Below are 55,961 nucleotides of genomic sequence, written 5' to 3'. Positions count from 1 at the left end.
GTGCGTCGTAGATTTCGTCGCTGCTGTAGACGGACGTGGGAGGGCAGTGCAGTTGAACGAGGTCCAAGGTGTCCTGCTGCAGGTTGCGCCGGGAGCGGTCGGTCCACGCCCGGAAGTTCTCCAAGGTGTAATTTTCGGGGACCTGATCCACGCGGCGGCCCATCTTGGTGGCAACCGTGATGTCCGTGTCCGGGTTGGCGCGGAGGAAGCGGCCGATGAACTGCTCGCTCCTCCCGTCGCCGTAGACGTCTGCGGTGTCGAAGAAATTGACGCCGCCTTCCACCGAGGTTTCAAGGACGGCAAAGGCGTCCTCTTCGGTGACGGAACCCCAATCGGCTCCCAGTTGCCACGTTCCCAGTCCGACGGTGGAGACGGACCGGCCGGTCTTGCCAAGTATGCGTTGTTCCATGGTTCCGACTATATGGGGTTACTGCTGGTCCATCCGCGCGACTTTTTCCATGAGGTACTTTCGTTCGGGCAGGCTTCCGGTCTTCTTGGCCGCCAAGAGGTACGCTGCGCGGGCCTCCACATAGGCGCCCGACATCTCCAGCAGGTGGCCCCGCACGGCGTCCAAACGGTGTGTGCGGCCCAGCGCCGTATCCAGTCCCGCCAGCAGTTCAAGCCCGGCGGCCGGACCATGCACCATGGCCACGGCAACCGCGCGATTCAGCGTGACCACGGGGCTGGGTGCCACCGCTTCAAGCACTGTGTACAGCGCCAGAATTTGAGGCCAGTCGGTCTGATCGCTGGAGGCGGCCTCTGCATGAACGGCAGCGATGGCCGCTTGGAGCTGATAGGGCCCCGCGGCACCGCGACCCAGCACGGCGGACAGCAGAGTGATGCCTTCCTCGATCTGGTCCCGGTTCCAGAGGCGCCGGTCCTGCTCCGCCAACGGCACAGGCGTTCCGTCTGCCAACGCACGGGCTGCGCGCCGGGAATCGGTGAGCAGCATCAGCGCCAGCAGGCCAGTCGCCTCCGGCTCTCGCGGCGCAACGGCTACGAGCAGACGCACCACCCGGATGGCTTCAGTGGTGAGTTCCTCACGCTGCAACGACGGACCCGAGCTGGCCGCGTAGCCTTCGTTGAAGATCAGGTACAGCACGTGAAGTACGACGCCGAGCCTTGCCTTGCGCTCGGAAGGCGGCGGCATGGTGAACGTGGCTCCTGCCTTCTGGATCCCCTGTTTCGCACGGCTGATGCGCTGACCCATGGTCGCTTCGGGGACCAGGAAAGCTGAGGCGATTTCCGCCGTCGTGAGTCCTCCAACTGCCCGGAGCGTTAGGGCGAGTTGCGATGGTGCGGACAACGCGGGGTGGCAGCAGAGGAACATCAGGGTGAGGGTGTCGTCGGCTTCCGAAACTGAGCTGTAGTGGAAGTCGGCGTCCATGGCCGCAACACGTTCCTCGCGGGCGCGGCGGGCGCATTCGCTTCGCCAGTAATCAACCAGCCGGCGTGACGCGACCGCCATCAGCCATGCCTTCGGGTTGTCCGGGAGTCCGGAAGGCCACTGCAGTGAGGCCTCAAGGAGTGCCTCCTGGACGGCATCCTCGCAGGCATCGAACTGGCCGTGTGTCCGTGCCAGCACGCCGAGGACCTGCGGCGCCAGAGTGCGCAGCAGGTCCTCGATTCGTGCGTCCGGCGGGGAGCCCAGTTAGACCTCCGGTGGCGCTTCCTGAACTGCGCGGAGTTCGACTACCTGCGCGTACTTCACAATGCTGGAACAGATCTCCACCGCGCGTTCTTCGCTGGCAACATCGACCACCCAATACCCAACAAGCGACTCCTTGGATTCGGCATAGGGTCCGTCGGTGGTGATGACGCCGTCGGGGGTCTGCTTGACGAGCTTCGCGGTGCTGCCATCGGCGAGGCCCGCGTTGAACACCATCTCACCGGATTCGGTCAGGTCCTTGTCGATCTGGATCATGAATCCGATCATTTCCTGAATCCATGCAGGGTCAGCGGTCTCCATCATGCCCTCGGCAGATCCGAACATCATGATCATGTATTTCATCTCAAACTCCTTGTGAGGGGCGCCCTTTGTGGGTGCTTTCACTCATGGGTCGGAACTGCGGGCGGCATTTCTACATGGTTCGGCAAACTTTTTCCGGAGATTATGCCCGAGCGATCACCTCGCCGTTGGGAATGAGGAAGAAGCCGTCGTCGGAGGCTCCCCAGCGGTGCCAGCCTGCAGCGATCCGGGCGAGGTCGGCCTCGTTGGCGAAACCGTACTCCAAGGCTTGCTCGGCGAACGCTGAGTGCAGCACCCGTTCGCTCCAGACCCGGGACTGCCACGCGCGTTGTTGGGCGGTGGCGTAGAGCCAGTTGCTGCTGGTGGGCGCTACCTGAGTGAATCCTGCTTGCTGGGCCCACGAAACAAGGCGACGGCCGGCGTCGGGTTCTGCTCCGTTGCGGCGGGCGATCTTCTGGTAGAGCTCCATCCAGTCGTCCAGCTCGGGGACTTCCGGGTACCAGCTCATGCCGTGGAAATCGGCGTCGCGGACCGCAACTATGGCGCCGGGTTTCGCCACCCGGCGCATTTCACGGAGGGCGGCGACGGGGTCTGTCAGGTGCTGGAGGACCTGGTGTGCGTGAACGAGGTCGAAGGACTCGTCCTCAAAGTCGAGATCGTAAATGTTGCCGGTCTGGAAGGAAACGTTGTCCACGCCGCGCTCGGTTGCCAGTTCGGTGGCCTGTGCCACGATGTCGGCGGACCGGTCCAAGCCGATCACTTGCCCGGGCGCAACCAGCCCCGCGAAGTCGCAGGTGATGCTGCCGGGTCCGCACCCGACGTCGAGAACTGACGTTCCGGGGGTGAGATGGGGAATCACAAACGCGGCCGAATTCTGGACCGTCCGTGAGGCGTGGGCCCGGACAACCGACTCGTGGTGCCCGTGGGTATAGACATCTTCAGGCTGCTGCGCGTTCATAGGGAAACGCTACCCAACTGGGTCGCATTTGTGCGCGTTTTGGACCCTCAAAACGCGCACAAATGCGACTCAGTTGGGTTCCGCTTCGGCCGCTTCTTCGCGGGCGGCGAGGGTGGCCTCCACCATGTCAGTCATGAACCGGGTCACCAGCGCCAGCTCCGAAGGGCTGTAAGCGGCCATTGCCTTACCCATGCGTATGGCGAGCGGCATGAACATGGCGCTTCCGTCCTGGTACGCCTTGGGGGTCATCTGCAACTGGACCTGCCGGCGGTCCGTCCCGAGTCGTTCGCGCACCACATGTCCGGAGGCGTGCAGGCGATCAACCAATGCGGTAGTGGCAGGGGAGCTGAGCCGGAGTTCGGCGCGGAGAACACCCGGGGTGACCACCTTGCCCGCTGCGGAGTGGCGCATAATGACGGCCAGCGCGTTGAGGTCCGTGCGGTGCATGTCGTTCCGGCCGCCTGCGGCGTCTACATAGTGGTTGGCCTCGAGGGTGAAGTCCTGGAGGAGCCGCACAAGTTCTTGGGGAGCCGCGTTCTCGGGGCGCCCCTCGCCGGGGCGCGGGTCTGTGGGGTTCGACATGTCCGCCCTCCTGCCAGCGTTGTCATGTGATTACTGCCTTCCGGATATTACTCCCAGCCATAAGGGATTCCGGCATTCATAGTAATGAGGTCTTGGAATAGTTCCATCATAGAGATAATCTATGATGGAATAAAGCCCTCAAGCACTCCCACCAAAAGAAGGACTCATGAACTCGCAGAAGATACCGTTCTGGCTGCGCTGGCTGATACCAGTGGTGCTGGTCATCACCTGGCTGGGCATCGCAGGAATCGGCGGCCCCACGTTCGGCCGACTGGAAGAGGTCTCATCCAACGACCAAGCTTCCTTCCTTCCCGCTGGCGCCGAAGCCACGGAAGCCGCTGACTGGCAGGCCAAATTCCGGGACTCCGAAGAGATCCCGGCAATCGTCATCATCGAGAGTGACGCTTCCTTCACCCCCGCGCAGCTGGGCGAAGCAGCCCAGCTGAAAGCCGACATTGAGGCGCTCAAGCTGGGGACCGCCGTCGTCGGGCCCATCCCGTCGCAAGACGGCAAGGCAGTTCAGTTCGTTGTCCCCATGGCGTCCTCGGATGAGCTGCGGGAGAAAGTCCAGGAGCTGCGTGACGTCGTGCAGCCCGGCGCGCCGGACGGCATGAAGGCATTTGTCACTGGTCCGGCAGGCCTGACCGCCGACCTCGTCAACGCTTTTGGTGGAATTGATGGCATCCTGCTGCTGGTTGCCCTGGGTGCCGTGTTCGTAATCCTGCTGCTGGTCTACCGCTCGGTGGTGCTGCCAATCGCAGTGCTGCTCACCTCCGTGTTTGCCCTGTGCGCCGCGATCCTTCTGGTGTTTGGAATGGCGAAGGCCGGCTGGATTCAGTTGAACGGCCAGAGCCAAGGCATCCTGTCCATTCTGGTCATTGGCGCCGCGACGGACTATGCGCTGCTGTTCGTGGCGCGGTTCCGGGAGGCGCTCACGCACACCACCGACCGCACCCAAGCGGTGATCACGGCATGGAAGGCCTCCTTCGAGCCCATCCTCGCTTCCGGGGCCACTGTCATCATTGCGCTGCTCTGCCTGCTGTTCTCCGATCTGAATTCCAACAAGGCGCTGGGACCTGTAGCTGCCGCAGGCATTCTGTGCTCCTTGTTCGCTGCGCTCACGCTGCTGCCCGCGCTCATGGCGTTGCTGGGCCGTTCGGCCTTCTGGCCCTTCCGGCCCAAGCTGCTGCCCGACGACGAACGCGAACCGGAGATTGTCACCGGCCTTGAGGGGCAAAAGGGTCTGTGGCGCGCCACGGGTCGTCTGGTCTCCAAGCGCCCGCGGGTTGTGTGGGTGGCTTCGGTCCTTCTCCTCCTGGTCGCTTCCACAGGCTTGTTGCAGTTGAAGGCCAACGGGGTTCCGCAAACGGATGTCATACTTTCCGCGTCCGACGCCGTGGACGGGCAGGAAGCGCTGGCGCGCCACTTCGACGCCGGTAGCGGCAGCCCCGCCGTCGTGGTCGCCTCACAAGGTTCCGCGCAGCAAGTCCTGGACAAGGTCAAAGCAGCCGACGGCGTGGGGGACGCCTACCTGCTGGCTGACGGAAATGTTCCCATCACCGGTGCCCCCGGCGCTCCTGCTGAGCCGGCAGTTCGCGACGGCAGGATCCTCATCAATGCCACGTTGAACTCGGCGGCAGACTCGATTGAGGCTGAAGAGGCCGTGAAGTCGTTGCGTGTGGCTGTTCGCGAGGTTGATTCCGCAGCATTGGTGGGCGGCGTGACAGCAACTGCGCTGGATACCAACACCACAGCCCAGCGCGACCTGGTGGTCATCATCCCGATCGTGCTGGTGGTCATCCTCTTCATCCTGATGCTCCTGCTGCGCTCCGTGGTGGCGCCGGTGTTGCTGGTGCTGTCCGTGGTGCTCTCCTACGGCGCCGCCATGGGAGTTTCCGCCTGGGTCTTCAACGGGGTGTTCGGATTCTCCGGTGCCGACGCCACTGTGCCGTTGTTCGGTTTCGTGTTCCTGGTGGCCCTCGGCGTGGACTACAACATCTTCCTCATGAGTCGGGTCCGGGAAGAATCCTTGAAACATGGGACACGTCCGGGCATCCTGCGCGGACTGGCCGTCACCGGTGGTGTGATCACCTCTGCCGGCGTGGTCCTGGCGGCCACGTTCGCAGCCCTCGGTGTCATTCCCATCATGTTCCTGGTCCAGCTCGCCTTCATCGTGGCATTCGGCGTGCTACTGGACACGGTGCTGGTCCGATCCCTGCTGGTGCCCGCGCTGGCTTACGACATCGGCAGCAAGATCTGGTGGCCGAGCAAGCTTGCGCGTGAGTCTTACACGGACGTTGTGGGTCCTCGTGAGGAGGAGCAGGCGTCGGTGGGGCGGTAAGCGTCAGTCAATGACGGGCGAGCGGCGCTCTAGCAGCAGGGTGTCGCGCCATTGTCCGGCGGCGGGTCCGGTGCTCACGCGAGCAATACGGTTCCGCCGCCCGACAATGGCAAACCCATTGGCTTGATGGAGTCGAAGGCTGGCCTCGTTCTCCGGGAAAATGCTGGACTGGATGGTCCAGATTCCCTGCGCCTCGGTGGAAGCAGCCAGGGCCTGCAGAAGGAGTTTCCCAACGCCGTGGCCGCGTGCAGCGCCCGCAACGTAGATGGAATGCTCAACGACGCCGACGTAGGCCGGACGCGAGGAAACCGGTGAGACTGCGGTCCAGCCGAGGATCACGCCCGTCTCGTTGACCGCTACCAGCCGGTGGTCCGGAAGCCTGGAGTTGTTGAAGGCAGCCCATTCGGGGGCATTTGTTTCGAAAGTGGCGTAGCCGGTGTCGATTCCTTCCTGGAAGATCTCCCTGACTGCCCGCCAGTCTTTGGGCTCCATAGCCCTCAGCGCTACCGTCACAGCGCGGCCAGGGCGCCGGCTACATTGTCCAATGCGCCCGGGACCATGGAGTAATACGCCCACGTGCCGCGCTTCTCCCGGTGAAGCAAGCCTGCATCCACAAGGATCTTCAGGTGGTGCGACACCGTCGGCTGGCCCAGGCCCAGTGGCTCAGTGAGGTCGCAGACGCAGGATTCTCCTGACGGTTCAGCCTTGACCATGGACAGAAGCCGCAGCCGGTTAGGGTCTGCGAGGGCTTTGAAAACCGTTGCCTTCCGCTTGGCTTCATCCGCATTCAGGGCAGGGTGGCCCGTTGCTTCGCAGCAGTCTTGCTCCGAGGCGGCTTGCAGTATTGGTAAGGCGGTCATGAACCCATTATGCGCCTACATTGACGGCCATCAATGTCCTTTACTTGGGCATTACCCCCGAGTGTAAGGGTGGATCATGCGTGCTTGTCCGCTGGGTGCGGTACTACGACGTCCTCTGGTGCGCGCGATTCCGTGGGGAACAGCATCGCCAGAAGTCCCAGTCCTATGGCAGCGCCAACCAACTGCGCCAGAACAAATCCAGGCGCGGAGGCGGGTGCGATCCCTGCGAAGGTGTCGCTGAAGACCCGTCCTACCGTGACCGCGGGGTTCGCGAAGGACGTCGAGGAAGTGAACCAATAAGCCGCCCCGATGTAGGCGCCAACAGCTGGGGCTGCCAAGAAGCCACGTTTGGTTGCGGCGAGGGAGAAAATCAGCAGAATAAGTCCGGCCGTGGCCACGATTTCGCCCAACAGGTGGCCCGGAGTTGTGCGCTCCTTGCTGGAGATTGACGTACCCACCTCAAACATGGCGTTCGCCAGCACGCTGCCGCAGATGGCGCCCGCAGTCTGCGACGCAATGTACGCGCCTAATTCCCCTAGCGACAGCCCGCTGCCGGTTCGCCTGGCCAGAACCCAGTCCACCAGTGACACCGCCGGATTGAAGTGCGCGCCACTGATGGGGCCAAAGGCCAATATGAGGACGGTCAGCCCGAGCACGGTGGCGGTGCTGTTCTGCAGTAACTGCAGGCCGACGTCATGCGGGGAGAGCTGCTGGGCCGCGATGCCGGAGCCGACGACTATGGCTACCAGCAGGCAGGTACCCAGTGCTTCGGCGAAGGCGCGCCGCCAGAGGGCGGTCGGGGAAGAAGTCATGAAGACAGCTTGACTGATGAAAGTAGTTCAGTCAAAATTGAATCAATGAATATTGATCAAAGCTCAAGCCCTCTGGAGAGGGCAGCTCTTTTGGAGAGAGCCGCCAAGTACGCGGCCCTGAGTGACCCTGCGCGGCTCCGCATCGTAGACCTGCTCACCTTGGGGGACCTGTCGCCCACGGAGCTGCAATCGGAATTGGGGATGCCGGCGAATCTACTGTCGCACCATCTGCGATCCATGGAGTTCGCGGGGCTGGCGGTGCGGCATCGTTCCGAAGCTGACAAGCGCCGAAGCTATGTTCGTCTGGCGCCCGGCGCTCTGGAAGGCCTCACTCCCGGCCGCGAGCACGGGGCGCGGCGCGTCTTATTTGTGTGCACCCGCAATAGCGCCCGCTCGCAACTGGCTACCGCTCTGTGGCGAACGGCTAGTGACATCCCAGCGGTTTCGGCGGGAACGCATCCGGCCGAACATGTGGCACCCGGTGCCGTGGATGTTGCCCGCCGCCACGGCTTGGACCTTGGGGGCGCCAAGCCCCGCTTGATCGACCACGTGGCGGGTGCCGAAGACCTGGTGATCACCGTCTGCGATAACGCCCACGAGGAGCTGCCGGGGCTCCAGGGCATCCACTGGTCCATTCCGGATCCGGTGCGACTTGATAGCGAGCAAGCGTTTGAGGACGCGTTCGCCGACATTTCGCGCCGAGTCCACGATCTCGCCCCCCGGCTGCGTGCCGCCTAGCTCTGCAGTCCTCAATATATTGACAATCATCAATCTATGGACCGATACTCAATGCATCGACGATTATCGATATGACACATCGCGGCATTGGTGCGGATCGATCCCGACCAGACCCAACTGACACAGGAGAACACCGTGAGCACCGAAACCGCTAAGAAGCCGTCCGTTCTGTTCGTCTGCGTTCACAACGCAGGGCGCTCACAGATGGCCGCAGCTTTTCTCACCACCCTTTCCAAGGGTGCCATTGAGGTCCGTTCAGCCGGCTCGCAGCCCGCAGACAAGGTGAACCCCGCCGCGGTGGAAGCCATGTCTGAGCTTGGTATCGACATGTCGGCCGAGATCCCCAAAGTCCTCACCACTGAAGCCGTCAAAGAATCAGACGTCGTGATCACCATGGGCTGCGGGGACGAGTGCCCGTACTTCCCCGGCAAGCGCTACGAGGACTGGGTTCTTGAGGACCCCGCAGGGCAAGGTGTGGACGCGGTCCGGCCGATCCGCGACGATATCAAGACCCGCATCGAAGGCCTTATCGCGTCACTGATCCCCGCGGCCAAGTAACCCCGACTACCAGGAGCAACTCCCGTGAGCAACGAACAACTCATCATTATCGGGTCCGGCCCTGCTGGCTACACAGCGGCGATCTACGCAGCCCGTGCCGGCTTGAATCCCCTGGTGCTGGCAGGTTCCGTCACCGCAGGCGGCGCCCTCATGAACACCACGGAAGTGGAAAACTTCCCTGGCTTCCCTGGCGGTATTCAGGGACCCGAACTCATGGATGGACTCCAGGAGCAAGCGGAAAAGTTCGGGGCCCGGATGGTGTTCGACGACGTCACTGAGGTTGATCTCAAGGCTCACCTCAAGCGCGTAGTCACCGGAGCCGGTGAGACCCACGAGGCACCTGCCGTCATTCTCGCTACGGGCTCGGCGTATAAGGAGCTCGGTCTTCCGGAGGAAAAGAAGCTCAGCGGCCACGGAGTATCCTGGTGCGCCACATGCGACGGCTTCTTCTTCCGTGAGCAAGACATCATCGTTGTCGGTGGTGGTGACTCCGCCATGGAGGAAGCGACGTTCCTGACGCGCTTTGGGAAGTCCGTCACGGTAGTGGTCCGGAAGGGTGAGCTGCGGGCATCCCGGATCATGGCGCAGCGTGCCAAGGACAATCCCAAGATCACCTTCGCTTGGAACTCGGCTATCACGGCCATCCATGGAGACACGAAGGTCACGGGGGTGACGCTCAAGGACACGCGTACTGGTGAAACCCGAGAGCAGGCTGCCACAGGAATCTTCGTAGCCATCGGTCATCTGCCGCGAACAGAACTGGTGGAGGGACAAGTGGACCTCGACGCCGAGGGCTACATCAAGGTGGCCTCGCCAACCACCATGACCAACCTCACCGGTGTGTTCGCGTGTGGCGACGCCGTGGATCACCGCTATCGCCAGGCCATCACTGCGGCGGGCACAGGATGCGCTGCCGCCCTCGACGCTGAGCGTTACCTCGCTGCCCTGGACGACGCCGACAGCATTGCAACAGCACTGGTCGAAGAGCCCACCCACTTCTGAGCTTTACCCAACGGAGGTATGAGTTACCCATGGTTGAGAACCTTCCTGTCGCCGTGATAGGCGCTGGCCCCATCGGCTTGGCTGCAGCGGCCCACCTGCTGGAACGGGGTCTGGATCCGATAATCTTCGAGGCCGGGCCGTCAGCGGGTTCAGCGATTGAGCAGTGGCGGCACATACGCTTGTTCTCCCCGTGGCGATTCAACCTCGACGCAGCGGCAGTTCGGTTGCTGGAGCCCACGGGCTGGGAGTCGCCTCGGCTGACCGCCCTGCCCTACGGCGGCGAACTTGTTGATAAGTACCTCAGTCCGTTGGCAGCACACCCGGCCGTTGCCTCCCGTTTGCAGACCGGCGCACGCGTCACCGCGGTTACCCGTGCCGGCCTCGATAAAACCCATGTGCGCGACCGCGACACCACCCCGTTTATGGTCCGAGTGGAACACGCTGATGGGGAGGTGCGCGACTACACCGTGTCGGCTGTCATCGACGCCTCCGGCACCTGGTCCACCCGCAATCCCCTTGGTACGTCAGGGTTACCTGCTATCGGTGAGGTCCGCGCATCAGACCGGATCTCCTCACCCCTTCCCGATGTTTCCGGACGGGATCGGGCCTCGTTCGCTGGCCGACGTGTCTTGGTTGTCGGAGCAGGCCACTCCGCAGCGAACACGCTGATCAACCTCGCGGAACTGGCCAGGACAGAGCCCGAAACACGCATTCTCTGGGCCATCCGCGGTGCATCCCCGGAGAAGGTCTACGGCGGCGGTGATGCCGACGGCCTGCCCGCACGCGGACAGCTCGGCTCCCGGCTTCGCCGTCTGGTGGATGCCGGCACGATCGAACTGCACACAAGCTTCGGCATCAACTCGCTGGTCGATTCGGAGCACGACGTGACCGTATCCTCCGGTGACGGTCGCAGTGTGGTGACGGACGTCGTCGTCCCTTGTACAGGCTTCCGCCCCGATCTGGACATGCTCCGGGAACTGCGCCTGAACCTGGACTCTGCTGTTGAAGCCCCTACGGAACTGGGCCCGCTGATCGATCCCGAGTTCCACTCCTGCGGCACTGTCCCGCCGCACGGCGCGAAGGTTCTCGCCCACCCGGAGAAAGACTTCTACATCGTGGGCATGAAGTCGTACGGCCGTGCACCCACCTTCCTGTTGGCCACCGGCTACGAGCAGGTCCGTTCCGTGGCTGCCGCGCTGGGCGGGGATCAGGCGGCGGCTGACACGGTGCACCTGGGGCTACCCGAAACCGGTGTCTGCTCATCCGACGCCGGTACCAGCTGCGACGTGCCTGCCGCAGTTCAGTCCTCGGAGGGCGAGCAGTCCGGCGGTTGCTGCTCCGCTCCGGAACCGGTGCTCATTGGCATCCCCACGGGATTGGCTCACGGCCGCTCCGGGGCCAACCTGGACTAGGCGCTGACGGTGTTGCGTTCGCGGTAACCATCGGCGGCGTAAACACCAAGGACCCGAACCTCGGTGGTGAAGAACTCGAGTTCCTCCAGTGCACGGCGGAGACGAGCATCCGCAGGGTGCCCCTCGACGTCGGAAAGGAACATGGTGGCGGCGAATTCGTCGCCCACCATGTAGCTTTCCAGCCGCGTCATGTTGAGGCCGTTGGTCGCAAAACCGCCTAGTGCCTTATAAAGGGCCGACGGAACGTTTCGGACTCGGAAAACAAAACTGGTGATCGCTGGACCGGGCAGTTCTTCCTTGGTGGGAAGCTCGCGTTCACGGGCCAGAACAACAAAGCGTGTGGTGTTGGTGGGATCGTCCTCCACACCGGAGGCCAACACCTCAAGCCCGTAGAGGCCAGCGGCGAGCGGCGGAGCGAGGGACAGCTTCCGGGGATCGTTCCAGTCCCGGACTTCGCGGGCTGAGCCTGCGGTGTCACCAGCGATGACGGGCTTGAGGCCGGCTTCCCGGATGATCCTGCGGCACTGCCCCAAGGCGTGAATGTGGCTGTGGACCTCCGTGGCGCCTTCAATGGTGCTGCCCGGGATTCCCAAAAGGTCGAAGCGGATGGGCAAGAAGTACTCGCCGACGATCTGCAGCTTGGACTGGGGGAGAAGGACGTGGATATCGGCCACACGCCCGGCGATGGAGTTCTCGATCGGGATCATGGCCAGATCCACTTCGCCAGTGGATACCAGCTCAAATGCGTCCTCAAAGCTCGCACATGGAACGCTTTGGAGGTCGGGGAACATTTCCTTGCACGCGAGATCCGAGTTGGCTCCCGGCTCACCTTGGTACGCAATTTTCTGGGCCATGATGCTCATGGTTACACGCAGAGCGCCCGGCCTCCCAACCGCGTCCACCCTGTGACTGGACACCCTAAGACCCCATCTATGTAGCAGCAGAGCGCGTTTTGGGTGCTCAAAACGCGCTCTGCTGCGACTCAGTTGGGTGGAAGGTTAGCCGTTGATGACCTGCGGGACGCCCAGGGCCTTGAGGCCCTCGGCGCCGAACTCCAGGCCGTAGCCGGACTGCTTGGCACCGCCGAACGGGACGCGGGGGTCCACGGCGCCGTGCTTGTTGATCCACACGGTGCCGGCCTGGATTCGTGAAGCCACTTCCCGTGCGGCACCCAAGTCGGAGGACCAGACTGAGGCGCCCAAGCCGACGTCGAGCGCGTTCGCTTTGGCGACTGCCTCGTCAACGGTGCTGTATTTGATGATCGGCAGGGCGGGTCCGAATTGTTCCTCGGCCACCAGCGGGTTGTCGTTGTCGATGTCGGCCACCAGGGTGGTGGGGTAGAAGTTGCCGGGTGCGTCGGCGTCGGGGTTTCCGCCCACCAGGATCCGCGCGCCGGAGTCACGGGCGGCCTCCACCAGCCGGGCGACGATGTCGAATTGCTGCCGGTTTTGCAGCGGGCCAAGGACGTTGTTCTCATCGAGCCCAACACCCATGGGCATCGCAGCAGCAACAGCGGTGAGCTCGTTGCAGACGGCCTCGTACTGGGATTCGTGGACGTACAGGCGCTTAAGGGCGGCGCATGTCTGGCCTGTGTTGATGAACGCACCCCAGAACAGGCCTTCGGCGATGGCTTTGGGGTCCGAGTCCGGCAGGACGATGCCGGCGTCGTTGCCACCAAGTTCCAGTGTGAGCCGCTTGACGGTGTCAGCGGACGAGCGGATGATCGCCTTGCCTGTGGCGGTGGAGCCGGTGAACATGACCTTGCCAATGGCATCGTGCGAGGCCAGCGCTTCGCCGACATCGCGCCCGCCAGAGACAACGGACAGCAGGCCTTCGGGCAGCTCTTCGTTGATGATCGAAGCCAGTGCCAGCACGGACAAGGGAGTGTATTCCGAGGGCTTGACCACTACGGCGTTGCCCATGCGCAGGGCCGGGGCGATCTGCCAGACGGTGATCATCATGGGCCAGTTCCACGGGCCGATGGCACCTACGACGCCGATGGGCCGGTAGTGCAGTTCGGCGCGGGTTTCGCCGTCGTCCACTACGGTTTCGGGGTCCAACGGGGTGGCGGCCGTGGCGCGGAGCCACGCTGCGCAGGCGCCGACTTCGAAGCGCGCGTTCGGGCCGTTCAGCGGCTTGCCTTGCTCGCGGGAGAGGAGCTGGGCAAGTTCTTCGGCGGAACGTTCGACGGCGTCGGCGGCTTTCATGAGCGCGGCGGACCGGGCGTCGTGGCCCAGAGCAGCCCACGCGGGTTGGGCAGCGGCGGCCGCGGTGATGGCGGATTCGAGGTCCTCGACAGTGTGAACCGGTGCTTCGCCGACGGCCTCGCCCGTCGCCGGGTCAAAAATGGTGCGGCTGTTCTGGCCGGGGGCCGGGGTGATCGAGGCCAGCAGGGCGTCGTAAGTCTCCATTGGTACTCCGCTCATGTAGTAATTCTTGGCGGCCAGTGAGGCACGCGGCGATGTTTCCAGTGTGGTGGGAGCCACGTGCGTAAACCTTGTCTATGCACGAACAGCCCTTGACCGGAAGCGAACGCTTTCCGAAGCGGGGTCTGTGCCTGATAATCGAGCTTGTGACTCTTGCTTCCCTCGCTGCCTTTGCCGGCCTATGCCTCGTCCTTTCCGTGACGCCAGGGCCGGACACATTCCTTGTCCTGCGCATCGCGTTGAACCGTCCCAGTGCGGGCATTGCTGCGGCGGCAGGGTCTGCGGTTGGCGCCATAGCCTGGGCTGCATTGGTGGGAGTGGGCCTAGCCGCCATCCTTGAGCAATCCGCGGAACTGTTCCGCTGGGTCAAGATCGCGGGCGGCTTGTACTTGCTGTATTTGGGCGTTTCGTCATTCATCAAATCCCGCAAGGCAGCCAAAGCCGGCGCCGACGGAACAAGCGCGGACGCGCCCCTCCCTTACAGTCGGCTTTCGGCCATGGGGGCGGGGGCGCTGTCTACGCTGCTCAACCCGAAGGTGGGCCTGTTCTACTTGGCTGTGGTCCCGCAGTTCATCCCGCACGGTGGCGACACCATGGGAACCTCCCTCATCCTGGGTGTAGTGGTGGCTGTCATCGCCTTCGCCTATCTGTCGATGATCGCCGTCGTCGCGTTCAAGGCGATGAGGTGGCTCAAGCGTCCCAAGGTGAGTTCCGTCGTCGAGCGTGTCAGTAGCGGTGTGATCGCCGGGCTGGGCGTTGGAGTCGTGGCTTCCGGCGCGACCAGCTGAATTTACTGTGCGAATTCAAATTCAAGCTGGATTTTTGGATCCACGCTCGCGATGACTCCAGAGTAAAAAGCCTGGGCCTGCTCCCGGAGAGCACCGTCATTTTGAGAGATGTACTTCTGCTTGTTGTCGTCGCTGAGAATGTTGGTGATCATGCGGGTTTGGACCGCTGCCGGTGTTAGCCAGCTGAGCGCTTCACTGCTTTCCAGCGGATCTTCGAACACGGGATCTTCGTAACCAATCCCGATGAATTCGGGGATGGTCACCCGGTATGAGTCTTTACCGGTGGGTTCGATTTTCACCTTTGACCCGTCGATGCCAAGTTTTGCGTCGAACTTGTACTGGATCAGCGTGGTCTTCTCGCTGGCAGGTACAACCACTCCGAGGATTTCGCCTGAACTTTCGTGCCGTGCCACCCCCTCAATGTGCAGGCTGACCAAAGCAACCTCTTGCACGCGGGTGACGGACTGTTGCACCTGGGAATCGCGTTCGCTTGAGTTGCTGCCGAAGAGAGAATTGAGTGCCAGGGCATTGAGGGCGCCGGAAGCGAATATGGCGACCAATCCTGCAATAACCAAAGGGGTGACCAGGACGAGTGGCCAGAGCAGAACCCTTGCTTTGAAGAACTTCATTACTTTTTCATTCCCCGGTCTTTGATGTCGAAATGTCTTCGAAGGTGCGCGGCGGTCGACGGCAGCAACAGAGCACCGTTTCAGTCCTTTCGAACCATACAAAGGCGGACAGGTGCAGTTCGACTGTTACGTGCTCCAGAGTGCGGCGTAATGCAGTGACGCGAGTCGGGGCTACGCCGCGAGTAGCGCCAGATAGTTATCCAACTGCCCCGCAAGATCCTGCGAAAAATGTTCAGCCGGGGACAATGCCACCACGATCTGTGCGCCGAGCATCATGTTGAGCAGATGGTCGGCGACGGCGGCGTCCCCGATAGGGGTGCTGATCTCACCGGCCGCCCGGGCTGCTGCGCAATGAGCCGTGATGGTGGCATGCCACTGGCTCATGGAATCGCTGTGGAGTGCTGCCATGTCAGCGTCGTTCAGCGCCTTCTGCCAGAACGGAATCACGATGCGGGCTTCGTTGACGCGTTCTTCATCCAGCGGCAGGACTTCGGCGCAGAACGCGCGGAGTGCCGCCACTCCTGAGAGTCCATCCGTCATGGTGGCGATGCGCTGGTTGGTGCGGTTGAAGACGTGCGCGAACGCCGACGTCAGCAGGAGGTCCTTGGTGGGGAAGTAGGGCTTGAGGGCGCCGTTGGCGAAGCCTGCTTCCTCGGCGATTTCGCGCATGGTTGCACCTTCCATGCCCAGCCTCGCGATGATCCGCCAAGTCGCGTCCACTAGTTCGAGGCGTCGTTGATCGTGGTCAACAATCTTTGGCACTGGGCGGGCTCCCGAAAAAAATAAAGGCTGGACAGGTCTTGTGACCCATCTTACGTTTTGGTTATTCTCTACACCTATAGAAAATAAATCCCGACCGTTCCAGGTCCCGGACAAGAGGCAGCCATGACGCTTACATCATCTGAGACAGCAACAGACGCCGTCGCCATTGTGGAAACGCAGTACGCCCTGGCAACAGGCGCCGAGATCTCTGAGGTCCAGGGAATCCTGCAGGCCGCCGGACACCTAGGCGCCGAGAAGCGCATCGCCTATCTGGGACTGGTGGACCCGGCCCGTGGCGCCACAGAGCAGGACCGCCGTTTCCGCGTCTTCCTCCACGACATCTCCGGAGGCGCCCCCACTGACGTCCTCGTCTCCGTGACCCGCGGCGAGATCCTCTCCTCCATAGAGCTCGACACCAAGGTCTCCGGCGAACTCCCTGTCCTGGAGGAGGAATTCGAAGTGGTGGAGACACTCCTCGCCACCGATGAGCGGTGGCTCGCCGCCCTCGATGCCCGGGACCTGGACGTCACCAAGGTCCGTGTTGCTCCGCTGTCCGCTGGCGTCTTTGAGTATGAAGAAGAACGCGGCCGTCGCATCCTGCGTGGCCTCGCCTTCGTTCAGGATTTCCCGGAGGACAGCGCTTGGGCGCACCCCGTGGATGGACTCGTAGCCTACGTGGACGTGGTCAACAAGGAAGTCACCCAGGTCATCGATCTGGGCGTCATGCCGATCCCGGCAGAGCACGGAAACTACACGGATCCTGAACTGACTGGACCGCTCCGCACCACGCAAAAGCCCATCAGCATCACCCAGCCGGAGGGCCCCAGTTTCACCGTCACAGGTGGCAACCACGTCGAATGGGAAAAGTGGAGCGTGGACGTCGGCTTCGATGTCCGCGAAGGAGTTGTCCTCCACAACCTGGCTTTCCAGGACGGGGACCGCAAAAGGCAGATCATCAACCGCGCCTCCATCGCCGAGATGGTGGTTCCCTACGGCGATCCTTCGCCCATCAGGTCCTGGCAGAACTACTTCGACACCGGCGAGTACCTGGTGGGCCAGTACGCCAACTCTTTGGAACTGGGCTGCGACTGCCTGGGCGACATCACCTACCTCAGCCCTGTCATCAGCGACGCCTTCGGCAACCCCCGCGAAATCCGCAACGGCATCTGCATGCACGAGGAAGACTGGGGCATCCTCTCCAAGCACTCAGACCTGTGGACCGGCATCAATTACACCCGCCGCAACCGCCGCCTGGTGATCTCCTTCTTCACCACTATCGGCAACTACGACTACGGCTTCTACTGGTACCTCTACTTGGACGGCACCATCGAATTCGAAGCCAAGGCCACCGGCGTCGTCTTCACCAGCGCGTTCCCGGAAGGCGGCTCGGACAACATCTCCCAACTCGCCCCGGGCCTCGGTGCCCCCTTCCACCAGCACCTCTTCAGCGCGCGCCTGGACATGGCCATTGACGGCTTCACCAACCGCGTGGAGGAAGAAGACGTAGTCCGCCAGGCCATGGGCGTAGGCAACGAGCGCGGCAACGCGTTCTCCCGCAAGCGCACACTCCTGACCAAAGAATCCGAAGGCGTCCGGGAAGCCGACGCCCGTGCAGGCCGCACCTGGATCATCTCCAACCCGGAATCAAAAAACCGTCTGGGTGAGCCGGTCGGCTACAAACTCCATGCCCAGAACCAGCCCACGCTGCTGGCCGATCCCGGTTCGTCGATCGCCCGCCGTGCTGCCTTCGCCACCAAGGACGTGTGGGTCACCCGCTACGCCGACGAGGAACGCTACCCCACGGGCGACTTCGTGAACCAACACTCCGGCGGCGCCGGCTTGCCGGCTTACATTGCCCAGGACCGCGACATCGACGGTCAGGACATCGTCCTCTGGCACACCTTCGGCCTCACGCATTTCCCGCGCGTCGAGGACTGGCCCATCATGCCCGTGGATACCGTCGGCTTCAAACTCCGGCCGGAAGGCTTCTTTGACCGCAGCCCGGTTCTGGACGTGCCGGCCAGCGCCTCGGGTTCGAGCTGCCACAGCACAGGCGCGGCAGCCGAGTCAGAAGAGCACAGCCAGCCCGCCGGGCACTGCCACTAGAACCGCTCCGGGACACACAATGACCACGACGGCGGGACGGGTCCGGTCAGCCGGGCCCGTCCTGCACCCCCGGATCTGCGCAGCGCTCACGGCAGTCTCGTGCCTGGTGCACCTCTGGCTCGCAGCCTCGGGACACCACGGCGCCTGGCTGGGCGTCCTCATGATCGCCTTGGCCGCCATCTGCGTCCCGTGCACAGTCCATATCTGGCGCCACAGCCGGGTGGGCGCACTCCATCAAGTGACCATCTCCGCATTGGCAATGGTGGGACTCCATTCCGTCTTGCTGCTTGGAGCGGGAGGTGCCGGACACGTCCACGGCGGCAGGCCGACGTCGAACGCTGTTGATACCTCCGGCGCGGCCGGATTGTTGCTGGTGATCGGGATGGAAATCACGACGGCGTTACTCGCCGCCACGCTGGTGGCGCGCCTGAGGCGTCGGGTGGCAGGCTGACCCACACCTGCCGCCGAAGTGGCCCATCTTTGCTGGAGCAAAGCCCGGTTTTCGGGGTCGAGGACCATGCCGGAGAACCAAAGAAGGGCCAAAGGGGCCAGGTCTTGTTGCTGCGGCCGATGTTGATGCGGGGCATGGTGGGCACTGAAAGTGTGACAGCGGCCGCCAATTGTTAGAGTCGGTCAGTGCGCGCAGTAGTTTTTGATGAAGTCCGGACCCAGCCCGACGTAAGGGATGTTGCCAAACCCCAGGCTCCCGCGGGAGGTGTGGTGGTAAAAGTGCTGGCAACAGGAATGTGCCGCAGCGACTGGCATGCCTGGGCCGGCCACGATGATGTCGCCATGCCCCATGTGCCAGGTCACGAGCTCGCCGGGGTGATCGACGCCGTCGGAGAAGGCGTTCAGCGCTGGAAGGTGGGCGACCGCGTCACCGTCCCCTTCGTCTGCGGGTGCGGCGCCTGCGAATGGTGCCTGGCCGGCGAGGCGCAGGTCTGCCCGGACCAGCAGCAGCCCGGCTTCACCCACTGGGGATCGTTCGCCGAGTTTGTGGCCCTGCATGCTGCGGACAGCAACTTGGTTGCCATTCCTGACGGTGTTGAGTTCACGACGGCGGCAAGCCTCGGCTGCCGCTTCGCCACGGCATACCGTGCGCTGGCGGCCCGTGCTCAGGTGAAGGCCGGCGAATGGGTGACTGTGGTGGGCGCCGGCGGCGTGGGGCTGAGCGCTGTGATGATCGCTAAGGCCATGGGAGCAAAGGTCATTGCCGTGGACCGGAACCCGGAGGCCCTGGCTGTTGCCGAGCGACTGGGTGCCGACCATACTGTGCTTGCTGATGGTGCGGATATCCCGGCCGCAGTCAACGCCCTCTCCGGCGGAGGCAGCCACGTGGCGGTGGACGCCGTCGGAAGTGAACAGACCTGTGCCGACGCGATCTTGAGCCTTCGCAGGCGGGGCCGACACGTCCAGATCGGTTTGCTGCCGTCTGTCGACGGTAACCCGCAAGTACCCATGGCGCGGGTGATCGGCTGGGAGTTGGACCTCTTGGGCAGTCACGGTATGGCCGCCGTGGACTATCCGGGCATGATGGCGCTCATTGAACAGGGCGCGCTCCAGCCACAGCTGCTGATCGAACGCACCATTGGCTTGGAAGACGCCGCTGCACTGTTGCCCGGGTTCGACCAAGCCAACCCCGCTGGCATGACCATGATTGACCCTGCCCTGTAACTGCTCGCGAGCACCCAACTAAGTAGCAGCAGTGCGCGTTTTGAGCGCTCAAAACGCGCACAAATGCGACCTACTTGGGTGAGTCCGCGGGGCGGTTCCGGTACGCGGCGAGGAAATGGTCGATCCGGCGCACCGCTTCCTCAATGTCCTCCGTCGCCGGCAGGATCACAAACCGGAAATGGTCAGGCGTGGGCCAATTGAAGGCGGTTCCGTGCGAGACCAGGATTTTCTGCTCCTGCAGGAGTTGGAGGACGAACTTCTCGTCTGAGGCAATCGGGTAGATCTCGGGATCCAAGCGAGGAAACAGGTACATGGCACCCGCTGCGGGAACGCAACTGACGCCCGGGATCGCGGTGAGGAGCTTCCACGCCAGGTCCCGCTGGTCGCGGAGCCTTCCGCCAGGACGGATGAGCGCTTCGATGCTTTGGTACCCACCCAGGCAGGTCTGGATTGCGTGCTGGGCCGGAACGTTCGCACACAACCGCAATGAGGCCAGCAGTTCCAAGGACTCCCGGTAAGCAGCGGTTGCCGTCCGGGGGCCGGTAACAGCAACCCAACCTGCCCGGTATCCGGGCATGCGGTACGCCTTGGACAACCCGCTGAAGGTCAAGACGCAGACGTCCTCCGCAACCGAGGCCGTGTGAATATGGGGGGCATCGACGTAGCGGATCTTCTCGTAAATCTCATCCGAGAACAGAACGAGGTCATGCTTACGGGCCAGGTCCGCGAACTGTTCCAGAATGTGCCGGGGGTAGACGGCGCCGGTGGGGTTGTTCGGGTTGATGATCACAATGCCCTTGGTGCGCGGGGTGATCTTGGCTTCGACATCGGCCATGTCCGGCCACCAGTTCTCCTCCTCATCGCACAAATAGTGCACCGGGTTTCCGCCAGTCAGGGTCACCGCTGCGGTCCACAGAGGGTAATCGGGCGCCGGGATGAGGATTTCGTCGCCGTTCTCCATGAACGCCTGCAGGGTCATGGAGATGAGCTCGCTGACGCCGTTGCCAACAAAGACATCTTCGACGCCGATCGTCATCAGTCCGCGCGTCTGGTAGTACTGCGAGATGGCGGTGCGGGCGGAGAAAATGCCCTTGGAGTCGCTGTAACCCTGTGCGCCGCGAAGGTGATGGATCATATCCACCACAACAGACTCCGGTGCCTCCAGTCCAAACGGTGCCGTGTCACCCAGATTCATTTTGAGAATGCGGTGCCCCTCGGCCTCCATGGCCTTGGCCGCTTGGAGGATGGGCCCACGGAGTTCGTAGCGGACATTCTGAAGTTTGCTGGAGTGCTGCATCGGACGCATGGTTGATCTTTTCATGGCAGCGGCCCGGGTGAGCAAACTGTTCGGGAATCAGACCCAGCGTAAGACCACGGGAAGGCGCCGGGTGCTTGCCGAAACTTCCCGTTCAGTGCCGTCCACAGCAACAGCGAAGTGCTGAATATCGTCCGCTGAAGCCAGGACCTCAAAGTGCCCGGTCGCGTCACTGACGGCGGCAGTAGCCGATGAATGCGCGTGGATGTAGGCGTCGGAGATGCCCTTGTTGTGGCCATCCACCAGTCGTCCCCGGATGCGGCGTCCGGCAGCCGCGTTGCCCACTGCCGCCTGTGCGGGCGGATCCGACGGTTCCTCGAAGCGGAGGGATACAGGGATGCAGACCAGAAAACCCAGCCCCTGCCCGATTGCGCCGTCATACTCCTCAGGCCGGAACTCGCCGTTGGACACCACTGAGTACTGGCCATGGAGTTCCACAGCCAGAAGCAGTTGCTCCATGTTGTCCAACTGCTCAGGGCCGTGGCATTCAACGGCCACCTTCAGCTCCAGATCCAGTGCCGGGCCGTCGCGGCGTGACCGCCCAACCCTGTTGAGGGTTACGGCGCGTACGGTGACCGGAGCGTCGGGTGGCGGAACGACGGCGGTGGGGGACCCGTCGTCGAACCTTACGTGTTGAGGGGCGACGGCGTTGGAAAGTACCCCCAGGAGGTCGGACAGCGACGATTGCACATGGCCCACGGAAGAACCCCACCCGGACGGAGATCCACTAATTCAACTGGAACAAGGCTACTCCCGGAGATGCCCGTAGCGCACGGCGCATGGCCGGGTTTTTGTACAGATAATGCCCCTAAGGCCGCCGCAGGAGGGCATTATCTGTACAAAATTCAGGAGAGTCCCGGTACTCCGTCGTTGATGGTGAATGACTTCTTGGTGCTGACCGGGGCGCCCGGCGTGGTGACGTAGTCCAGTACACGGAAGTCGGCGGTCATGGCCTCCTTGGTAATGCGAGTGTTCACGTAGCCGCGGTTGTCGTTGTAGAACTTCAGGTGCGGGTTCCAGGCCATGGTGGAGTCGGTGGTGGATCCTGTGCCGTCACCCGTGGAGGTAATGGACGAGCACACCAGTTCTGTTCCCACCACCGCTGCCGCAGGGTCTTTGTAGTCCACTTTGAGGTTGGTGGCCCAGTGGCGGTGAACGTCGCCGGTGAGTACGACGGCGTTGCGCACCTTGGCGTCCAACCAGCCTTGGGTGATCCTGCGGCGGGAAGCGGCATAGCCGTCCCAGCCGTCCATGGAGACGTCGTCGATGTTCGGCGCCTTGTCGCGGTCCCGTTCGGCGAAGAAGACCTGCTGGCCCAGGATGTCCCAGCGTTGCGTGGAGTTCTTGAATCCGTCCAGCAGCCACTTTTCCTGCTCAGCACCGGTGATGGTGCGGTTCTCGTCCAGACGCTCGGCCACGTTCTTCTTCCAGCCGTCCCCGGCGAGCTGGTCGTCCCGGTACTGGCGGGTGTCCATCATGTGGAAGTTGGCCAGCTGGCCCCACTGGATGCTGCGGTAGATCTTCATGTCGAATCCAGCCGGAACCGATGACGCGCGCAGCGGCATGTTTTCGTAGTACGCCTGGAAGGCTGCGGAGCGGCGCTGCCGGAAGTGCTCCGTGGTGTCGTTGAGCTGGCCGGGGTCGCTGTTCTCGGGGATCTCGTCCGCCCAGTTGTTGTCCACCTCGTGGTCATCCCAAACCACCAGCCAAGGCGCGATTGCGTGCGCAGCCTGCAGATCGGCGTCGGCCTTGTATTGGGCGTGCCGCTGGCGGTAACCCGCCAGACTGACTGTCTCCGGGCCCTCATGATCACGGGGGTTGCCGCCGCCGATCACGTAGCTGTCCTTTTTGTACTCGTAGAGGTAGTCGCCGAGGTGCAGCACCAGATCCGGGTGGTCTTCGGCCAGCCGCTTGTACGCGGTAAAGTAGCCGTGCTCGTACTGTGCGCAACTGGCGAATGCCATGGCCAGCGCAGCAGGGGTCTCGCCGGGTGCGGGGCTTGTCAGGGTGCGGCCAACTTCACTCAGGTGCCGTCCTGTCCGGAAGCGGTAGAAGTACTCCCGGCCGGGTCGGAGACCTTTGAGTTCTACGTGCACCGAGTGGGCGGTTTCGATTCTGGCATGTTCGACGCCGCGGGCTACTACCCGGCGCATCGCCGGATCTTCTGCGACTTCCCAGGCGACGGCGACGTTGCGGGAGGGCATGCCGCCCAAGCCATCTTCGGCCACGGGGTTCACTGCCAGCCGGGTCCAGATCACAAAGCCGTCGGGCCACGGTTCGCCTGATGCGATGCCAAGTGTGAACGGATGGGTGCGGAGACCGGCGTCGTCCGCTGTTGAAACCGCTACGGCGGGACTGGCGACGGCGGTGCCAGGCAGGGCGGCGACGAGTCCGGCCCCGAGGCCGGCGGTGATGAGGGATCGGCGGGAGATGTTTTCCATACGACCGAGCCTAGGAAGCCCGGGTTGACTGGATTCAAGGGAGACGTGAATGAGTGGTTAATTGTGTGACAAAAAGTGTAACTCCGGGTTGGGGTGGAGGAGGGCTCGTCTATGCTCAGTTCATGACTACGGGGGAGAGCCGTCAGCGGCCCGGAGTGGTGACGTTCTCAGTGGTGCTGATGTACATCGGCGGCATCGCGCAAATCCTCTTGGGAATCCTGACAATTTTCCTGCGCTACGCCCCGGAAGCCCAATCCGGCGGCATTGCTTTGCCTATCACGTTGCTGGGCGCAGGCATGATTCTGTTCGGCTTGTTGGTGATCGGGCTGGCCTCCGGAGTGGCGCGGGGAAGCGAAGCAGCCCGCCGCGGCGCCACAGCAGTCATGCTGCTCGGACTGGCTTTTGCCGTGCTGGACCTCATTATTGCCGCGGACGGAGATTGGTCCGCTGTGATCTCACAATCCATCGCAACGGTGGCTGTGCTGGTGCCGCTGTGGGCAGGCCGGGGACGCCGCTACTTCGAGACGCGCTGATGTAGTGCTTCCTGGGCATCCCGGTAGGCAACACGGCGGTGAACGAAGCGGACAACCTCGATCAGTGCGATGCAGGCAACGGATGTTCCCAGGATCAGTACTGCCGTGGGCAGCGTCGGATCCGTGAATTGCAGGAAGTCACGGGCAATCGGCACCGAATACACGAGTACCAGCCCGATCATCATGGCGCCGATGACCATGCCCTTGAAACGGGTGACGGGACGCGAGAGCACCACCAGAATCCAGATGCCGATGATCGCCAGGATGAGTGTGGACCCGGTCCGGATCTCCGCTTCCGGAATTTGCATGTTCGCGGCAAGCCGGGCGTAGGAGGCCAGCCCCAAAGTTACGGAGACTCCCGCAGGGACGGCGAAAGTGAGTGAGCGCCGCAGGAAACCGGGAACGTAGCGCTGAGCATTGGGCAGCAGCGCCAGGAAGAAGGCAGGAATGCCGATGGTCAGGCCGTCAGTCACGCTCAGCTGACGCGGAAGGAACGGGAACGGTAGCAGCAGGATTCCGAACGCGATGGCAAGGAAGGTGGCGTACGCGGTTTTAGTCAGGAACAGCATGGAGACGCGCTCAATGTTGGCAATGACCTGACGGCCCTCGGCAACCACGCTGGGCAGGTGCGAGAACTTGCCGTCAAGGAGCACCAGCCGGGCCACCGCTTTGGTGGCGGCGGCACCGGAATTCATGGCCACACCGATGTCGGCTTCCTTGATGGCCAAGGCATCGTTGACGCCGTCGCCGGTCATGGCAATCGTGCGGCCCGCACCCTTCAGCGCAACGACGATCCTTTTCTTCTGGTCTGGAGTCACCCGGCCAAAGACCACGTTGTTGTTGATGACTTCCAGAAAATCGTGGTCGTCGTCGGGCAATTCGCGGGCATCAAAGCCGTGAGGTGCATCCAGCCCCACTTCCCGGGCGATCGCGGCCACCGTTTGTGGGTTGTCACCGGAAATGATCCGGACATCTACATCTTGTGCTGCGAAATACGTGAGTGTCTCCGCAGCGTCGGGACGGATATTCTCCTTGAACGTCAGGAGGACCACTGGGACAGCATCTGGCGGAACAGTCTCGTCGTCGGTGGGTGTGCCGTGGGCAAGGACCAGCGTGCGCCGGCCGGTTGTGGCGAGTTCTGCGGCTTGGGTGGCAAGTTGCCGCTTCACGGGATCGCTGGAGTCGCGGTCCGGGAACACCATTTCCGGGCCGCCCAGGATCCACATCCCGTCCTCGAAAATCACCGCGCTCCATTTGCGGGCGGACGAGAAGGGCACCCGGTCAAGTGGGAGGCTGGCTGGCTCGTTGAAGTGGCCGGCGAGGCTGCGGGCCGTTGCGTTCGCATCTTTCTGCACGCCATACCAGGACAGCACCGACTCCCAACCAGGACGGGCGGTGAGCGGGTGCGCGTCGTCGAAAACGATGTCGCCCTGGGTGAGTGTCCCGGTCTTGTCGAGGCAAATGATATCCACCCGGGCAAGGCCTTCCACTGCGGGCAGCTCCTGCACCAGCACCTGTTGGCGGGCCAGCTTTACCGCCCCCACAGCGAAGGTGATGCTGGTCATCAGCACCAGCCCCAGTGGGACCATGGCGACGACGGCGGCAATAGTCGCCGTCGCTGCGTCCCGCCACGCTCCACTTGCCGAGGCCTCTGCCCACCCGCCCTGGGCAATCATCTGTGCGTTCAGAACCAATAACGCCACGGGACCGACGAACCAGGTGACCCATTTCAGGACGCGGTCGATCGAGGAGCGGAGCTCGGACGCTACAAGGGAGAATCGTTTGGCTTCCGCGGCGAGCGAGTTGGCGAAGGAATCTGCGCCCACCCGATCCACCACCGCTGACCCTTCACCGGCGACCACCACAGAGCCGGACAACACGCGATCCCCGATTTCCTTCTCCACGGCATCGGATTCGCCTGTCAGCATGGATTCGTCCACTTGGAGTCCGCGTGATCCAGACACCAAACCGTCCGCCGGCACCTGGTCTCCGGCCCTCAGGACAAGGGTGTCGTCCAGCACAACGTCATCGAGGGCGATGTCTGCCTCTGATCCATCACGCATTACCCGGGCATGCGGGGCGTTCAGCAAGGCCAGTCGGTCCAACGCACGCTTGGCCCGGTACTCCTGGACACTGCCTATCACGGCGTTGGCGATGGCACTGAAACCGAAGAGGGCATCCTGCCAGCGGCCGATCGCGAACAGAACAATGAAGCAGGCCAGGATGATGCCGTTGAACAGGGTGAGCACGTTGGCGCGGACGATGCTCCAGACGCTGCGGCTGGTGTCTTGGACGAACGCGTTGGTTTGCCCTGCGGCCACCCTCTCGGCGACCTCGGCAGTGCTCAGGCCTTGCGTCGATGACACCGTCTGCCGGACGGCGGCCCCTTGAAGATCCTTCTCCATGCCAATCACACCTCCGTTGGCCGCCACGGGGTGAGCCGGGGCCACCATCCCGGGACATTTTGCCGGTAATCCAAGTACTGCCCACCTTATGTCCTGGTGAGGGTTGGTTCCTCGTAGCCCTTCACGAAGGCGACCTCCGCGGCGAAGACGATCGTCCCGATCCACGCACGTGCTGGCGAGGTTGCCTGGGCCATGCGCGCCACAATAGTCCCATTGCTCCGTGTGCGCGAGGGTTGGTGGCCGGTCGGCGGACCCTGATTCCGAACGCCCTCCCGCTTGCCGCCCGGCGGGACTAGGATGGCCCGCATCCAAGGGCAGCTCGGACTTTCACCGAAGGAACACACTATGGGCACTCTTTCTGTTGACCTTTTCCTCACCCTCGACGGCGTCTACCAAGCACCGGGTGGACCCGACGAGGACACTTCCGACGGCTTCACGTTCGGCGGCTGGCAGGCGGCGTATTCAGACGAAGAAGCCGGTGCCGCGATCGTCGCCGGGATTGACCGCATGGACGCGCTCCTCCTGGGACGCAGGACCTACGACATCTTCGCGGGCTACTGGCCAAAGCAAAGCGACCACATTGGCGACACCTTGAACGCACTGCCCAAGTTCGTCGTATCGCGGACCCTGACCGAACCCAGGTGGGAGGAAACGACGGCCCTGACGGATGTGAAGGAGGTGGCTGCGGTGAAGGAGCGGTTCAATGACGTCCACGTCATAGGCAGCGGCGTCCTGGCACGCTCGCTCCTCGAAGCCGACCTTGTGGACCGGCTCAACCTGTACCTGTACCCACTGACGTTCGGAACGGGTAAGCGGTTGTTCCCGGACGGTGCAGGCGTGCCCGCAGCCTTCCGATTGGCCCAGCCACCCCAGGCATTCCCCAATGGCGCCATCCTGCTCGCCTACGACCGCGCCGGCGACCCCGTTACGGGCATTGATATCAGCCAGTCGTAGCCGGTCATCTTCCAACAGAAGCGTTCGACGGCGGGTGCGCACCCGCCGTCGAACGCTTCTGTTTTCTGGTTCTTACGGTGGGCGCCCGCCACCGTCAATTCCCCGCCAGGGGCAGCGTAATCCGCATGCAGGTGCCTTCCGGGCCGGTGTATGCGACGTCCGCGGAGCCGCCCGCGGCGACGGCTATATCGCGGACCAGGGACAGTCCGATCCCGAAGCTACGCTGCTGTTGGCCGGGATGGGGGTCGGGTGTCCTGGCGAAACGGTCGAAGATCCGGTCCTGGTCGATACCTGTAATACCGTGGCCGGTATCAGTGACAGTGATGACCGCCTGGTTAGCGGCCACGGTGCTGGCAACCGTGATGAGGCCGCCCGCTGGCGTGTGGACGAGTGCGTTCTCGGCCAAACCGAGGATGGCGCGGTGAAGTCGCTGCGGGGTGATCATGGCCCGGGGGTGCCCAGTGCTCGAACAGTGCAGGGTGATGCCCCGGTCCGCGGCCAATTGCTGGAGGCTGTCCACGACCTCCTGTGTGATGTCGGGGATATTCGTTGCCGTGGCGGCGGGTTCTTGGAGCGTGCCGGTAGCGGATTCGAGGAGTTCGTTGACTATTCCGGTGAGGGCGGCTGTGTCGTCCCGGATCCGTGTCAGTTGCCGGCCGACGGGCGATTCCGGAGCGGTGCTGCGTTGTGCCACTTGGATGCGGGCATCAAGGATGGCCAAGGGCGTCCGCATTTCATGGCTGGCGTCCTGGATGAAACGTCGTTGCAGGATCAGGGCTTCGCCGAGGGGGCGGATGGCACTGCGCGCGCTGAGCCAGCCAACACCGCCCGCCAGCAGGATGCCCGCTGCCCCGGCGATGACCATGGCTTTGATCAGGTCTTTGGTGTCGAGATAGGCATAGACGGCCCCAGGTTCGGTTGGTTCCGGATTGCCGGCCTGGCTCAGCAGGTACATGGTGGCCGCGGTCAGGAGGCATAGGACCAGCAGGGCGCAGACTGCACTGATTCGTAGCGCGATCTTCAAGGAGGCCTTGCGAAGGATTGCCTGATCCTGGGCCGGGGCCATGGACTGATCAGTCATGGGCTTCGCCTATCTGGTAACCCACACCGTGGACGGTCCGGATGACCGATCGGGCGACTTTTCGGCGAAGGTGGTGAACATGGGTGTCGATGACTCCGGGCAGGTCACCTTGGCTATCGGTGGCGACAATCAGCTCCTCCCTGGTGAACACCCGGTCCGGCTCGGCAGCAAGAACCGACAGCAACTCCGATTCGGTCGCGGTCAACGAGGCAAGGAACCCGTGAATGGAGCGCATGGATCTGGTGGTGGAGTCCAGTTCCCAGTCGCCGATGACGGTGATCCGGGGTGCCTGGTGGTAGCTGCGGGTCAAAGCCCTCAGGCGTGCCCCCAATTCCATGGCGTCGAAGGGCTTGGTCATGTAGTCGTTCGCGCCGGCGTCGAGCCCCCGAACCTTCTCGTCCACAGAACCAATGGCGGTGAGGATGAGGATTGGGGTGGCGATCCCCTTGGAACGTAGCGCGGCGATCAGCGCGATGCCATCCAGGCCCGGAAGCCCCCGGTCAATCACCATCGCATCCCACGTTCCCACCAGGGCCTGGCTCAAGCCTTCATGGCCGTCGACGGCGATGTGCACCTGATAGTCGGGCTCAAGGAGCTCCGCGATCAGTGGCCCCAGGGCAGGATCGTCTTCCACCAGCAGGACGGACAGCTTGGAGTCAGTGGTCACGGATCTATTCTTGCGCGGAGGAGGACTCCGCCGCGCGGCTACGCCTGCGTTTGAGGTATTCGATACCCCACGGCAGCACGGAGGCCAGCACCATCACCACGGCTATGACGTCGATGTTCTTTGCGATGATCTCGAAATGGCCCAACCAGGAGCCAAGGAGCGTAACGGAGCTCGCCCAAAGGATCGCCCCAGTGATGTTCCAGAGGGCAAAGGACTTGTAGTGATACCGGGCGATGCCGGCACTGAGGGGCGCGAAGGTGCGCACCACCGGCACGAAACGGGCGAGGATCAGCGCGGGCCCGCCCCGGCGTCGGAAGAAGTCTTCGGCCTTTGCCAGATGGGACGTTTTCAGGACCCTGGCGTCGTCGGAGAACCATCGGCGTCCGAAGCGGCGCCCCAGCAGATAGCCCACCTGATCACCCGCGATGGCGGCCACAGTCACCACTGTTATCAGCACAGGAAGTGTCAGGTTCAGTTGCTGGTGAAGGAGCCCGGCAGTGAAGAGCAAGGAGTCACCGGGCAGGAAGGGGAACAGAACACCTGATTCAATGAAGATCATCAGGGCCACCACCCCGAGGGTCGCGGGTCCCAATCCCTGCAGAAGGCTGGCCGGGTCCAGGAGGGGGAGGAGCTCGGTAGGGTTCAGTGCAGGCACCAAGGCAAGGGCTTCCATAGAGTCTCTTTCATTTGGGAGAGCGTGGGGACGTGGCCCGGGAATGAATCGCGGCCATGACAGCTGGTGCAAAGCGGTTCCAGGTTCCGGCCATGATCAGGACCGCCGCGATCGTTGCCGGGAACGAGGCAACAACGTCCAACGGATAATGGGCGCCGATGTACACCCGGGACCAAGCGACCACCACGGCCATGACCGTCCCTGCCCAGAGGACCGGTTTCGCCCACCGTGTTTCACGAACCAGAAGGAACGTCGCCAGTGTGAGCGCGACGGCCAAGGACGTGTGGCCGCTGGGGAAGCTGTTGGACACGGGCTCCGGCACCAGGGGATCGAACAGCAAGGCAGGATCCGGCCTGATCCGGCCGGTAACCACCTTGAACAATTGGCACGTCAGCCATCCACACGCCACCGTAAGGGAAAAGAGCGCTGCATTCTGCGGAGAACGTCGGATCAGTGCCAGATACAAACTGACAGCGATCACGATCAGCGTTCCCGCCACCGGACCGAAAAGCGCGTTCAACACCAGGGCCAGCCCGGTCAGCACGGGTGTGTGATGGCGGCTGAAGTCATCGTCCACCGCCAGTTCAGCCAAGGTCAGGCCAGGGACCACCTGAATCGCCCACCCCGTCAAGACAACGGCGGCCGCAAGTACCAGCCCGATGATCAGCCAGTGCTTGGGTGCGGGCAGGGGGTTGAAGCGCACGGGATGCGGCGCGGAATGCGGAAACATGGAACCCCTCGACAGGACGACTCGTTTCTTGGATTCTCCGCCGCGGGTTTTAAGAACTCGTTAAGAACTGCGCTGGTCCGCCCCGCGCCACCACGCCATGGTCGCGGCAGCGGCCTCCGGCAGGGGAGTCGGGTCCAGGTCCAGTATCCGCTGGCTTTCGGAGGAATCCATCACGAATGGGCGCTCAAACTGGTACAGCAACTCAGCCAATTCGCGCATATCGGTCGAGACCAGTCCGGCGGCCCGCAGCACCCAGCCGGGAACAGCGCTCACCTTTGGTTCCGTCAGACCAGCCGCTTGGGCATGTGCTACTGCGATGTCCCGCTGGGTCACGGCCGCGCCGGTGGGTGCATGCAGCACGCTGTTCCAGAGTGCGGGCTTCCCTGCGGCGGCGATCATGGCCGCAGCAAGATCCGGCACATAGGTGAAGGAATGCGGCTGGCTGGCGCTGCCAATGAACTGCAGCCGTTTGCCCGCCAGTATTGGCGTGACCATGCGCTCGCCGGCATGTGCCATCTTCACGCGCGGTCCAAAGAAATCGCCGGCCACTACGCTCACGGTGTTGGCCGCATGCGCCCGCCGCGCCTTCAACAGCGCCGTTCGGATGCCACGTTTTCCGCCCGCAGCTTCGCGGGGGCTCGATTCGGTCATGATGCGTGCGGGCTCACTGTACGAGTACAGGCTTTCGGGAAATACGACGACGGCGCCCGCGGCTGCGGCTGCGTCCATCACCGCTTGTTCGGCCCGGGGGAGTTCCGCGGCCCAAGCTGCAGCGCTGTACGCCGATCCGTGGATGCAGTGGAAGATGGCCGCTGATCCCGCGACGGCTTCCTTGAGCTGTTCAGGATCGGATGCATCTACGCGCATCTTCTCCACCAGTGGGTGGTCCGGGCCGCTGCCCGAGCGCGTCAGTACGCGTACCGGGTGCCCCAGCCCTGCGAGTTGTTCGGCGATGGTGTGGCCCACCGGTCCTGCTCCTGTGACGACGTACATGATGGTCCTCTTTCTTTGTGTAGGTGAGGTGCAAAGCAAGAGCAGTGCTCTCTGAATCCAGAATGACTGTCCTTTGGCGTGAAGTCAAGAGCACTGCTCTTGTTTGTTGACGCCGCTCTCCTTTGTGGCAAGCTATGGGCATGACTTCAGCTGCAACCAAGGCCAAGCCGACTACTCCCAGGGAGCGGGCACGTGCACAAACCATCGCCGACATCATCCGGCTGGGCCGTCAGCATCTGGCCCTCCACGGCGCGGCAGCCCTGTCCCTTCGCGCGGTAGCCAGGGACCTCGGCGTCGTGTCCTCGGCCGTGTATCGCTACGTGGAGAGCCGCGACGAGCTCCTCACCCTCCTGCTCATCGACGCGTACAACGAGCTGGGCGACCATGTGGAGGCAGCCGTGGAGGCCGTTCCCGACAACGACTTCGCCGGGCAATTCCGGGCGCTTGGCACTGCCGTCCGGTCGTGGGCGCTCCGAGAGCCCGCCCGCTACGCCCTGCTTTTCGGCAGCCCCGTCCCTGGGTATCAGGCACCGGGGGAGCGCACCACCGTTCCGGGAACACGCGTCATCGTCCGTCTCGTCGGGATCTTTGATGCCGCCTACCGGGCAGGTGCCCTGGCCACTGAGGTGACTCCCGCCGTCGTGATTCCCCCGGCGTTGGCCGAAGACCTGTCGGCCATTCGCGCCGAAATGAATCTCGCGGCACCAGACGCGTCGTTAGCGCGTGGTGTTCTGGTGTGGACGTCGGTGTTCGGGGCCATCAGCTTCGAGGTTTTTGGGCAGTACGGGCCGGAGACTTTCAAGGCCCGCGACGAGCTTTTTGAGCATCAGCTGGGCGTGCTTCAGGGCGTCGTGGGGCTCCAAGGCTAGGGCGCTACAGTATTCAGATGGTTCGTGGACTGGCTGACATTGGTGCGGAGGGTGTCCTCCTGGCCGGGGCGGGCCGCGCAATTCTCCTGCAGATCGCCGACCCCAAAGTGGGCCACGGCGTGGCCGAGCACAGCAATTTCGCGGAGCGCCCCATGGATCGGCTCCGCGCCACCATGACCTACGTGTATGCGGTGGTTTACGGCTCGGAGGAACAGCTGAAGGCCGTTCGCCGCGCCGTCAACCGAGCCCATGCCCCGGTCCGCCGCGGACCCGATGGTGCTTCACACGGCTACAGCGCTTTCGACGCCGACTCCCAACTCTGGGTGGTCGCCACCCTCTACGACACCGCCGTCACCGTCTATCAGCAGGTCCATGGAATGCTCGACGACGATACCGCCGACCGTATCTACCGCGAGTATGCGCGGATCGGGACAGCCCTGCAGCTTCCGGCGGATAAATGGCCGGCTGACCGGGCAGCCTTTGCAAGGTACTGGGAATCCCAGGTGCGCGGACTTCGCCCGGATGACAAGGCGCTCAAGGTAGCCAGGGACCTTCTCTACCCGGCTGGTGGGCCGCGGCTGTTGCGTCTGGCCATGCCGTTGGCGCGGTTCCTCACGGCCGGCCTGTTGCCGGATCAGGTGCGTGAGGGATTCGGCTTCACCTGGGGCGAAAGCCAGGCGCGCCGCTTCGAGCGGACCATGCGGATGGTGGGTCGCGTGTATCCGCGCTTGCCCCAGCGGATCCGGCACTGGCCCCGCGACCATTATTTGGGCCAGCTTGTGGTGGATTCCGCGGTGCCACATGCGTAACTCCACGTCGGTGGAAGAGTCTATCGACGCCCTTGCGCACCGCTACCTTGACCGCACTCGCGGTGGCCGTGTGCGGGCCGGGCTGACTGAGTTTGTGGTGTTCGGGCTGAAGCAGGCGTGGGCGTGTGTGTTCGGGGCGGCTTTGCTCGCGGTGATCATCGCTGCCCGGCTTTGGTACCCGGACAACGCGGCGCTTGCCCGCAACGATTTCCTGACCCTTGCCGCCGTCGTTATCCAAGTTCTGATGATCTCTTTCAGGCTGGAGACGTTGCGGGAATTGCGGGTCATTCTGCTATTCCATGTGGTGGGGACGGTGATGGAGCTGTTCAAGACGGACGTCGGATCCTGGGCGTACGAGGCCGAGGGCTTCCTCCGGATCGGGGCCGTTCCACTGTTCAGCGGCTTCATGTATGCCGCCGTGGGGTCCTATATGGTGCGGGTGTTCCGGCTGTTCGACCTCCGCTTCGACCGGTACCCACGCCGTTGGATCACCGCCCTGGTTGCGGCTGCGATCTACATCAACTTCTTCTCGCACCACTACATCTTTGACGCGCGCTGGGTGCTGCTGGCCGCCGTCGTGCTTGTCTACGGACGGTGCGTGATGCACTTCCGGGTGTTCCGGCGTCGCTTCCGTATGCCCATCCTGGTCTCGTTCCTGCTGGTGGCGCTGTTCATTTGGTTCGCGGAGAACATCGGCACGTGGTCCCGTGCGTGGCTGTATCCCAACCAGCTGAATGGCTGGCAGGCTGTCTCCATCGACAAGCTCCTGGCATGGTTCCTGCTGATGATCATCTCCGTGGTGCTGGTGGCGTGGGTCTACAAGCCGGAACCGCTTGACGCTCCTGCTGAGGTGGCTAGGCTTCGCCGCGTATCGCCTTGAGTGCCGCGCGGCGTGCCTGAAGCAAGGGTTCGACGTCGGACACCCGGCTCAGGCGGACGGCCTCCGGTGGGGTGGGGTTGCGTTGGGCGTTGATCACTATGCCGAAGCCGCCGAATGTCCCGGCGGCGAGCCAAGAGTTCTGTCCGCGCCAGAGCGTTACGTCTGTGGGCGTGCCGTCAACGGTGATGGTGAGCCGCTCAGCGGCGAGGGCGTTGAAGGTTGCGTCCTGGCGTTGGAGCTCTTCCAGGTTGTGCGGTATTCCGGCCGAGGCGCGCCAACGGTTTCTGGCGACGTCGCGTGGATCCTGGGTTGTAGTGATCACTTCCACCAGCGGGCCCGTTGGTGAAAAGGCGTTGCCGTGCGCCACCCCGCCCTCGCCGCCATCGAGTTGCCAGGATCCTAGCATGACAGGGCCTTCCTGGTCCTCCATGGAGTACAGCGGGAGCTGGTGCGCGCCCCTCCGAACCTCTTGCTCCATCCGGTCATTCATCGCCCAGAACTCGTCCGGAGGCACGTATCCAGCGATCTCCATCGGGCCAGTTTGCCAGTTCACCGTGGGCGAAACCACCCCCTAAGCCGCGTGATTCCGGGGCTTCTTTGGACTCCTAAAGCAAAGTTGAGCGAACCAGACTCAACTTTGGATTGACTTAATTCTGAGGCTGAGTACAGTTGAGTGCAGAACGCTCAACTAGCCGATTGTTGAGCAGGCTTCCGGCAGGTCAACCGCTCAGCGGACCGCTGCCAAGGGCAATCTCCAACATCGGCCATTGAAAGGAAAACAAGATATGTCACGTGCAGTAGGTATCGACCTCGGAACCACCAACTCCGTGGTCTCTGTTCTCGAAGGTGGCGAGCCCACCGTTATCGCCAACGCAGAAGGCGGCCGCACCACGCCGTCCGTCGTTGCGTTCTCCAAGTCCGGCGAAGTCCTGGTCGGCGAAATCGCCAAGCGCCAGGCCGTCAACAACATCGACCGCACCATCGCTTCCGTCAAGCGCCACATGGGCACCGACTGGAACGTCGCCGTCGATGACAAGAAGTACACGCCGCAGGAAATCTCCGCGCGTATCCTCATGAAGCTCAAGAACGACGCCGAGAGCTACCTGGGTGAAAAGGTCACCGACGCTGTGATCACCGTTCCGGCCTACTTCAACGACGCCGAGCGCCAGTCCACCAAGGAAGCCGGCGAAATCGCAGGCCTCAACGTCCTCCGTATTGTCAACGAGCCCACCGCTGCTGCACTGGCCTACGGCTTGGACAAGGGCAAGGAAGACGAACTCATCCTGGTCTTCGACCTCGGTGGCGGAACCTTCGACGTCTCGCTCCTCGAGGTTGGCAAGGACGAAGACAACTTCTCCACCATCCAGGTCCGCGCAACCGCCGGTGACAACCGCCTCGGCGGCGACGACTGGGACAACCGCGTTGTCGAGTGGCTCCTGAGCCAGCTCAAGGTCAAGGGCATCGACCTCTCCAAGGACAAGATCGCCCTCCAGCGTTTGCGTGAAGCTGCAGAGCAGGCCAAGAAGGAACTGTCCTCCTCCACCAGCACCAACATCTCCCTCCAGTACCTGTCCGTCACCCCCGACGGCCCGGTTCACCTGGACGAGCAGCTGACCCGTGCCAAGTTCCAGGACCTCACCAAGGACCTGCTGGACCGCACCAAGAAGCCGTTCCAGGACGTCATCGCTGAAGCCGGCATCAAGGTTTCCGACATCGACCACATCGTGCTCGTCGGTGGCTCCACCCGTATGCCTGCCGTCTCCGAGCTCGTCAAGGAACTCGCCGGCGGCAAGGAGCCCAACAAGGGCGTCAACCCGGACGAAGTTGTGGCCGTTGGTGCCGCACTCCAGGCCGGTGTCCTGAAGGGCGAGCGCAAGGACGTCCTCCTCATCGACGTCACCCCGCTGTCCCTCGGCATCGAAACCAAGGGTGGCGTCATGACGCACCTCATCGAGCGCAACACCGCTATCCCCACCAAGCGTTCGGAGACCTTCACCACCGCTGACGACAACCAGCCGTCCGTGGCCATCCAGGTCTTCCAGGGCGAACGTGAATTCACCCGCGACAACAAGCCGCTGGGCACATTCGAACTGACCGGCATCGCCCCGGCACCTCGTGGCGTTCCGCAGGTTGAGGTCACCTTCGACATCGACGCCAACGGCATCGTCCACGTGTCCGCCAAGGACAAGGGCACGGGCAAGGAACAGTCCATGACCATCACCGGTGGCACGGCACTGTCCAAGGACGACATCGACCGCATGGTCCGTGAAGCCGAAGAGCACGCTGCAGAGGACAAGGCACGCCGCGAAGCTACGGACACCCGTAACTCCGCAGAGCAGCTCGCCTACTCCGTGGACAAGCTGATCGCCGACAACGAGGACAAGCTTCCCGAGGAAGTCAAGACCGAGGTCAAGGCCGACGTCGACGCCCTCAAGTCCGCGCTGGAAGGCACCGACGACGCCGCTGTGAAGACTGCGTTCGAGAAGCTCCAGGCCTCACAGACCAAGCTCGGCGAAGCCATCTACTCCCAGGCCTCCGCAGCTGACGCTCCGGGTGCCGGTGCAGAAGGCGCTCCTGCCGGTGACAAGGCTGCCGACGAGGACATCGTCGACGCCGAAATCATCGACGAAGACGAAGCGAAGAAGTAGCCATGCCTCACCACGGCAACGAAGCAGAGCACTCAGAAAGCGGCGAGCCGCGCAAGCCCGTTATCCGGGACAACCGCAAGGTTGACCCGGAGACCGGGGCAGCCCGTCACCCCGATAGCGAAGCTGCAGCTCCCACCGAAGGCAACGCCGCTCCTACAGACGGCGACGCCCTCTCCCAGGCTGAGGAAATCCTCAACGGGGTAGAGGTGCCGGCCGAAGAATCGGTAGCCTCCGGTGCCGCGGCTGAAGCCCAGGCAGCGGAGCTCCGCAACGACCTCCTCCGCCTCCAGGCTGAGTACGTCAACTACCGCAAGCGCGTCGAACGCGACCGCGCCGTAGCAGGAGAGATGGCCGTCATCGGCGTCCTGAACTCACTGCTCCCGGTGCTGGACGACGTCGACGCCGCCCGCCAGCACGGTGACCTCGAAGACGGCCCCTTCGCCGCCATCGCCACCAAACTGGAGAACGCGCTGAAGACGTACGGACTGGAACGCATCGCGGATACCGGAGTCGAATTCGACCCCACCATCCACGAGGCACTCATCCAGCAGCCCGGCGAAGACATTGAGGTTGACACGGTCAGCCAGGTGCTGCGCTCCGGATACCGCTCAGGTGAGCGGGTCCTGCGTGCAGCCCAAGTGATCGTCGCGGTTCCCGCTTAGTCCCACCGCGAAGCGAGACAAGGGGCCCCGCCCCTACGCGTGGCGGCTTTAGTCCTACGGACTTAGCCGCCACGCTCCGGTAGGCCCGAAGCCACTCCCGGGCCCCTTGTCTCGCTCCGCTCCGGCGGTCGACTCACCTAAGGTGGGTGGACGCAGGTGCTTGTTTATTGATTTGAAAGGAAACGCTCTTGGCCAGCCAGGACTGGGTTGAAAAGGATTTTTACGCGATCCTTGGTATTGCCAAGGACGCGTCCGATGCGGATATTAAGAAGGCTTACCGCAAGCTAGCGCGGGAGCATCACCCTGATACGAACTCTGGGGATGCTGCTGCGGAGAAGAAGTTTAAGGACATCTCCGAGGCGTACTCGGTGTTGTCCAATCCTGAGGACCGTCAGCAGTACGATGCCATCCGTGCCATGGGCGGTGCCCGGTTTGCTCCGGGTGCTGGCGCCGGGCGTGGTGGTGCCGGAGCTAACGGTGGGTTTGAGGACCTGTTCGGCGGCCTGTTTGGCGGTGGGCCTGGTGCCCGTCAGCCTGCGGGCGGTGGCATCCCTCCGGAGTTCGCTGACCTGTTTGGTGGTGGGTTTGGAGGTGCCGGCCCCACCGGGTTCCAACGGGCTCCGCAGAAGGGCGCGGACCGGACGGCTACAACGTCCATCTCCTTTGCCGGATCCATCAAGGGCACCACGGTGAGCCTGCGTGAGAGCAACGGCAACGTGATCGACGTCAAGATCCCGGCCGGCATCAAGGACGGGCAGAAGGTCCGCCAGCGTGGCAAGGGCAACGCTGGCCCTGCCGGCAACGGCGACCTCATCATCACGGTGAGCGTCAAGCCTCACGACTTTTTCCACCGCGACGGCGACAACATCCGCATCCACGTGCCCGTCACGTTTGCGGAGGCGGCGCTCGGCGCCACCATTGAAGTTCCAACGCTCGACGGCGACACCGTCAAGGTGCGCGTTCCGGCCGGGACTCCGTCGGGCCGTACCCTCCGGGTGAAAGGTCGTGGCGTGAAGACGTCCAAGTCCACCGGCGACCTGCTGGTGACAATCGACGTCGCGGTCCCGCAGAACCTCAACAAAGAAGCAGAGGAAGCCGTGAAGGCTTTCGCGGCGGCCACCACTGATGCCAACCCGCGCAGCGACTTGGCCGCGAAGGCCCGGTTGTAAGGAGGCGGTCATGGCAATCGACGTCAACCAGCCGATCTTTGTCATCTCCGTGGCTGCGGAGCTTGCCGATATGCATCCGCAGACGTTGCGCCAGTACGACCGTTTGGGCATCGTTTCGCCCAGCCGCGCTCCCGGCAAGTCCCGCCGCTATTCGCAGAACGACGTCAATAAACTGCGGGAGGTCCAGCGCCTCTCGCAGTCCGGCGTCTCGCTCGAGGGCATCAAACGCATCCTCGACCTCGAAAACCAGGTTGCCGCTTTGCAGTATCGCGTGGCTGAGCTGACGGAAGAACTGACCCGCCGCCGCTCACCCGTGGATGCGCGGATCTTCGCGGCAGGTGCCGCGGGCGACGTCGTTAGCCTGGCCCGCGGGCAGCGTCCACGCGCGCGGTCGCAGGCCGTAGTGGTGTGGCGGCCGCGCCAAGGCGAAAGCCTTTAGCCCCTCGAAAACCCTTAGCGTCCCGGAACTACGGCAAGGTCCTGTCCCAACTGACCACTACCCGGGCAGCGCCGGCTTCGGTCCGTTCTACGTCCACCACGATCTGCGACTCTTTGGCTCCCATGTCCCGGATCTGCTGCTTGTAATCCTCAAGGTGCTCCTGCAGGGACTCCTCGGTCCATTCGCCCGGGCGCATCCTGGTGGAGATTTCCACGGGCTCCTCCCTGACCAGAATCTCCTCCGGTTGACGCCGCGGTGTCTTGGCCGGCTCAGATTCGCTGGACGGTACCAGCATGCGGAAGCCGAAAACTCCGCCAGCTATGCCAGCGACGAGGCCCGCGGCAATAAGCCAAATGGCCTTTCGGGGTCCGCGGCGCCCAGGAACCGCTTCAGTGATGCTCTGTGCTTTTCTCGCGCTTCGTCGTGCCATGGGGAGTTCAACTTTCCAGTCGGCGGTGGGGGTTCCATGCTGGTGGTGCGTCTGAATCCTGCCCATCCATCGTAAGCATGCTTAGAACCTTTGGTAAGTCGATAGCTGGACCTGCCGCCGGTGATGAAGGGGGACCGCCATATGGCTAGACCACCTCAACGGGAAGATAATGAAGGCATAGCACGGCAAGCAGCGCTCGTGCGGGTGTTCTGAGCATTGACGCGGTCTCGGCGGCCCTGCTCGTGTGGTGAGGAATCCCGATGTCGTTGTCGGATGAAGAACGCAGGAGCTTGGAAGAGCTGGAGCGGGATCTCGCTTCAACGGATCCCGGCCTCGCCTATGAGCTGAAGTCCGGTCGCCCACGTGGCGCTCTGGCGCGCAACGTTCTTGGCAGCCTGGCCGTTCTGGTCGGCTTCATCATGGTGATCGCCGGGATCGTCACCCAGCTGGTCATCCTGGGCGTCGCGGGGTTCCTGCTGGCCAGTGGCGGAGCCTATTGGCTCGTGACCGGGACATCGCTACGGAGACTGTTCGGACGGCACGACGACCACGCGGCACCTTAGCAGGTTCGGCACCTGAGTCGCCCCGCACCACCCTGCCGGTGCGATGGGGAGCGGCGGCTAGGGACGACGTTCGGGGGAGACCTTCCGGGAAGACGTTACCTAGGGAACCGGTGGGACCGGCGGCTGGACCGGGGTTTCCTGCCGCTGGACAGGCTCGGGTTCGCCCGGAGGCATCATCATTCGCCAAGCAAACACTGCGCCCGCTCCCACGACGGCAGCAGCAATGGCGGTGAACCATACTGCACGGCCGGAGCTGCGCTGCGTGGTCTTCCGGCTGAGCGCTCGGGTGGCCTTCTTTACTGCCTTGGCGGCAGTGCGTTTAGCTTCCTTGGCGGCCTTTTTGTTGCCGGTCAAAGTGAGCATCACACCCTGGACCACGGACGGCACGTCGGCGTGGTTGATCCGGGACAAAGCCCACCTCACCACTGCGTCTGTTTGTGCGGATGTGCCCTCTGTCGCATGCGTTACCCATTCCCGGGCAAGATCCTGGGCGGCGGGAATGATGCTTTGCGCTTTGTACATGCTGAGCCCCTCACGTGGTTAGACGACCTGCTTGCCAGCCTACGCTTGAGCACCTGTGATCAACAGATGCCCCCCGGCGCGCGCTCCTTCCCAGTTGCCCAGTGCCACCCCGCATATAACGCGGGCCTGGGGGCCGACACGCCGTGGCTTACAGGCGGCGAGGCAGGGCAACCGGGAAGGAGCGGCGCGAAGCATCCGGGTGATTAGGTCCGCACTACCGAGGCCAGCTCCACCGGCTCCTCCAGTCCGGCCCACTGTCCGTTGAGAATCAACTCCCCGTGAAGCTCCTGGGCCGCTGCGGTGCTGGCCGAAGCATCTGCGGCTACATCCAGAACCCGGGTGACTTTCAACCGCAGGGCACCCGCATCAATGATGGTCACGCCGCTGCCGGATACCGGCGCCGAGGCACTCAACGCGGGGACGCCGTCGTCGAGCTTTCCGCTGCCCTTCACCGTGACCGTGCTGGGCCGGGGCTCAGGCTCGCCGTCGACGATCAGTTCGGCCTCTTTCTGGCCGGTGAGGATGGCAGCGGCGAGGACCCTGATGTACACGGGATCAGCGCAGGCGTCGTACACCCAGCGCTTGCCCAGGACCGAGTGGTCCATGGTGCCGATGAGCCACTCCTCGGCGCCGGCAAGCTCGTAGCCGCGGTAGCTGAGCGGCACCTGGTAGATGCGCTCGCCGGCCGCGACCACGTGTGTTTCGAGCCCCACCTCGCCGGTGGGATCGTCAAAGCGGTAGGCGCCGATGAGCTCCGGGGTGCCGTCCTGGATGAACCAGGGCTGCTTCGGTAGGTAGTCAGCGATGAGTTCGAGCTTGGACGGGGACAGGGTTGCCTTGTGAATGATCGCCATGCTCCCAAGCCTAGGGCAGGGCAGGACTGGCTCCCGAAGGCGGCCCCGGGTGGGGCGGCCTACGCTCCCGGTTTGGGCACCAGCGAACCTCGGGCGGCGCCCACCATTCCCTCGACGGCGCGTGCAAGGTGCGTGCCGCGGTCGTTGACGCCGTCCCATCGGACCAAGGCCTGCGCGTTCAGGCCATCAACCATGCCGAGGATTTGCCAGGCGACGGCGGCGGCGTCGGAAACGTTGAACACTCCTGTGGCGTTCCCGTCCTCCACCACGTCCTGGAAGACCTTCTGCCAGGCATCCATCTGCTCCCGGACGGCGGCGGCAAGGGTTTCATTGCGGCGCCCCAAGGTCCAGGCTTCCACCCAGATTGCGGTGACGTCGAGCCTGCTGTTGTCCAGAAGGGTGTCCACCAGCAGGGCCAGGCGTTCAGATGGTCCTGGGCACTGGCTCAGCAAGGCGGCGACTTCCTGTGTTTCCGCTGCCACGATGGTGGCGAAGGTGCTGGAGACCAGTGCGTCCATGGTGGGCTGGTAGTGCGCCACCAGACCGGAAGCAACGCCAATTCGCGCGGCGACGTTGCGCAGCGTGAGCGCCGTGAGGCCTGCCTCGAGGGCGATCTCGCGGGCGGCTTCGGTGATTTCTGCGGCGCGCTCAGCCGGTGACTTACGGACTGCGCGCTTCTGTTGAGTGCTTGACATTACAGACCAGTCTAGATTAGGTTTTCTGCATTGTTGATCATGCGATCAACAAGAGAATGTCTGAAGACGAAGGAGTCACCCATGGCTTGGAGAATGCCGGCCGAAACCGCACCGCATGAGCGCACTTGGATGGCGTTCCCCCGCACCGGCCTGACGCTTGGCGACGACGCCGCCTCTGCCGAAGAGGCCTACGGTGCCTGGACCGCCGTCGCCCATGCTGTAGCCGAATTCGAGCCGGTCACCATGGTGGTGGACCCCAGCGAACGCGAGCGCGCCGCCCGGATGCTGGGTAACGGCATCGAACAGATCGAGGCGCCGCTGGATGAGTTCTGGATGCGCGACGTCGGACCCACCTTTGTGCTGGACGACGAACGCCCCGGCGTGCTTGGCGCCGTGGACTGGATCTTCAACGGCTGGGGTGCTCCGGCATGGTCCGAATGGCAGAAGAGCGCCGGAATGGGCCGTTTCGTTGCGGAGAAGTCCGGTGCCGAACTTGTCAGCTCTTTGCTGGTCAATGAAGGCGGTGCCATCCACGTAGACGGCAAAGGAACGGTGCTGGTAACAGAAACAGTCCAGTTGGATCCAAACCGGAACCCTTACGCCAACAAGGCAGCAGTTGAAGCCGAACTGGCCCGCACCATCGGCGCCACCAAGGTCATTTGGGTACCCCGCGGACTGACCCGCGACTACGAGGACCTGGGCACGCGAGGCCACATCGACATGGTGGCCACGCTGCCCGCACCCGGCCAAATCCTGCTGCATTCCCAGACCAACCCGGAGCACCCGGACTACGAGGTCAGCCGCACACTTCGGGCATTCCTTGAAACGCAAACAGATGCGGCGGGCAAGCCGTTCGAGATCGTGCCGCTGCCGGCGCCGGAAACGCTGCGCGACGAAGACGGCTTTGTGGACTGGAGCTACGTCAACCACTTGGTGGTCAACGGCGGGGTCATCGCTTGTGGATACGGGGAAGAACATGCCGACTCCCTCGCCGCTGAAATCCTGGCCGAGGCCTACCCCGGCCGCCGTGTTGTCACGGTGGATGCCCGGCCCATCCTCGCCCGCGGCGGCGGCATCCACTGCATCACGCAGCAGCAGCCCAAACTTGCAGGAGGTGCAGCGTGACGGCTCCATTCGACGTCGTTGAGGCCTCCATCGCAGAGCTGCGCGAGGCCCTGGAAACAGGGGAGGTGACCAGTGAGGAACTGACCCAGGCGTACCTTGACCGCATCGAGGCCTACGATCACAACGGCATCAGACTCAACGCACTGGTGGTCATGAACCCCGATGCTTTGGCGGACGCCCGGGCCTCGGACGAACGCCGGACGGAGGGCGCGCTGCGTGGGCCACTGGATGGCATCCCCTACACCGCCAAGGATAGCTACCTGGCCAAAGGGCTCACCGCGGCGGCGGGTTCGCCCGCCTTCGAGCACCTGATTGCGCAGCGCGACGCCTTCACCATCGAGCGGCTCCGCGATGCCGGTGCGGTGCTGATTGGGCTGACCAACATGCCGCCCATGGCCAACGGCGGCATGCAGCGCGGCGTGTACGGTCGCGCCGAAAGCCCGTATAACGCCGGCTTCCTCACTGCGGCGTTCGGCTCCGGTTCCTCCAACGGTTCCGGGACCGCGACGGCGGCCAGTTTCGCTGCCTTCGGCCTTGGTGAGGAAACCTGGTCAAGTGGCCGCGCACCGGCGTCGAACAATGCTCTGTGCGCCTACACGCCCTCCCGCGGCGTCATCTCCGTACGGGGCAATTGGCCGTTGGTCCCCACCATGGACGTCGTGGTCCCGCACACCCGCACCATGGCCGACATGCTCGAGCTGCTGGACGTCATTGTGGCCGACGACGCCGAGACCCGCGGCGACTTCTGGCGGGCGCAGCCCTGGGTTCAGATACCCAAAGCTTCAGAGGTGCGGCCGGAGTCATACACGGCGCTGGCTTCGGAAACGCTCGACGGCGGACGGTCGGCTCTGCGGGGCAAGCGTTTTGGAGTGCCGCGCATGTACGTCAACGCAGATCCGGACGCCGGGACCAGTGCGCAGCCGGGCATCGGCGGGCCGACCGGGCAGCGCATCCAGACGCGGGCTTCCGTGATTGACCTGTGGGAGGCCGCCAAACAGGACCTTGAAGCAGCCGGGGCCGAGGTTGTTCTGGTGGACTTCCCGGTGGTCTCCAACTATGAAGGGGACCGTCCGGGCGCACCCACCATCGCCACGCGGGGCCTTGTCACCCCTGGATACCTCAAGCGTGAAATCGTGGACCTGTCAGCCTGGGCGTGGGACGACTTTCTGCGTGCCAACGGCGACCCCGCGCTGAGTGGCCTTGCTGAGGTGGACGGTTCCAGGATTTTCCCGCACCCTGAAGGCGCCCTGCCGGACCGCTACACCGGGTTCGACGACGACATTGCTGAGTATCCCGGGCACGTCCGTGAACGCGGAGTTTCCCGGTTCACGGATATCCCCGAGCTGGAAAACGGGGTGCGTGGCTTGGAGGAGACCCGGCGGGTGGACTTGGAGGAGTGGATGGACGGGCTCGGACTGGACGCCGTCCTGTTCCCGGCCGTCGCGGACGTGGGACCCGCTGACATGGACGTCAACCCTGCTTCTGCCGACCTCGGCTGGCGCAACGGCGTCTGGGTGGCCAACGGAAACCTCGTCCCGCGGCATCTCGGCATTCCCACAGTCACCGTACCCATGGGAACCATGGCAGACATTGGCATGCCCGTGGGCCTCACCTTCGCGGGCCGCGCCTACGATGACACAGCACTGCTGACCCTGGCTGCCGCCTTTGAAGCAACAGGTTCTCGTCGGACGGTGCCACCGCGCACGCCGGCGCTGTAGTTTCGCCGCCAGCCCTGCGCTCCTGCCCGGTTGCTTTCCCGCTGTCACCGTAGATAGGCTCCGACACCGGTGAGTCGACCTAGTTTGCTGCCCGACCGGGGGTCTAACTGGGAAGGAGCGCGGGCAAGCGGCCTGGCGCCGATGCGTGGACGGGCCCCGGCACTGATTACAATCAAAGGGACGTCGACCACTGAGGGAATCATGAAGAAACTCACCACTGTCCTGATCGCTGCCGGGCTCATCGCCTCGGCATCCGCCTGTTCCGCCCAGCAGCAGCTGACTACCGCGGAAACGTGTGACCGCGTGGGCGTCGCCGCATCCGGCATTCCCCAAAACGCTAGCAAGACCGCCACCAACCGCGTGGCCAACGCCATCCGGCCCATCGAAGTCGTTGCATCGGACGAAATGAAGCCGGTTGTCACCGCCATCCTGGAGTACATGGATGAGCAGTCCAAGGAAACCCCGGACGAGGCGAAGCTTGGCGAGCTCGGCCAGGCCTACCAGGAAGCCGGCACCAAGTACGGCGAGCTCTGCCGCGGCTAATGACGCCCGCGCGCTGAACACACAGACGTGCTGAACACGAGAGGGACCGGTTGAAGGACCGGTCCCTTTCGCGTCCCAACCATCTCTCACTTTCTGGCCCTTAAACCGGAACCGTCTCTCACTTCGTAGCCGTTATGGCGCGACGCTCTATCACTCCTCTGAGAAGAGCGAGAGAGGGTTGCCGGGAAGGGCGTGGGATGTGAGAGACGGTTGGGTTCAAGCAGGTGGGATGTGAGAGAGGGTTACTTTTCGTCGGGGCCCAGGTCAGGCCCGACGGCGAAACTCACCTCACGCGTCGCGCTTCCGTGGAGTTCCAGGATGGCGAGCTCATTGGCGCCTTCCCGAATGAGCGGACCGGGAACATAGAGCGTGCGCTGGGGCCCGCGGCTCCAGTACCGTCCGAGGTTGAAGCCATTGATGAAGGCGTTGCCCTTGGTCCAACCGTCCAGGCGGAGGAACCTGTCTCCGGGGCCGTCGGCGTCGAAGGTCGCGAACGAAACAGATGGCCCAGCCACCCCGGCAGACGCGAAACCGCGGGGAAGCGTAACCGCTGCGGACCGGTAGGCCTCCAGCGAGTTCACATCAACAGCGCCCACTTCCCAGTCGAAAAGCTCCACACCGTTCAGCATCGCGGGACCGATCAAGCCCTTGGCCTCGCCGATCCGTTGGCCGTAGTTCACCCGGCCCTGGTCCTCCAGAAGAACCTGCAGACGGCCGCCGCCCGGGATGACAACAGCGCGTTCGCCCAATTCCCGGCTCAGGACGCCCACGGGCACGCCATCCAGGAAGAACTGTGCCCGGTCCCGTATTTCCGAGAAGGACAGCACTCCGCCGTAAGGCAGCGATGCCTCGTACAGGTAGAAGCCCCGGTATTGGCCGGTCACTTCCACCGGCGGTACCGGCCCGGGAACCAGCTGCGCAGCGGTCGGAACGGAGAGCAGCGGGACGGAGGACGTGACGGACAGGACAGAGGATTCCGGAACAGGCGTCCGCCGATGCGGCACCTCGGAAGGAACCGGGAAGTGCTTGGCAATGACGTCCCGGAAGGCGAAGTACTTGGCCGTGGGTTGTCCGTCCTCGGAGAGCGGAGCGTCGTAGTCGTACGAGGTAATGGTGGGCTCGTAAATACCCTTGTCGTTTGCCCCGTTGCTGAACCCGAAGTTGGTCCCGCCGTGGAACATGTAGATGTTCACCGAAGCCCCGGCAGTCAGCAGCGCATCCAGTTCGGCGGCGGAAGCAGCGGCGTCGGTGGTGTGGTGGTGCGTGCCCCAGTTGTCGAACCAGCCGTTCCAGAACTCTGCGCACATCAGAGGGCCGGTAGGCTGACGCTCCCGCAGGAAAGCCAGCCGCTCATCCGCGCGTGATCCAAACGTTCCTGTCTTGTGAAGTTCGGGCAGCGAGCCGTCCTCGATCATGGTCCCGAATGGTTGGTCGCAGGTGAACAGCGGAACATCAACACCCAACCGTTTGGACAGGTCAACCAAGTGCTGCAGGTAGGCCTTGTCGCTGCCGTAAGCGCCGTACTCGTTCTCGATCTGGAACATGATCACGGGCCCGCCCTGGGTGATTTGCCGCGGCACCACAATCTCCAGCACGGACTCCATGTAGGAGGAAACGGCGGCGAGGTAGCCGGCTTCGCTGCTGCGCACTCCCACGGTGGGATCGGTGAAAAGCCAGGCAGGGAGTCCACCGTTGTCCCATTCGGCGCAGATATACGGGCCGGGCCGCACGATGGCCTGCATCCCGGCATCGGCCACCAGGTCCAGGAACCGGCCAAGATCCAGGCCGCCGTCGCACACAAAAGCGCCGGGAACGGGGGAATGCTCATTCCAGGGCACATAGGTTTCGATGGTGTTCAGACCCATCAGCCGGGCCTTCTCAATCCGGTCCGCCCACTGGTCCGGATGGACCCGGAAGTAGTGGATGGCTCCGGACAGGATACGGAAAGGCTGATCGTTCAGGAGGAAATCCTGACGGCCGATTGCGAAGGTCTGCAACTAAAAATCCTAAAAATCAGGCCGAACGGAGAACGGCATGGAAAGCGAACGACGCATTGCTCCAGATCACGAACAGCAGCGGCGCCGGTGCCAGGGCAACGCCGAGAACGGGCTGCAGCACGGCAGCGGACACGATGATTCCCAGCAGGATCAGCATGGCGGCGCTGAGGTACCAGCGCTGCACCACCAGATACAGCGAGGCCTTCAGCACGCTCTTGAGCTTCGCATCGGGCAACAGCACGACGCCGGCAATCGCCGTGACGGTGAGGCTCACCGTCACGGCGGCTGCTACGACGATCAGAGGCACCAAAACTGCGGCGCCGGGGATGGCCTGGTTCTGGACGACGGCCAGGTCCACGCCGAGGAACATCAGGAGGCCCACCGCCCCGACGCCCAACAGCGCGGCCTTGCCGAAACTGCGTTTGTATCCCCGAAGGAAAGCGGCAACCGGCTTGACCGCACCGCCGTCGTCGTTCAAGGCCTTGAAGGCGGCGAAGATGCCGGCGAGCGACGGTGCGACGGTGACGGAGAGAGCCAGGAAGAAGGGCCAGGCCGCCGCCGGATCTGCAACCAGTGACAAGGAAAGTACCAACGGGGCATTGGCCACCGCCATCAGCACATTCCCGGCAAGGAAGGTGTAGATGAAACCGAAGATGCTGCCAAAAGCCTCGAACCCCGGGCTGGGGATTCGTCCTGCCAGGCCGCGCCGTTTTGTTCCACCCACAACACTCATCCTTTCATCCCGCTGGTGGCGATGCCCTGGATGAAGTAGCGCTGGCCGATCAGGAAGATGATCAGGATGGGGATCACGGAGATCACCGAGCCGGTCATGATCATGGCGTATTCGGCGTCGAACTGGCCCACGAAGGACCGCAGGCCCAGCTGGACGGTCCAGAGGCGGTTGGACGTGAGGTAGATGAACGGTCCCATGTAGTCGTTCCACGTGTTCACGAACGTCAGCAGCGCCAGGCTGGCCAGGGCTGGCTTGGACAGTGGCAGGATCACCCGCGCCCAGATGCCATACTCGCTCAGGCCATCGATCCGGGCAGCCTCGCAGAGCTCATCCGGGATGGTCATGTAGTACTGGCGCATCAGGAATACGCCGAACGCACCGAACGCCTGCAGCAGGATCAAGGCGTTGAAGCTGTTGGTGAGGCCCAGGTTCTGCATCATGATGTACTGCGGCACCATGTAGGCCTGCCACGGAACGGCAATGGTGCCGATGTAGGCGAGGAACAGGACATCACGGCCCGGGAATCGGACCTTGGAGAAACCATAGGCAGCCAACGAGCCCGTCAGGACCTGCAGACAGGTGATGATCACTGCCAGGTAGAGCGAGTTCTGCAGGTAGCCCATCATGGGGATACGGGTCCAGATGTCCGTGTAGTTGCTCCACACGAACTCCTGCGGAATCCATTGGATGGGAACGGTCAGGACCTGGTTGTTTTCCTTCAGCGAGGAGGAGAGCATCCAGATGAACGGCACCATGAGTGCCACCACCAGGACCACCAGGACGCCGTAAATAATGACGTTCGCGGTCCGCTTCTTTTGCTCCCGTGGGGAGCGCTTGCGGTCAGTACGACGGCGGTCTTCCGCAGTGGGTGCGCCGTTCGGCAGCGGCGATGCGTCCGTCAGATGAGTGGCTTTGAGGTCTTCGGCCATGTTGGTCATCAGCGTTCCCTCCGCTGTTGGATCTTGAACTGCAGGACGGTAACCGTCAGCACGATGATGAATAGGACCAGCGAGATGGCCGAGGAGTAGCCGAACTTACCCTCGCCAATGCCTTCCTGGTAGATCAGCTGGGACAGCACCGTGGTGGAGCGGCCCGGGCCACCGTTGGTCATGACCACAATGAGGTCGAACACCTTGAAGCTGGAGACCGTCAGCATGACCACCACAAAGAACGTGGTGGGACGCAGGGACGGGATGGTGACGTTCCAGAAACGCTGCCAGGCGCTGGCACCGTCAACCTCGGCAGCCTCGTACAGTTCGGTGGGGATCGCCTGCAGGCCGGCCAAGTACAGCACCATGTAGTAGCCCATATCCCGCCACACACTGGTGATGATCACAGCCGGCATGGCCCAGTCCGAACTGGAGGTCCAGCCCGGCGGGTTGGCGATGCCGATGGCGCCAAGGAACTGGTTGATGGGGCCGCTGTCCGGGCTGAACAACATGTTCCAGACCACGGCCACTGCCACCAGCGAGGTGATGTACGGGAAGAAGATGGCAACCCGGAAGAAGCCGATGCCCTTGAGTTTGCGGTTCAGCAGCATGGCCAGGAGCAGTGCCAGGGCCATGGTCAGCGGGACGTGGCCCAAGGCGTAAACAACAGTGTTTCGCAGCGCGATCCAGAAGGAGTCGGACGCGAACATGCGCTCAAAGTTGGCCAGGCCAATCCATTTGGGAGCGCTGAACGAGGTCCATTCCATGAAGGAGAGCGCGAAGGCGGCCACGACTGGAATGAGGGTGAAGGCCAGGAAGCCAAGGAAGTTCGGAAGGATGAACGTCCAGCCGATCAGCGTGTTGCGCCTGGCTTGCTTCCTGTTGCCGCGGCTCTGCACGGGGGCAGGTGCCTGGGTGATTGTTTCTGTAGTCATGATGACCGCTCCCGGGGCGGGGGCGTTCCTCCATTTCAGGATCCGGAGAGTTCAGATCCGGTGCTGGTGCTGCGCCTGACGGACGCAGCACCAGGACCGGGGGAGTGTTACTGGGAGCTACTTGCCCAGAACTTCGCTCGTGACGCGCTTGCCCATCTCGGCGATGCCATCAGTGACGGAGCGCTCGCCCACCATGATCAGATCATGTTCCTGGTTGAGGATCTTGTCCGTGGCGGCCGACTTGTCGCTGACAGGCATTTCCAGCTCGGTGGTGTCCGGCGTGAAGGCCTTCTTGGACAGCTCATCCGTGGGCATGCCATCGAGCTTGAAGTACTCAGCGGTGATGGAGTCGTTCTGCAGCGCAGGGACCACGCCGATCTTGGAGATCGCCTTGGCGCCCTCTTCACCGGCAGCCCACTCGATGAACTTCTTGGCCTCATCGGAGTGCGTTGCGTTCTTGTTCACGGCGAAGGCCGTGGGCGAACCGAACGTGGTGACCTTGCCGTCGTCGTTCTTCTGCGGCATCGGAGCCAAGCCCCAGTTGACGTTGGTCTTGCCGTCCTTCTTGGCCTGGAGGATGCCGGCGATGTACCAGGTACCCATGGGCATCATGGCTGCCTGGCCGGACTCGAACATGGTGCGGTAGCTGGTCTTCTGGCTCTTGGCGGTGCCGAAGTCCAAGGTGGCGCCGGACTTCTGCAGGTCCAGTGCGGTGTTGTACTGGTCCTGCATGAAGCCGTAGTCGCCGCTGTTTTGGTCAGCACCGTTCTGGGCCGCTGCGATGGCCTGGACCGTTGAACGCCAAATGTGGTGGTAGGTGCCGTACGTCTTCTTGCCGCCGGCCTCGGTGGAGAGCTTCTTGGCGATCTCGGTGTACTTCTCCCACGTCAGGTCCTTGGGATCTTCAATTCCGGCAGCCTTGAACAGGTCCTTGTTGTAATACAGGAGCCAGAAGTCCTGGCGGTAGGGGGCCGCGAAGTACTTGCCGTCAATGTTGAAGGCGTCCGTGCCGGCCAGGTTGTCTTTACCCAGCTTGTCCACCACGCTGTTGATCTCCTGAAGCTGGCCGTTGTTGGCGTAGCGGGAGTAGTCAATGACGTTCTTCATGGTGAGGACGTCAGTGGTGTCGCCGCCGGCAAGCATGGTGGTGACTTTCTGGGGGTAGTCATCGGCCAGGATGTCCACGGGTTCAATGTCCACGGTGGGGTTGGCGGCCTCGTAGCTGTCAAAGAGGGCCTTGAACTCCGGGGTGCCCTCGTAGTTCCACACCGAGACGGTCAGCCGGGTCTTGCCTTCGGCCGCCTGCGGTTCGGCGGGACCGGCAGCGCCGGCACAGCCGGTGAGTCCGAGCCCTGCAGTCACCGCAAGGGCGATTGCGGCGAGGGTTGTGCGCTTCATTGCGTTCTCCTTTAGTACTGGTTCTTAAGTTTGCCGTAGGTGCGGCTTTGTTTTAGTGCCGAGGTGTTCTTGAGGAAGCTAGGCGCTGAGGCCGAGGTCCGCGTGGACCACTTGGGCCAGGAGGTCCTTGCCGGCGAGGTACCGTTCAAGGTCATCCAGTGCGGCATCGGACATCCGCCTGGTTTCGGTCCCCAGCGAACCTGCGATGTGCGGGGTGAGGATCACGTTGGGGAGACTGTACAGGGTGGAATTTGCGGGCAGTGGCTCGGGTTCCGTGACATCCAACAGGGCGGTGATACGTCCGGTGGCGCATTCTTTCTCGAGGGCTTCAGTGTCAACGAGCGAACCGCGGGCGGTGTTGATAAGCGTCGCATGGTCCTTCATGGACTGCAGCTCCGCGGTGCTGATCATGTTGCGGGTTTCCGGAAGTGCGGGCGCATGAATGGTGACGACATCGGACACTGGCAGGAGTTCCTGAAGGCTGACCAGCGTGCCGCCTGCTGCCGCAACTTCAAGCGGATCTGCATAAGGATCGCTCACCAGGCAGGTGACGTCCTGGAGCTGCTGAACCAGCTGGACCACCCGGCGGCCAATACGGGAGAACCCGATGACGCCTATGACCCGGCCGATGTTCCCCAGCTCCCCGCGGTCGCCGATGTAGCTCCAGTCGTCCCGGTACATGCGGGCGTCGTTGGCCAGGACGTGTGCTTTCTTGCCTGCCAGGACAATGGAAGCGAACGTGAACTCGGCTACGGGGATTGCATTGGCGTCGGCGCCGTTGGTGACGGTGATGCCGCGATCCCAGAGTTCCTCGCTGACAAAGCTGCGCACCGTTCCTGCACAGTGGAAAACTGCCCGGAGCTTGGGCATGCGCTCCAGACGCTCTGCGTTGAGCTGCGGAACTCCCCAACTGGTGAGGAGAATTTCCACTTCTTCCAGGCGGCCCGTCAGCTCCGGTGCGTCCAACGTATCCGTCCACGGCTGGTCGCCGAGATCCACCATTCCCGCCAGCCGCTCCAGTCGCGTGGAATCGAACTGATCAGCAAAGGTTCCGCTATTCATGACCAGCAGTGCCTGGGGCTTGAGCGACATTGAGGGGATCCTCCTTTCGAAACTAACAGCGGTCTGTTCGACCGTGATTTATGTGTTGCATCACATCTAATAATCAGTACATACTCATAAACAAGACAGTTCATTCAACTCAATCGAGCTTGATCTAAAACATTCAAACTCGAACAAGTGAGAGAGAATTCCTATGGCAACCGGCACGGCCGCCGTTCAAGCGCCTCCCCTCCTGAGTGCATGGGGTTCCAGCGCCAATGCCTCCGCCTTGATGGAGTCACTCCGCGGCGCCCGTGATCGCCTCACCGTTCGTCCAGCGTCCGACGCCGGGTGGCGGCTCACTGCCGACCGCCCCCTTGTGCAGCTACGCGCCCAAGCGGAAGCGGAGAAGGGGAGCCCCTGGCCGCAGCCGCTCGTTTCGCACTATTCGCGCTACTTCCGCGACGGGAACCGCACGGCGTACGAGGGACTCGTGGCGAGCCGACAGCAGCGCCTGACCCGCGCCGTCGTGATGGTCTTGGTCAATGACGGACCCGGCAGTGACTGGCTCGACGAGGTGATCGACGGCGCCTACCTCCTCTGCGAACAGAGCTCATGGAGCTGGGCTGCCCACGATGACGTGTTTACACGCAACGGCGACGTTGTTCCGGACCGTTCCCGCCCGTACCTGGACCTGGGTGCAGGGGAAGTGGTGGCGCAGCTGGCGTGGCTTGACCATGTCCTGGGCGCTCAGCTTGATGAACGGGCACCCGGGTTGCGGAAACGCCTTCGCGAGGAGGCTAACGAGCGAGTCATACGCCCGTTTCTGGACCGGCTCGACTGGCACTGGCTTGGGTTGGACGGCGATGTCCACAACTGGAACCCGTGGATCCACTCGAACATCCTTGTGGCAGCGCTGGTGCTGGTGGACGATCCGCAGTTGCAGGCGAGGGTCGTTGCCCGCTGCATCGAGGGGTTGGATCGCTTCCTCGCCTCCATCCCGGCAGACGGCGCCATAGACGAAGGGTTCGCCTATTGGTGGAACGGTGCAGGCCGTGCACTTGAGGGCCTTGCAGTGTTGGAGGAGGCCAGCAACGGTGTCCTGAACCCGGACCTGCCCGTGATCCGTGCACTGGTTGCTTTCCCGCACCGGATGCACTTGGGGCACCGTTGGTTCCTTAACGTCGCCGACGGCCCGGCTCGCGCCCACGAAGGACTGCCGTGGGGCATGCTGCACCGTTGGGCTGTGAGGCTTGGGGATTCCGAGGCCGCCGCGCATGCCGCAACCTTTGCCGCCGTCGAGCCTGAACCTCAAGCAGCCGCCGGCCTGGGCCGCGTCCTCACCCAACTAAGTAGCAGCACAGCGCGTTTTGAGCCCTCAAAACGCGCTCAGCTGCGACCTGGCTGGGGGACGTACCTGCCGTCAGTCCAGATCATGGTGGCGCGGCAAACCCCGGGCTCCTCCGCCGGGCTGACCCTAGCGGCCAAGGGCGGGCACAACGGTGAACACCACAACCACCGGGATGTTGGCTCCGTGGTGGTCGCCGTGGACGGCGTGCCCTTGTTGGTGGACGCCGGCCAGCCCACGTACACCGCCCAAACGTTCGGACCTGATCGGTATCAGATTCGGGCCATGCAGAGCGCCTGGCATAGCGTGCCCGCGCCTTTCGGGCTGGAGCAGGGGACAGGGCCCTCGTTTGCGGCAACCGTTGTGCAGGAGCCCACCCCGGAGGAACCGACCCTCGCCCTCGGACTCGGAGCTGCTTACGGGCTGGACCACGCCGAGCAGTGGATTCGCACCTCGCTGATGAACCGCGAGTTGGGCAACGTGGTCATTGATGACCGCTGGAACCTCGCAGCGACTCCGCCCGAAGGAACGCCCGACGTCGACATCACCTATCTGCTTGCCGGCGCCGTCCGCGTCGGTACAGACGCGACCGCGACCATCACCTCTGCGGGAATTCCGACAGTCAGTAGCCCCGTGGGATTGCGCTTGCGATGGAAGCCGGCCACCGCCGTCGTGCTTGTTGACGAATGGCTCCTGGACGATCCGCTCCTCAGCGATATCTGGGGCGCAAAACTGACCCGGCTCCGTTTTCGCATGCCGGCCGAAAACCGCGCTTCCGGCGCATTCACCCTCACCGTGGAGGCAACATCTTGAGTTCCGAACAGACCCCCGAAGTGGGCGGAAAATCGCTGTTTTCGCTGCAACGTCGTGAGCGGCTCATGGAGGAGCTGCGTGCCCACGGGGCCATCACAGTGCGCGACATCGCCGCGAAGCTGGGCGTCAGCGAGCTGACCATCCGGCGCGACGTGAACACGCTCGCCGACGAAGGCCTGGTGTCACGTGTTCACGGCGGTGCCACGTTGCCCAGCCCGTTGGATCGATCGGCGGCTGTGGGGAGGCCGTCGGCGCACAGTTACTCCATTGGCATGGTGGTCCCGTCATTGGACTACTACTGGCCGCAGGTGATTTCGGGGGCACGCGGGGAGGCCGAGGTGCAAAATCTCCGTATCCTGGTGCGCGGCTCGGCTTACGATGCCGCAGATAACCGCCGCCAGGTCCAGGCGCTCCTTGATACGCAGAACATTGACGGCTTGATCGTGGCCCCGGATATGGGTGGTGAACATGGCAAGGAGCTGCTCCGCTGGCTGAACGCCCTGCCCATCCCGGTGATCATGGCTGAGCGTCGGGCGCCATCGGAGATTCCCTCACACCGCCTCGAGTGGGTCGCGACGGATCACTCCTTCGGTGCGGGCATGGCCGTGCGGCACTTGTGGCAGGAGGGCCACCGGATGATCGGCTGCCTCACTGATTCCACGAGCCCCACCAGTCCCCACGTGGTCCGCGGGTGGAAGCAGGCCTTGGCTGCCCTAAAGATTCCGCTGGAAAAGTCCATCCATGAGGACTCGGCCAAGCTGGACAACGGTGACCGGGCCAAGCACTTTGATCGGGTCTTGGAGCTCTGCCGATCCACGGGAACAACGGCCATGCTGGTGCACTCGGATACCCAGGCCGTGGCGTTCGTGCAGCACTGCGTGGACCGCGGCGTGGATGTGCCCGGCAGCATGGCGATCGTGGGATACGACGACGAAGTTGCCTACCTTGCCGAGCCCGCGATCTCCGCGGTTCGGCCACCCAAGAGCTACGTGGGCAAGGTGGCGGTGCAGTTGATGGCCGCACGCCTGGCCGAAGGAAGGATGCGCCCTGTGCACCGGATCGACCTGAACCCTGAGTTGATAGTCCGCGATTCGTCATTGGGGGCGCCGCGGGGGCTCGCCGGAGTTGTGCAGGAGGATTCGCTCTGATGCTTTTGCCCCCTCTTGACCACAAGCTTTCCCCTCTCACCGGCCTGACCCGCGAGCACTGGTGCGCGTATGCGGATCACCTCCTCCGTTCCGCCCACCGTTTTGGGACCGAGGACCACGCCAATATCCACCTTCCCGGGGCCAACAGCCGGTACGGCCCACGGAGTGATTCGTTGGAAGCCTTCGCCCGGACGTTCCTTTTGGCCTCGTTCCGGATTGCCGGCGATCCAGAAAAGTACACGTCCGCGGTAGTGGATCTGCTCACCAAACTTGAAGCGATTCGG

At 63.3% G+C, this 55,961-nt stretch carries 56 protein-coding genes and 1 pseudogene (1 of these 57 running past the window's edge); 25 read left to right on the top strand and 32 right to left on the bottom strand.

The features are described 5' to 3' along the window. The 5 genes from MOD31_RS09910 to MOD31_RS09890 all read right to left on the bottom strand — a co-directional run. Positions 1–409, bottom strand: partial view of an aldo/keto reductase gene (locus MOD31_RS09910; RefSeq protein WP_166842211.1) — the beginning only. Its footprint begins 575 nt before the window's first position; the window shows 409 of its 984 coding nt (coding positions 1–409); its start codon is at positions 407–409; its stop codon lies beyond the left edge, outside the window. A gap of 18 nt (positions 410–427) precedes the next feature. Next, on the bottom strand, positions 428–1,651 hold the full coding sequence (locus tag MOD31_RS09905; protein WP_284705354.1) for an RNA polymerase sigma factor: 1,224 nt from the start codon (positions 1,649–1,651) through the stop codon (positions 428–430). Next, positions 1,652–2,011: a YciI family protein gene (locus tag MOD31_RS09900; RefSeq protein ID WP_062068338.1), complete on the bottom strand. Its 360-nt coding sequence runs from the start codon at positions 2,009–2,011 to the stop codon at positions 1,652–1,654. A gap of 100 nt (positions 2,012–2,111) precedes the next feature. Then, entirely contained in the window at positions 2,112–2,927 is an 816-nt protein-coding gene (locus MOD31_RS09895; protein WP_250820479.1) for a methyltransferase domain-containing protein, read from the bottom strand. Between the two features lie 69 nt (positions 2,928–2,996). Then, a complete protein-coding gene (locus tag MOD31_RS09890; protein ID WP_142937789.1) occupies positions 2,997–3,509 on the bottom strand; it encodes a MarR family winged helix-turn-helix transcriptional regulator in 513 nt (170 codons plus the stop codon). A gap of 166 nt (positions 3,510–3,675) precedes the next feature. Here MOD31_RS09890 and MOD31_RS09885 point away from each other — a divergent pair, with 166 nt between their 5' ends. Then, positions 3,676–5,850: an MMPL family transporter gene (locus MOD31_RS09885; RefSeq protein WP_250820478.1), complete on the top strand. Its 2,175-nt coding sequence runs from the start codon at positions 3,676–3,678 to the stop codon at positions 5,848–5,850. 3 nt (positions 5,851–5,853) lie between these two features. On the opposite strand, the gene MOD31_RS09880 is transcribed toward MOD31_RS09885, so the two are convergent. The 3 genes from MOD31_RS09880 to MOD31_RS09870 all read right to left on the bottom strand — a co-directional run bounded on the left by MOD31_RS09880 (position 5,854) and on the right by MOD31_RS09870 (position 7,522). Further along, a complete protein-coding gene (locus MOD31_RS09880; protein WP_250820477.1) occupies positions 5,854–6,342 on the bottom strand; it encodes a GNAT family N-acetyltransferase in 489 nt (162 codons plus the stop codon). 17 nt (positions 6,343–6,359) lie between these two features. Next, positions 6,360–6,710, bottom strand: coding sequence for a metalloregulator ArsR/SmtB family transcription factor (locus MOD31_RS09875; protein WP_250820476.1), 351 nt, complete (start codon positions 6,708–6,710; stop codon positions 6,360–6,362). 74 nt (positions 6,711–6,784) lie between these two features. Further along, positions 6,785–7,522: an MIP/aquaporin family protein gene (locus MOD31_RS09870; protein ID WP_250820475.1), complete on the bottom strand. Its 738-nt coding sequence runs from the start codon at positions 7,520–7,522 to the stop codon at positions 6,785–6,787. A gap of 45 nt (positions 7,523–7,567) precedes the next feature. On the opposite strand from MOD31_RS09870, the gene MOD31_RS09865 reads away from it, so the two are divergent. The 4 genes from MOD31_RS09865 to MOD31_RS09850 all read left to right on the top strand — a co-directional run bounded on the left by MOD31_RS09865 (position 7,568) and on the right by MOD31_RS09850 (position 11,232). Beyond that, a complete protein-coding gene (locus MOD31_RS09865) occupies positions 7,568–8,260 on the top strand; it encodes a helix-turn-helix domain-containing protein (protein WP_250820474.1) in 693 nt (230 codons plus the stop codon). Between the two features lie 135 nt (positions 8,261–8,395). Then, positions 8,396–8,818 carry an arsenate reductase ArsC gene (locus MOD31_RS09860; protein ID WP_142937795.1) on the top strand — a complete coding sequence of 141 codons (423 nt, stop codon included), beginning with the start codon at positions 8,396–8,398 and terminating at the stop codon, positions 8,816–8,818. Positions 8,819–8,842: 24 nt separating this feature from the next. Next, positions 8,843–9,820, top strand: coding sequence for a thioredoxin-disulfide reductase (gene trxB, locus MOD31_RS09855; RefSeq protein WP_250820473.1), 978 nt, complete (start codon positions 8,843–8,845; stop codon positions 9,818–9,820). Positions 9,821–9,849: 29 nt separating this feature from the next. Then, complete coding sequence (locus tag MOD31_RS09850; RefSeq protein WP_250820472.1) at positions 9,850–11,232, top strand: FAD-dependent oxidoreductase; 1,383 nt, start codon at positions 9,850–9,852, stop codon at positions 11,230–11,232. Here the strand turns inward: MOD31_RS09850 and MOD31_RS09845 are convergent. Both MOD31_RS09845 and MOD31_RS09840 read right to left on the bottom strand, forming a co-directional pair. Then, positions 11,229–12,086, bottom strand: a complete 858-nt coding sequence (locus tag MOD31_RS09845) for a prephenate dehydratase (protein ID WP_166842221.1) — start codon at positions 12,084–12,086, stop codon at positions 11,229–11,231. The genes MOD31_RS09850 and MOD31_RS09845 overlap by 4 nt on opposite strands. A 144-nt stretch (positions 12,087–12,230) precedes the next feature. Beyond that, a complete protein-coding gene (locus tag MOD31_RS09840) occupies positions 12,231–13,643 on the bottom strand; it encodes an aldehyde dehydrogenase family protein (RefSeq protein WP_223942683.1) in 1,413 nt (470 codons plus the stop codon). Between the two features lie 161 nt (positions 13,644–13,804). Between MOD31_RS09840 and MOD31_RS09835 the strand changes: the two genes are divergently transcribed. Next, positions 13,805–14,446 (top strand): LysE family translocator, encoded by a 642-nt coding sequence (locus MOD31_RS09835; RefSeq protein WP_250820471.1) that lies wholly within the window; start codon positions 13,805–13,807, stop codon positions 14,444–14,446. Positions 14,447–14,448: 2 nt separating this feature from the next. On the opposite strand, the gene MOD31_RS09830 is transcribed toward MOD31_RS09835, so the two are convergent. Continuing rightward, on the bottom strand, positions 14,449–15,075 hold the full coding sequence (locus tag MOD31_RS09830; RefSeq protein WP_223941038.1) for a DUF4230 domain-containing protein: 627 nt from the start codon (positions 15,073–15,075) through the stop codon (positions 14,449–14,451). A gap of 171 nt (positions 15,076–15,246) precedes the next feature. Then, the gene (locus MOD31_RS09825; protein WP_142937800.1) at positions 15,247–15,837 is read right to left on the bottom strand and encodes a TetR/AcrR family transcriptional regulator; all 591 of its coding nucleotides are present in this window, start codon (positions 15,835–15,837) and stop codon (positions 15,247–15,249) included. A 123-nt stretch (positions 15,838–15,960) separates the two neighbouring features. On the opposite strand from MOD31_RS09825, the gene MOD31_RS09820 reads away from it, so the two are divergent. The 3 genes from MOD31_RS09820 (at position 15,961) to MOD31_RS09810 (ending at position 19,617) form a co-directional block, all read left to right on the top strand. Continuing rightward, positions 15,961–17,943, top strand: coding sequence for a primary-amine oxidase (locus tag MOD31_RS09820; RefSeq protein ID WP_250820470.1), 1,983 nt, complete (start codon positions 15,961–15,963; stop codon positions 17,941–17,943). Positions 17,944–17,962: 19 nt separating this feature from the next. Beyond that, the gene (locus MOD31_RS09815) at positions 17,963–18,394 is read left to right on the top strand and encodes a hypothetical protein (RefSeq protein ID WP_250820469.1); all 432 of its coding nucleotides are present in this window, start codon (positions 17,963–17,965) and stop codon (positions 18,392–18,394) included. A 185-nt stretch (positions 18,395–18,579) separates the two neighbouring features. Then, positions 18,580–19,617 (top strand): zinc-dependent alcohol dehydrogenase family protein, encoded by a 1,038-nt coding sequence (locus MOD31_RS09810; RefSeq protein ID WP_250820468.1) that lies wholly within the window; start codon positions 18,580–18,582, stop codon positions 19,615–19,617. 70 nt (positions 19,618–19,687) lie between these two features. On the opposite strand, the gene MOD31_RS09805 is transcribed toward MOD31_RS09810, so the two are convergent. The 3 genes from MOD31_RS09805 to MOD31_RS09795 form a co-directional block, all read right to left on the bottom strand. Next, positions 19,688–20,923 (bottom strand): pyridoxal phosphate-dependent aminotransferase, encoded by a 1,236-nt coding sequence (locus MOD31_RS09805; protein ID WP_166842227.1) that lies wholly within the window; start codon positions 20,921–20,923, stop codon positions 19,688–19,690. 48 nt (positions 20,924–20,971) lie between these two features. After that, the gene (locus MOD31_RS09800; RefSeq protein WP_250820467.1) at positions 20,972–21,631 is read right to left on the bottom strand and encodes a hypothetical protein; all 660 of its coding nucleotides are present in this window, start codon (positions 21,629–21,631) and stop codon (positions 20,972–20,974) included. Positions 21,632–21,777: 146 nt separating this feature from the next. After that, positions 21,778–23,373, bottom strand: coding sequence for an alkaline phosphatase (locus tag MOD31_RS09795; RefSeq protein WP_250820466.1), 1,596 nt, complete (start codon positions 23,371–23,373; stop codon positions 21,778–21,780). Positions 23,374–23,495: 122 nt separating this feature from the next. Between MOD31_RS09795 and MOD31_RS09790 the strand changes: the two genes are divergently transcribed. Next, positions 23,496–23,906, top strand: a complete 411-nt coding sequence (locus MOD31_RS09790; protein ID WP_250820465.1) for a hypothetical protein — start codon at positions 23,496–23,498, stop codon at positions 23,904–23,906. Here the strand turns inward: MOD31_RS09790 and MOD31_RS09785 are convergent. Beyond that, on the bottom strand, positions 23,888–26,311 hold the full coding sequence (locus MOD31_RS09785) for an HAD-IC family P-type ATPase (RefSeq protein ID WP_250820464.1): 2,424 nt from the start codon (positions 26,309–26,311) through the stop codon (positions 23,888–23,890). The two genes, MOD31_RS09790 and MOD31_RS09785, sit on opposite strands and share 19 nt — an antisense overlap. Before the next feature lie 345 nt (positions 26,312–26,656). On the opposite strand from MOD31_RS09785, the gene MOD31_RS09780 reads away from it, so the two are divergent. Continuing rightward, entirely contained in the window at positions 26,657–27,265 is a 609-nt protein-coding gene (locus MOD31_RS09780) for a dihydrofolate reductase family protein (protein ID WP_166842230.1), read from the top strand. Between the two features lie 94 nt (positions 27,266–27,359). Here MOD31_RS09780 and MOD31_RS09775 read toward each other — a convergent pair whose 3' ends face one another. Genes MOD31_RS09775 through MOD31_RS09755 form a run of 5 tightly spaced genes read right to left on the bottom strand, consistent with a single transcriptional unit; the run spans position 27,360 to position 31,409 of the window. Further along, positions 27,360–28,346 carry a HAMP domain-containing sensor histidine kinase gene (locus MOD31_RS09775; protein WP_166842231.1) on the bottom strand — a complete coding sequence of 329 codons (987 nt, stop codon included), beginning with the start codon at positions 28,344–28,346 and terminating at the stop codon, positions 27,360–27,362. After that, positions 28,339–29,013, bottom strand: a complete 675-nt coding sequence (locus MOD31_RS09770; RefSeq protein ID WP_166842232.1) for a response regulator transcription factor — start codon at positions 29,011–29,013, stop codon at positions 28,339–28,341. Before MOD31_RS09770 ends, MOD31_RS09775 begins: the two co-directional genes overlap by 8 nt. A 4-nt stretch (positions 29,014–29,017) precedes the next feature. Beyond that, on the bottom strand, positions 29,018–29,686 hold the full coding sequence (locus MOD31_RS09765) for a DedA family protein (protein ID WP_166842233.1): 669 nt from the start codon (positions 29,684–29,686) through the stop codon (positions 29,018–29,020). 10 nt (positions 29,687–29,696) lie between these two features. After that, positions 29,697–30,416: a phosphatase PAP2 family protein gene (locus MOD31_RS09760; RefSeq protein ID WP_243753304.1), complete on the bottom strand. Its 720-nt coding sequence runs from the start codon at positions 30,414–30,416 to the stop codon at positions 29,697–29,699. A gap of 60 nt (positions 30,417–30,476) precedes the next feature. Then, complete coding sequence (locus MOD31_RS09755) at positions 30,477–31,409, bottom strand: NAD-dependent epimerase/dehydratase family protein (RefSeq protein ID WP_166842234.1); 933 nt, start codon at positions 31,407–31,409, stop codon at positions 30,477–30,479. A 134-nt stretch (positions 31,410–31,543) separates the two neighbouring features. On the opposite strand from MOD31_RS09755, the gene MOD31_RS09750 reads away from it, so the two are divergent. Genes MOD31_RS09750 through MOD31_RS09740 form a run of 3 tightly spaced genes read left to right on the top strand, consistent with a single transcriptional unit; the run spans position 31,544 to position 33,967 of the window. After that, positions 31,544–32,278, top strand: coding sequence for a TetR/AcrR family transcriptional regulator (locus tag MOD31_RS09750; protein WP_374206985.1), 735 nt, complete (start codon positions 31,544–31,546; stop codon positions 32,276–32,278). 17 nt (positions 32,279–32,295) lie between these two features. Next, positions 32,296–33,087, top strand: coding sequence for an oxygenase MpaB family protein (locus tag MOD31_RS09745; protein ID WP_250820463.1), 792 nt, complete (start codon positions 32,296–32,298; stop codon positions 33,085–33,087). Then, complete coding sequence (locus MOD31_RS09740) at positions 33,080–33,967, top strand: DUF817 domain-containing protein (RefSeq protein WP_250820462.1); 888 nt, start codon at positions 33,080–33,082, stop codon at positions 33,965–33,967. The genes MOD31_RS09745 and MOD31_RS09740 overlap by 8 nt, the downstream gene beginning before the upstream one ends. Here MOD31_RS09740 and MOD31_RS09735 read toward each other — a convergent pair. After that, positions 33,942–34,499 (bottom strand): hypothetical protein, encoded by a 558-nt coding sequence (locus MOD31_RS09735; protein WP_250820461.1) that lies wholly within the window; start codon positions 34,497–34,499, stop codon positions 33,942–33,944. The genes MOD31_RS09740 and MOD31_RS09735 overlap by 26 nt on opposite strands. 253 nt (positions 34,500–34,752) lie before the next feature. Between MOD31_RS09735 and dnaK the strand changes: the two genes are divergently transcribed. The 4 genes from dnaK to MOD31_RS09715 all read left to right on the top strand — a co-directional run bounded on the left by dnaK (position 34,753) and on the right by MOD31_RS09715 (position 38,885). Continuing rightward, positions 34,753–36,615, top strand: coding sequence for a molecular chaperone DnaK (dnaK, locus tag MOD31_RS09730; RefSeq protein WP_223941016.1), 1,863 nt, complete (start codon positions 34,753–34,755; stop codon positions 36,613–36,615). Between the two features lie 2 nt (positions 36,616–36,617). After that, positions 36,618–37,277, top strand: coding sequence for a nucleotide exchange factor GrpE (locus MOD31_RS09725; RefSeq protein WP_142937826.1), 660 nt, complete (start codon positions 36,618–36,620; stop codon positions 37,275–37,277). Positions 37,278–37,465: 188 nt separating this feature from the next. Further along, positions 37,466–38,446, top strand: a complete 981-nt coding sequence (locus MOD31_RS09720) for a DnaJ C-terminal domain-containing protein (RefSeq protein ID WP_166842239.1) — start codon at positions 37,466–37,468, stop codon at positions 38,444–38,446. Between the two features lie 10 nt (positions 38,447–38,456). Then, the gene (locus MOD31_RS09715) at positions 38,457–38,885 is read left to right on the top strand and encodes a heat shock protein transcriptional repressor HspR (protein WP_250820460.1); all 429 of its coding nucleotides are present in this window, start codon (positions 38,457–38,459) and stop codon (positions 38,883–38,885) included. A gap of 28 nt (positions 38,886–38,913) precedes the next feature. Here the strand turns inward: MOD31_RS09715 and MOD31_RS09710 are convergent, their stop codons facing one another. Beyond that, entirely contained in the window at positions 38,914–39,381 is a 468-nt protein-coding gene (locus MOD31_RS09710; protein WP_250820459.1) for a hypothetical protein, read from the bottom strand. Between the two features lie 194 nt (positions 39,382–39,575). Between MOD31_RS09710 and MOD31_RS09705 the strand changes: the two genes are divergently transcribed. After that, positions 39,576–39,878 carry a DUF3040 domain-containing protein gene (locus MOD31_RS09705; RefSeq protein ID WP_166842241.1) on the top strand — a complete coding sequence of 101 codons (303 nt, stop codon included), beginning with the start codon at positions 39,576–39,578 and terminating at the stop codon, positions 39,876–39,878. Positions 39,879–39,977: 99 nt separating this feature from the next. Here MOD31_RS09705 and MOD31_RS09700 read toward each other — a convergent pair whose 3' ends face one another. From MOD31_RS09700 to MOD31_RS09690, 3 genes are all read right to left on the bottom strand, one after another. After that, positions 39,978–40,400 carry a hypothetical protein gene (locus MOD31_RS09700; RefSeq protein ID WP_250820458.1) on the bottom strand — a complete coding sequence of 141 codons (423 nt, stop codon included), beginning with the start codon at positions 40,398–40,400 and terminating at the stop codon, positions 39,978–39,980. 203 nt (positions 40,401–40,603) lie between these two features. Next, complete coding sequence (locus MOD31_RS09695) at positions 40,604–41,254, bottom strand: hypothetical protein (protein WP_250820457.1); 651 nt, start codon at positions 41,252–41,254, stop codon at positions 40,604–40,606. Between the two features lie 59 nt (positions 41,255–41,313). Next, positions 41,314–41,949 (bottom strand): TetR/AcrR family transcriptional regulator, encoded by a 636-nt coding sequence (locus MOD31_RS09690; RefSeq protein ID WP_250820456.1) that lies wholly within the window; start codon positions 41,947–41,949, stop codon positions 41,314–41,316. A gap of 81 nt (positions 41,950–42,030) precedes the next feature. Here MOD31_RS09690 and MOD31_RS09685 point away from each other — a divergent pair, with 81 nt between their 5' ends. The 3 genes from MOD31_RS09685 to MOD31_RS09675 all read left to right on the top strand — a co-directional run bounded on the left by MOD31_RS09685 (position 42,031) and on the right by MOD31_RS09675 (position 45,335). Beyond that, a complete protein-coding gene (locus tag MOD31_RS09685; RefSeq protein WP_250820455.1) occupies positions 42,031–43,074 on the top strand; it encodes an agmatine/peptidylarginine deiminase in 1,044 nt (347 codons plus the stop codon). Further along, entirely contained in the window at positions 43,071–44,792 is a 1,722-nt protein-coding gene (locus MOD31_RS09680; RefSeq protein WP_250820454.1) for an amidase, read from the top strand. Before MOD31_RS09685 ends, MOD31_RS09680 begins: the two co-directional genes overlap by 4 nt. A 201-nt stretch (positions 44,793–44,993) precedes the next feature. Next, positions 44,994–45,335 (top strand): hypothetical protein, encoded by a 342-nt coding sequence (locus MOD31_RS09675; protein ID WP_142937835.1) that lies wholly within the window; start codon positions 44,994–44,996, stop codon positions 45,333–45,335. Positions 45,336–45,577: 242 nt separating this feature from the next. Here MOD31_RS09675 and MOD31_RS09670 read toward each other — a convergent pair whose 3' ends face one another. The 6 genes from MOD31_RS09670 to MOD31_RS09645 form a co-directional block, all read right to left on the bottom strand. After that, positions 45,578–47,332 (bottom strand): beta-galactosidase, encoded by a 1,755-nt coding sequence (locus MOD31_RS09670; protein ID WP_250820453.1) that lies wholly within the window; start codon positions 47,330–47,332, stop codon positions 45,578–45,580. A 16-nt stretch (positions 47,333–47,348) separates the two neighbouring features. Beyond that, positions 47,349–48,056 carry a hypothetical protein gene (locus tag MOD31_RS09665; protein ID WP_223941007.1) on the bottom strand — a complete coding sequence of 236 codons (708 nt, stop codon included), beginning with the start codon at positions 48,054–48,056 and terminating at the stop codon, positions 47,349–47,351. A gap of 5 nt (positions 48,057–48,061) precedes the next feature. Beyond that, positions 48,062–49,003 (bottom strand): carbohydrate ABC transporter permease, encoded by a 942-nt coding sequence (locus MOD31_RS09660; RefSeq protein ID WP_250820452.1) that lies wholly within the window; start codon positions 49,001–49,003, stop codon positions 48,062–48,064. After that, a complete protein-coding gene (locus MOD31_RS09655) occupies positions 49,003–49,929 on the bottom strand; it encodes a carbohydrate ABC transporter permease (RefSeq protein WP_142937844.1) in 927 nt (308 codons plus the stop codon). Before MOD31_RS09655 ends, MOD31_RS09660 begins: the two co-directional genes overlap by 1 nt. Before the next feature lie 117 nt (positions 49,930–50,046). After that, complete coding sequence (locus MOD31_RS09650) at positions 50,047–51,327, bottom strand: ABC transporter substrate-binding protein (RefSeq protein WP_250820451.1); 1,281 nt, start codon at positions 51,325–51,327, stop codon at positions 50,047–50,049. Between the two features lie 78 nt (positions 51,328–51,405). After that, positions 51,406–52,419, bottom strand: coding sequence for a hydroxyacid dehydrogenase (locus tag MOD31_RS09645; RefSeq protein WP_250820450.1), 1,014 nt, complete (start codon positions 52,417–52,419; stop codon positions 51,406–51,408). Between the two features lie 163 nt (positions 52,420–52,582). Here MOD31_RS09645 and MOD31_RS09640 point away from each other — a divergent pair, with 163 nt between their 5' ends. The 3 genes and pseudogenes from MOD31_RS09640 to MOD31_RS09630 all read left to right on the top strand — a co-directional run. Next, positions 52,583–54,529 carry a heparinase II/III family protein gene (locus MOD31_RS09640; RefSeq protein WP_250820449.1) on the top strand — a complete coding sequence of 649 codons (1,947 nt, stop codon included), beginning with the start codon at positions 52,583–52,585 and terminating at the stop codon, positions 54,527–54,529. Further along, a complete protein-coding gene (locus MOD31_RS09635) occupies positions 54,526–55,677 on the top strand; it encodes a LacI family DNA-binding transcriptional regulator (protein WP_250820448.1) in 1,152 nt (383 codons plus the stop codon). The genes MOD31_RS09640 and MOD31_RS09635 overlap by 4 nt, the downstream gene beginning before the upstream one ends. A gap of 59 nt (positions 55,678–55,736) precedes the next feature. Then, positions 55,737–55,961 (top strand): annotated as a pseudogene (locus tag MOD31_RS09630) (DUF2264 domain-containing protein); the annotation flags it as partial.

The organism is Paenarthrobacter sp. TYUT067 (genome assembly GCF_023656375.1).
GTDB lineage: Bacteria > Actinomycetota > Actinomycetes > Actinomycetales > Micrococcaceae > Arthrobacter.
This window is presented reverse-complemented; position numbering and strand designations above follow the sequence as displayed.

Coding starts and splice junctions, on each gene's coding strand:
- MOD31_RS09900 (WP_062068338.1), bottom strand. CDS start 2,011: ATGAAATACATGATCATGATGTTCGGATCTGCCGAGGGCATGATGGAG.
- MOD31_RS09725 (WP_142937826.1), top strand. CDS start 36,618: ATGCCTCACCACGGCAACGAAGCAGAGCACTCAGAAAGCGGCGAGCCG.
- MOD31_RS09705 (WP_166842241.1), top strand. CDS start 39,576: ATGTCGTTGTCGGATGAAGAACGCAGGAGCTTGGAAGAGCTGGAGCGG.
- MOD31_RS09750 (WP_374206985.1), top strand. CDS start 31,544: ATGGGCATGACTTCAGCTGCAACCAAGGCCAAGCCGACTACTCCCAGG.
- MOD31_RS09880 (WP_250820477.1), bottom strand. CDS start 6,342: ATGGAGCCCAAAGACTGGCGGGCAGTCAGGGAGATCTTCCAGGAAGGA.
- MOD31_RS09700 (WP_250820458.1), bottom strand. CDS start 40,400: ATGTACAAAGCGCAAAGCATCATTCCCGCCGCCCAGGATCTTGCCCGG.
- MOD31_RS09650 (WP_250820451.1), bottom strand. CDS start 51,327: ATGAAGCGCACAACCCTCGCCGCAATCGCCCTTGCGGTGACTGCAGGG.
- MOD31_RS09760 (WP_243753304.1), bottom strand. CDS start 30,416: ATGTTTCCGCATTCCGCGCCGCATCCCGTGCGCTTCAACCCCCTGCCC.
- MOD31_RS09885 (WP_250820478.1), top strand. CDS start 3,676: ATGAACTCGCAGAAGATACCGTTCTGGCTGCGCTGGCTGATACCAGTG.
- MOD31_RS09785 (WP_250820464.1), bottom strand. CDS start 26,311: ATGGAGAAGGATCTTCAAGGGGCCGCCGTCCGGCAGACGGTGTCATCG.
- MOD31_RS09765 (WP_166842233.1), bottom strand. CDS start 29,686: ATGGAAGCCCTTGCCTTGGTGCCTGCACTGAACCCTACCGAGCTCCTC.
- MOD31_RS09640 (WP_250820449.1), top strand. CDS start 52,583: ATGGCAACCGGCACGGCCGCCGTTCAAGCGCCTCCCCTCCTGAGTGCA.
- MOD31_RS09690 (WP_250820456.1), bottom strand. CDS start 41,949: ATGTCAAGCACTCAACAGAAGCGCGCAGTCCGTAAGTCACCGGCTGAG.
- dnaK (WP_223941016.1), top strand. CDS start 34,753: ATGTCACGTGCAGTAGGTATCGACCTCGGAACCACCAACTCCGTGGTC.
- MOD31_RS09820 (WP_250820470.1), top strand. CDS start 15,961: ATGACGCTTACATCATCTGAGACAGCAACAGACGCCGTCGCCATTGTG.
- MOD31_RS09695 (WP_250820457.1), bottom strand. CDS start 41,254: ATGGCGATCATTCACAAGGCAACCCTGTCCCCGTCCAAGCTCGAACTC.
- MOD31_RS09895 (WP_250820479.1), bottom strand. CDS start 2,927: ATGAACGCGCAGCAGCCTGAAGATGTCTATACCCACGGGCACCACGAG.
- MOD31_RS09755 (WP_166842234.1), bottom strand. CDS start 31,409: ATGTACGTCGTCACAGGAGCAGGACCGGTGGGCCACACCATCGCCGAA.
- MOD31_RS09735 (WP_250820461.1), bottom strand. CDS start 34,499: ATGGAGATCGCTGGATACGTGCCTCCGGACGAGTTCTGGGCGATGAAT.
- MOD31_RS09745 (WP_250820463.1), top strand. CDS start 32,296: ATGGTTCGTGGACTGGCTGACATTGGTGCGGAGGGTGTCCTCCTGGCC.
- MOD31_RS09775 (WP_166842231.1), bottom strand. CDS start 28,346: ATGACTGATCAGTCCATGGCCCCGGCCCAGGATCAGGCAATCCTTCGC.
- MOD31_RS09890 (WP_142937789.1), bottom strand. CDS start 3,509: ATGTCGAACCCCACAGACCCGCGCCCCGGCGAGGGGCGCCCCGAGAAC.
- MOD31_RS09740 (WP_250820462.1), top strand. CDS start 33,080: ATGCGTAACTCCACGTCGGTGGAAGAGTCTATCGACGCCCTTGCGCAC.
- MOD31_RS09850 (WP_250820472.1), top strand. CDS start 9,850: ATGGTTGAGAACCTTCCTGTCGCCGTGATAGGCGCTGGCCCCATCGGC.
- MOD31_RS09870 (WP_250820475.1), bottom strand. CDS start 7,522: ATGACTTCTTCCCCGACCGCCCTCTGGCGGCGCGCCTTCGCCGAAGCA.
- MOD31_RS09865 (WP_250820474.1), top strand. CDS start 7,568: ATGAATATTGATCAAAGCTCAAGCCCTCTGGAGAGGGCAGCTCTTTTG.
- MOD31_RS09710 (WP_250820459.1), bottom strand. CDS start 39,381: ATGGGCAGGATTCAGACGCACCACCAGCATGGAACCCCCACCGCCGAC.
- MOD31_RS09805 (WP_166842227.1), bottom strand. CDS start 20,923: ATGCGTCCGATGCAGCACTCCAGCAAACTTCAGAATGTCCGCTACGAA.
- MOD31_RS09780 (WP_166842230.1), top strand. CDS start 26,657: ATGGGCACTCTTTCTGTTGACCTTTTCCTCACCCTCGACGGCGTCTAC.
- MOD31_RS09875 (WP_250820476.1), bottom strand. CDS start 6,710: ATGACCGCCTTACCAATACTGCAAGCCGCCTCGGAGCAAGACTGCTGC.
- MOD31_RS09795 (WP_250820466.1), bottom strand. CDS start 23,373: ATGGAAAACATCTCCCGCCGATCCCTCATCACCGCCGGCCTCGGGGCC.
- MOD31_RS09840 (WP_223942683.1), bottom strand. CDS start 13,643: ATGGAGACTTACGACGCCCTGCTGGCCTCGATCACCCCGGCCCCCGGC.
- MOD31_RS09655 (WP_142937844.1), bottom strand. CDS start 49,929: ATGACTACAGAAACAATCACCCAGGCACCTGCCCCCGTGCAGAGCCGC.
- MOD31_RS09675 (WP_142937835.1), top strand. CDS start 44,994: ATGAAGAAACTCACCACTGTCCTGATCGCTGCCGGGCTCATCGCCTCG.
- MOD31_RS09715 (WP_250820460.1), top strand. CDS start 38,457: ATGGCAATCGACGTCAACCAGCCGATCTTTGTCATCTCCGTGGCTGCG.
- MOD31_RS09830 (WP_223941038.1), bottom strand. CDS start 15,075: ATGAAGTTCTTCAAAGCAAGGGTTCTGCTCTGGCCACTCGTCCTGGTC.
- MOD31_RS09790 (WP_250820465.1), top strand. CDS start 23,496: ATGACTACGGGGGAGAGCCGTCAGCGGCCCGGAGTGGTGACGTTCTCA.
- MOD31_RS09815 (WP_250820469.1), top strand. CDS start 17,963: ATGACCACGACGGCGGGACGGGTCCGGTCAGCCGGGCCCGTCCTGCAC.
- MOD31_RS09645 (WP_250820450.1), bottom strand. CDS start 52,419: ATGTCGCTCAAGCCCCAGGCACTGCTGGTCATGAATAGCGGAACCTTT.
- MOD31_RS09685 (WP_250820455.1), top strand. CDS start 42,031: ATGGCTTGGAGAATGCCGGCCGAAACCGCACCGCATGAGCGCACTTGG.
- MOD31_RS09845 (WP_166842221.1), bottom strand. CDS start 12,086: ATGGCCCAGAAAATTGCGTACCAAGGTGAGCCGGGAGCCAACTCGGAT.
- MOD31_RS09660 (WP_250820452.1), bottom strand. CDS start 49,003: ATGACCAACATGGCCGAAGACCTCAAAGCCACTCATCTGACGGACGCA.